The organism is Marinobacter sp. F4206, from assembly GCF_019392195.1.
Taxonomy (GTDB): Bacteria; Pseudomonadota; Gammaproteobacteria; order Pseudomonadales; family Oleiphilaceae; genus Marinobacter.
The window spans coordinates 1-57,671 of the sequence record NZ_JAHXKI010000005.1; the positions used below are offsets into that span (position 1 = coordinate 1).

A 57,671-nucleotide genomic window follows, 5' to 3' on the forward strand; every position below is an offset into this window, starting at 1 on the left:
GCGTATTCTACATCGAACCGCCACCTTGTCAACCGTTATTTTTCTCTGTTTTCCGTCTCCGGAAAGCGCCGAAAAATGTACCGGCTTACTGCTTGTTGCGAGGGGCGCATTCTACACTGAACCGCTTCCCTGTCAACCGCTTTCTGAAGAATCCTGAAACTCAATTTCTTCAATACTTTCAAACGGTTACTTCCATGGCTTGCCGTTGTGTCAGTGGCTTGTTCCTCAGAAGTGGTGCGCATTCTACAGGCGTTAGAAAAACTGTCAACGCGGTTTTCGAATTAATTCCCGAAAGTAGCGGTTTCCACCTATAAACACCCCGCCCGCACCGCCATTCTGGTTAATTTCTGAACGAAATACTACCTCTTGAAAGGAAGCAGAGCTGCCCAACCCGACCACTGCCAACGGAGCGCAAGCAGCCAGATGACAATAACGGCATAATAGACCATCTCACCAATGTCGCTTCTGGCCTGCCAGACAAAATGAACCCAGGCGACAACCACTGCCAGATAGATCAAACGGTGCAGTCGTTTCCAACGAGCACCACCCAGCCGTCGTACCATTCCCCTGGTAGAGGTCACAGCGAGCGGCACGAGACACAAAAACGCCACGGCACCGGCCATGATGTAGGGCCGCTTGGTGAAGGTTGCCCACAGGTCAAACCATCCGACAATAAACTGGAGGAACGCAAGGACGTGCAAACTGGCATAGAAGAATGCGAACAAACCAAGCATTCGCCGGATTCGAAGCCAGCCACTCCAGCCGCTCCAACGGCTAAGTGGCGTCATGCAAAGAGTCGCAAGCAGCAGCTGGAAAGCCGCGAGGCCCAACGACTCGGTTATGGCCTGCCCGGGATCCGGCCCTAACCCGCCGTCTAACAGGGTCCAAATCAAAACCACGAGCGGTGCCGACGCCAGCACCACTGCAGACACCCGGAAAAGCAACAAAAAAGCCGGGTTTCGACGCCAATCAATCCCCACCATCAATAAAACTTCCGAAGGTCCATTCCCTTGTACAGGTGCGCGACCTGGTCGCCGTAACCATTGAACTTCTCTGTTTCAACCCAGTTTGGAGAGAGCAGTCCAGACGGAAGGCGCCGCTCTCGCTTCTGACTCCAACGCGGATGGTCCACCTCCGGATTCACATTGGCGTAAAACCCGTATTCCTGAGGCGCAATCATTTCCCATGTGGTTTTGGGCCGCTCTTCCTGAAAACGGATTTTCACGATCGATTTGATGCTCTTGAAACCATACTTCCAGGGGACCACCAATCTAATCGGAGCGCCGTTCTGCTTTGGCATGGTTTTTCCGTAAAGGCCGACCGCCAAAAAGCTTAATTCGTTCATGGCCTCATCCACTCGCAACCCTTCCTGGTAGGGCCAGTCAATGGTACTGAACATGGACCTCTGCGCCCGCATTTGCTCCGGATCATGCAGGGTTTCAAAATAGACGTACTTGGCCTTCGAACCAGGCTCGAAGCGTTTCAGCACCTCAGCCAGCGGAACGCCCACCCAGGGGATCACCATCGACCACGCCTCGACACAGCGCAGTCGGTATACACGCTCCTCGTACTGGTGGGGCTTCAGCACATCTTCGAGCGCATAGACGCCCGGTTTTTCGCATTCCCCTTCCACGGCAATGGACCAGGGATCAACGGTCATCTCCTCGGCGTAACGGGCAGGATCCTCCTTCCCGGTGCCAAACTCATAGAAGTTGTTATAACGAACGACGTCCTCGTACGGAGTCTTCTCCTCATCGGTCGAGAACCCGGGCGCACCGGAGAAGTCCAGGGATTGCCCCTGTACCGGTAGCTCGGCAGCCGTTAGCAAACCAGGTAACGTGAGACTGGCCGCACCCGCGACCGCTCCAGCCATGAAACGGCGACGATTGAGAAAAACACGTTCCGGTGTGACGAGGGAATGGGGAAGCACCCAGGAGGGGCGTTTTTTGATCAGCATCGAAACTCTCCGTTGTCAGCCACCAAGCTTCGTTTCAGTGGGATGATTGACCGGAAGTTTCGCGGGAAATTCCCGGGCCACAAGGGACCCGGGGTTCACGTACCTAGGCCGAAGTGCCCGGGGTACGGCGGGGCTTTCTTCTGAACAAAGCACGAACGGGTCCGGACAACGCGTAGATCAGAAATCCACTGAATAATACGGTTGCCGGATCAAGAGCGATCACTACGAAGATCAGCACCACCAGCAATATTGCGGCAAAGGGAACGCGGCCACGCATATCCAGATCCTTGAAACTGCGATAGAGGATGTTGCTGACCATCATCACCCCGGTACCGCCGACCACCACGATGGTCAGCAGGGTCAGCCACGAGGCCGGCCCGAACTGGTGAAAACACCAAACCAGACCAGCAACACAGGCCGCGGCAGCAGGACTGGGCAAACCGACAAAGTACTTTTTGTCGATCGAGCCAATCTGGACATTAAAACGGGCGAGTCGCAACGCCGCGCCGGCCACATAGATAAAAGTGATGGCCCAGCCAACCTTGCCAAGGCCGTTCAGCGACCAGAAGAAGGCCACCAGGCCGGGAGCCACACCAAACGCGACCATATCGGCCAAGGAATCGTATTCTTCGCCAAATTTACTTTGCGTGTTGGTCATCCGGGCAACGCGACCGTCAAGCCCATCAAGAATCATGGACACGAAAATGGCAATGGCGGCATTATCAAACACGCCGTTGGCCGCAGACACGATGGCATAGAACCCCGAGAACAGGGATGCGGTGGTCAGGGCATTGGGCAGCAGGTAGATACCCTTGCGGCGCACCGGCGCCCCCTCAACCAATTCTTCCTCGACAACTTCACCGGCTTCGATTTCGTATTCGGAAGCCTGCTTTTGGCCATGCTCCGATGAATCGCTCGAAGCCTCTAAATCGGCAGATTTCTTTTCGTCAGTCATTCCCATAACTCCGGAAAGCATTTGGGCGGAGTATATACGAAAAACGCGGCCACCCGGGCCGCGTTTTTCAGAACCAGTCGGAAATCCGATCAGTTCTTGTCTTTATCCACGATCTTGTTCGCGGAAATCCACGGCATCATACCGCGCAGCTTTTCACCCACGGTTTCAATATCGTGCGCCGCATTCTGGCGACGACGCGCGGTCATGGACGGATAGTTGAGCGAGCCCTCGGAGATGAACATCTTGGCGTATTCACCGCTCTGGATGCGCTTCAATGCATTACGCATGGCTTCGCGAGATTGCTCGTTGATCACTTCCGGTCCGGTCACGTACTCACCATACTCCGCGTTGTTGGAGATGGAGTAGTTCATGTTGGCAATGCCGCCTTCGTACATCAGGTCAACGATCAGCTTCAGCTCATGCAGACACTCGAAGTAAGCCATTTCCGGCGCGTATCCTGCTTCGGTCAGGGTTTCGAAGCCGGCTTTCACCAACTCAACTGCACCACCACAGAGAACAGCCTGCTCGCCGAACAGATCAGTTTCAGTCTCATCCTTGAACGTGGTTTCGATGATGCCCGTGCGACCACCGCCGATACCACTGGCATAGGAGAGTGACACGTTCTTGGCGTTACCGGAGGCGTCCTGGAAGATCGCGATCAGGTCAGGGATACCGCCGCCGTTGGCAAACTCGGTGCGAACGGTGTGGCCCGGCGCCTTCGGCGCGACCATGATGACGTCCAGATCCTTGCGCGGAACAATCTGGTTGTAATGGATGGCAAAGCCGTGGGCGAACGCCAGGGTGGCGCCCTGCTTCAGGTTCGGCTCGATCTCGGCCTTATACAGCTGGGCCTGGAACTCATCCGGAGTCAGGACCATGACCACGTCCGCCGCGGCAACGGCAGATGGAACGTCACTGGTCTTCAGGCCATAGGCTTCTGCCTTGGCGATGGAGGATGAACCCGGGCGCAGGCCCACGGTTACGTCAACGCCGGACTCTTTCAGGTTGCATGCGTGCGCATGGCCCTGGGAACCGAAACCGATCACGGCAACTTTTTTGCCCTGGATGATGGAAAGATCGCAATCCTTATCGTAATAAACCTGCATGACAAACCTCTATTATTTGTGATGACCCTGCGGGGCCATGATGTTCGAACTTTGTGATTGACCGCTACAGACTGAGCACTTTCTCGCCGCGAGCTATACCGGAGACACCGGTACGCACGACTTCCAGCACACCGGAAGTACCCACTGCCTGAATGAATCCGTCGAGCTTTTCGCTGTCACCCGCCAGCTGGACGGTATAGACCGAACTGGTGACGTCGACGATCTGGCCACGAAAAATATCCACGGTACGCTTGATCTCGGCCCTCTGGGACCCGGTCGCCTTGAGCTTCACCAACATCAATTCCCGCTCAATGTGCGAACCTTCGGTCAGGTCCACCAGCTTGACCACCTCAATCAGCTTGTTCAGCTGCTTGGTAATCTGCTCGATGACCTTGTCGGACCCTGTGGTGGTTACCGTGAGACGGGACAAGGTCTCGTCTTCGGTCGGCGCCACGGTGAGCGTTTCGATGTTGTAGTTACGCTGGGAGAACAGCCCGACAACTCGGGACAGTGCACCGGGTTCGTTTTCTAGCAAAACAGAAATGATTCGACGCATGATCACACCCTCTCCGTCTTGCTGAGCCACATGTCTTTCATAGAGCCACGGGCGACTTGCATCGGATAGACGTGCTCAAAGCGATCAACATAGATATCCACGAACACCAGCTCGTCTTTCATTGCCAGCACTTCTTTCAGCTTGGCTTCCAGATCCGCCTTCTTGTCGATCAGGACGCCCTTATGGCCATAAGCTTCCGCCAGCTTTACGAAATCCGGCAGGGATTCCATGTAGGACTGGGAATGACGGGACTCATAGTTCATGTCCTGCCACTGCTTGACCATGCCAAGCGCCTGGTTGTTCAGGTTGATGATTTTCACCGGCAAGTTGTACTGCTTGCAGGTAGACAGCTCCTGAATATTCATCTGGATACTGCCTTCACCCGTGATACACAGCACTTCGTCGTCCGGGTGAGTCAGTTTGACCCCCATGGCGGCCGGCAAGCCAAACCCCATGGTTCCCAGACCACCGGAGTTGATCCAGCGATTGGGCTTGTCGAACTTGTAGTACTGAGCCGCAAACATCTGGTGCTGGCCGACGTCGGAGGTCACGAAGGCTTCACCATTGGTCAGCCGGCACAGCATTTCGATCACTTCCTGGGGCTTGATGACGTCGTCACTGGTTTCGTAACGCATGCCGTGGAAAGCCCGCCATTCGTCGATCTGTTTCCACCAGGAACCCAGCGCGTCCGCATCCGGCTTTTCATTGCTTTCCTTTACCAGAGAAAGCATTTCCTTCAGCACGGCATCAACCGGCCCCACGATGGGCACGTCGGCATCAACGGTTTTTGAGATGGAGGCAGGGTCAATATCAATGTGGATGATGCGTGCACCGGGACAGAACTTCTCGGTCGCGTTCGTCACACGGTCATCAAAACGGGCGCCGACACAGAGAATCAAGTCCGAATGGTGCATTGCCATATTGGCTTCGTAGGTGCCGTGCATGCCAAGCCAGCCCAGATGTTGCTTGTCACTGGCCGGGTAACAGCCAATCCCCATGAGAGTATTAGTGATCGGGTATCCCAGGGTACGAACCAACTCCGTCAGCTGATCGGACGCCTTGCCAAGCACCACACCACCGCCAGCGTAGATGATGGGACGGCGCGCCGCCAGCATCATATCTACCGCCTTCTTGATCTGGCCGGCATGGCCACGAATCGCGGGGTTGTACGAACGCAACTTTACCTTCTTCGGGTAGGAATACTCATACCGCTCGTTCGGCGTAGTCATATCCTTGGGGATATCAACGACGACCGGACCGGGGCGACCAGTCGCGGCAATGTAATAGGCCTTGCGAACCACCTCGGGAATTTCCTCCGGATGACGCACACTGAGATTGTGCTTCACCACCGGGCGCGAGACACCGATCATGTCGGTTTCCTGGAACGCGTCTTCGCCAATCAGAGTGGATGCAACCTGACCACACAGGACCACCATGGGAATGGAATCCATGAAGGCCGTGGCGATGCCGGTAATAGTGTTGGTGGCTCCAGGACCCGAGGTCACCAGGACGGTGCCCGGCTTTCCGGTTGCCCGTGCATAACCGTCGGCCATGTGGACCGCAGCCTGCTCGTGCCTTACCAGAATGTGTTTGACTTTGTCCTGCCTGAACAGCGCATCATAAATATGAAGGGCTGCACCACCCGGATAGCCGTAGATGTACTCGATCCCTTCATCCTGCAGGGAGCGAATAAGCATATCGGCACCAGACAATAACTCCACGATTTTCTACCCTCTTCTACGAGTGAATGAGCCGGGACCACGCCCGGTTGCCTGGATTCACGGTTTCCTTGCTTCTTGTGAAAGCGGAACCGGCTGCTCCTCCACACTTTTTGAGAGGTTGTCTCCTGGCCAGCCGCCTCCTGAGGGTTGCGGAGAACGGCCAATCAACGGGTTGCACGTAAGCAACAACCATCCCGCGACAGAACCGCGGGGCGTTCAGTGTGGTAATTAATGGGGGATACTCGCTCGGGATTGCCTGCCGTATTGACCCCAGTCTTCAGGCAATCGGTAATTCTGACAGCGCGAAACTCCCTGTCAATAGCCGTCATGGCTTTATAACGCCTTAATCGACAAAGGTCTGCCATACTTCGACCGATTCCGGAACAGAGTTTTGAACCAGACAGAAGAAAAAAGACGATATGGATGGCATGATAGCCATTCAGCAATAGAAAGACGGGCCCGGTTTTCCAGGTTTTAGCCTGTTCCGGGAGCAGTGACCACATTATGAGTAGACCCATGAACAAAAAAATCCTGACGCTGACCTTGTTATTGGCCGTTGTACCAGGTGTTTCTATGAGCGCCTCTGTCTACAAATGGACCGACGAAAACGGGGTAACTCACTTTGGGGATCGGCAACCTACCGGGAAACAATCGGAAAGAGTAAACGTGCGCTCTGGCACCGCGACAAAGGCTGCCAGCAATAAAGCAAGCCCGCAAGAGCGCTTGGGCGACATGCAGAAAGAACAGGAGAACGAAGCGGTCGCAGGCCGGGAGGCGGCTGAACAGGAGGCCCGCAAAAAACAGCGTGCGGCAAACTGCGAGACAGCTCGTTCGAACCTGGAGATCATCGATAGCAACGCGCGTATTCGTGTTCAGGATAATGGCGAGCAACGCTACCTGAAACCGCAGGAAATTGCGGACCAGCGACAGAAATTCCAGGAAATCGCAGACGAGAATTGCGGCCCCGAGAAGACTCAGGCGGCACAGTAAGTCCAAGCTGAAATCGCGGCGGAGCATCGGTAATCCAATGCTCCGCCGCTTGCATTATGCCTTCGAGAACTCGAGTTTGTGATCCTTGACGGTTCCGCGAATCGTGTCACCGGAAACAAACTCTCCCTGCAACAACCGCTGAGCCAACGGATTTTCGATCATCCGCTGGATAGCGCGTTTCAGCGGGCGAGCTCCGTACACCGGGTCGTAACCAACCTCCGCGAGGAACTCCATGGCTGCCTCGTCAAGCTCCAGCTTCATGTCCTGTTCCTTTAATCGCTTGCTCAGAGCGTCGATCTGAATCCGAGCGATACCCTGGATCTGATTTTCCGCCAGTGGATGGAAGACCACCACCTCATCCACACGGTTGATGAACTCCGGACGGAAGTGCGTACCCACAACTTCCATCACCGCGCTTTTCATGGATTCGTAGTTCTCCTCACCCGCCTTTTGCTGGATGATGTCCGAGCCCAGGTTCGAGGTCATCACGATCACCGTGTTACGGAAGTCAACCGTGCGCCCTTGCCCATCGGTCAGACGCCCGTCCTCAAGCACCTGCAGAAGGATGTTGAAGACATCCGGGTGAGCCTTTTCCACCTCGTCCAGAAGTAATACCGAGTATGGTCGACGGCGCACGGCCTCGGTCAGGTAACCGCCCTCCTCATAACCGACATAACCGGGAGGCGCACCGATCAGCCGGGCAACGGAATGCTTCTCCATGAACTCGGACATGTCGATACGGACCATGGCCTCTTCGGTATCGAACAGAAACGATGCCAGCGATTTGCAGAGCTCGGTCTTGCCGACCCCTGTCGGCCCGAGGAACAGGAAGGACCCGTTCGGACGGTGGGGATCGGACAGTCCGGCCCGGGAGCGGCGCACGGCGTTGGATACCGCTTCAACGGCCTCATCCTGCCCAATGACGCGGTGATGCAGGGCCTCCTCCATGCGCATCAGCTTGTCCCGTTCACCTTCGAGCATCTTGGAAACAGGGATCCCCGTCCACTTGGACACAATCTCGGCGATTTCCTCGTCGGTGACCCGGTTGCGCAGCAGCTTCATCTCCATCATCTCGGCTTGGCTGGCCATGTCGAGCTGACGCTCGAGCTCCGGAATCTGGCCATACTGAAGCTCAGACATCTTGCCCAGGTCACCTCCACGGCGGGCGTTCTCAAGATCAATACGAGCCTGCTCCAGCTGACTCTTGATCTTCTGGGAGCCATGCAGAGCGGCTTTCTCGGTATTCCAGACCTCTTCCAGATCGGCGTACTCCCGCTCAACACCGGTAATCACACTCGATAATTCCTCAAGCCGCTTTTTCGAAGCGTCATCGGTTTCCTTCTTGAGCGCCTCCCGCTCGATCTTGAGCTGAATCAGGCGGCGCTCCAGGCGATCCAGGGGCTCCGGCTTGGAGTCCATTTCCATCCGGATCTGACTGGCCGCCTCGTCCACCAGATCAATCGCCTTATCCGGCAACTGCCGATCGGCAATGTAGCGGTGTGAGAGCTTGGCCGCCGCAATGATGGCGCCGTCGGTAACTTCAACACCGTGATGCACTTCATAGCGTTCCTTCAGGCCCCGGAGGATGGCAATGGTGTCCTCTTCATTCGGCTCACTCACCAGCACCTTCTGGAACCGACGCTCAAGCGCCGCATCCTTCTCGATGTTCTCCCGGTATTCATCCAGCGTGGTCGCACCGACACAATGCAGCTCACCGCGGGCGAGCGCCGGTTTGAGCATATTGCCCGCATCCATGGAGCCCTCAGCTTTACCGGCGCCCACCATGGTGTGGATCTCATCAATAAACAGGATGATCTGGCCTTCCTGCTTGGACAGTTCATTCAGGACCGCCTTGAGGCGTTCCTCGAATTCACCCCGGAATTTGGCCCCGGCAATCAGCGCGCCCATATCAAGAGAAAGCACTTTCTTGTCTTTCAGGCCATCAGGAACCTCGCCGTTCACGATGCGCTGAGCAAGCCCCTCGACAATCGCAGTCTTACCGACACCGGGCTCACCAATCAGAACCGGGTTATTCTTGCGGCGACGCTGTAACACCTGGATGGTGCGGCGGATCTCGTCGTCCCGACCGATAACCGGATCGAGCTTGCCCGCCTCGGCCCGCTCGGTGAGATCAATGGTGTACTTGTCCAGCGCCTGCCGGTTTTCTTCGGCGCCCGCGTCATTCACGGCTTCACCGCCCCGAACCTCATCAATCGCCTTTTCCAGGGCCGCCTTGTCCACGCCCTGCTCCCGGAGCACGCGACCGAGAGTGCCCCGGTCTTCCAGGGCCGCCAGCAACAGCAATTCGCTGGAAATAAACTGGTCCTGTCGCTTCTGCGCCAGCTTGTCGGCAATATTGAACAGGCGTCCCATGTCGTTGGACATGGACACATCGCCTGCTGAACCCTGAACTTCCGGAAGGTGCTCAATTTCCCGCGCGATGGCTTGGCGGATACGCCCTGGTTCCGCCCCGGCCTGCTTCAACAGCGGCTTGATGGAACTCCCCTCCTGATCCAGGAGGGCCTGCATGAGGTGCACCGGCTCGATCAAGTTGTGGTCTTTGCCTACCGCTAGCGATTGCGCATCCGCAAGAGCGGTCTGCAACCGGCTGGTCAGCTTGTCAATTCTCATAAGTTCTGTTCCCCAATTCGTATACCCGGGATGTCAGTGAAACGTCTGGCTCGACTAACATCCACATTGCTTTGCTCTTAAATGTAGGGGCGCAGGGAAGGACTTCAAGCGGACACACCCTCAAACTGTCAGAAAATTGACGGGCGTCATCCAACCGGAGAGGAACGGATCAGCTTTCGAGCCAGATGAGGCTGGCCATCCGGCCGGTTTGGCCGTCGCGGCGGTAGGAATAGAAACGGCGTGAATCAGCAACAGTGCAGAAGGAATTAAAAAAAACGGCCTCAATGCCGGCCGATTCAAGCCGTTGTCGGCCCAGGCGATAGATGTCTGCCATGAAGTGGCCGGGGCGGGCTCCATGTTCAGAGAAAGCTCCAGCGGCCCGAGAATCGTAACCGATGAACGCCTCGCGAACTTCCGGACCGACTTCAAAATGTTCCGGTCCTATGGCCGGACCCAACCATGCCAGGAGTTCCGAAGCAGGCTCATCAAAACCGGCCGCCACTTTCTCCAGGATGCCGCTACAGAGCCCGCGCCAGCCTGCATGAGCCGCCGCAACACGAGTGCCGGACCGGTTGCAAAAAAGCACCGGCAGGCAATCGGCGGTGAGAATGGCGCAGACCTGCCCGGGCCGATCTGTTATTGATCCATCAGCCTCCGGCACTCCCTCCGCGGGAAGTGTGGCCACCTCGGTACCGTGCACCTGGGACAGCCAGCCAAAAGAGTTACTCGCCAGCCCCAGCCTGTCTGCGACCCGTTGTCGGTTGGTCTGCACATGGCCCGGTTCATCCTCCACATGCACACCCAGATTAAGCGAGTCCCAGGGGGGCAGGCTGACGCCACCCAATCGGGTGGTACAGACAGCTCGAACGTTCTGAGGCGCAGGCCAGTCGGGCAGAATCAACTCGGGTTCAGAATTCACTGCTTTCCAGATCCTTGACGTGCTTTCGCAGGGCCGCCATGAGTTGCACCATATCGTCAGGAAGCGGCACCTCCCATGACATGATCTCTCCTGTTTCCGGGTGCTCCAGTGTTAACTTCCTGGCGTGCAATGCCTGACGATTGAATGCGGCCAGCGCCTCACGCAACTCCTCAGTCGTGCCTTTGGGAAGGCGCAGGCGGCCACCGTAGAGCGGATCACCTACCAACGGGTGTTTAACGTGGGCCATATGCACCCGGATCTGGTGCGTTCTCCCACTCTCCAGCTTACAGCTGATATGGGTGTGGGCGGCAAACCGCTCAACCAATCGGTAGTGCGTGACGGCAGGCTTACCGGTCGGCACCACCGCCATTTTCTTGCGCTCACGAGGATGCCGGCCAATCGGGGCATCCACCGTTGAGCCGCCCGTCAGGGTGCCAACAACCACCGCATCGTATTCCCGGCCCATGGTGCGGGTCTGCAGTTGATCGACCAGGGAAGTATGCGCAATCAGGCTACGTGCGGCCACCATTACCCCGGACGTGTCCTTGTCGAGGCGATGCACAATCCCGGCGCGCGGAAGGTTTTCCACCTCCGGCGCATAATTCAGCAACGCATTCACCAGTGTGCCGTCGGCGTGACCCGCCGCGGGATGCACCACAAGGCCAGCCGGCTTGTTGATGACCAGGAGGTGCTCGTCTTCATAGACAACATCGAGCGTAATTTCCTCTGCCTGCCAACTGACCTGGGCTTCCGGCTCGGCATCGAGCTCCAGGCGATCGTCAAGCATGACTTTGTCCCGAGGCTTGCGGGTTTCACCATTGACGGTCAGGGCGCCACCTTTGATCCAGGTTTGCAACCGGGACCGGGAGTGCTCGGGCATCAATTCAGCCGCGGCCTGATCCAGCCTTCGGTCGCTCAGTTCCGGCGGTACGACAAAGCTGGCGGTAATTCGATTCTCAGATGACATTAAGCCCCCGGGGCCTGTGTGTGTTACGTTTCGGAAAGAATTTTTCAAACCAAGAGGCACAGTCTGCACATGCGGCGTCTTCCCCGCTACAATGGCCCTCTTCTGAATTTATCGACATTATACGGGATTCCGGCATGAGATCAGTTGTCCGTTTACTCCTACTGACCACACTGGTGGTATTGGTCAGTGCCTGCGCCTCCAACCGGGAGGAAGAAGTACTGCCGGAGAAAACCTATTACGACAACGCCCGAGAGGCGATGACCTCCGGCAACTTCAACGAAGCCGAAGAAAATCTGGACTCTCTCGAGACCTACTACCCGTTCGGCCGCTACGCCGAACAGGCCCAGCTTGATCTGATCTACGCCCGCTATCAGAACCTCGACCTCGAAGGCGCACGCGCCGCTGCAGATCGGTTTTTGCGGCTTAACCCCCAGAGTGACCACGCGGACTATGCGCTTTACATGCGCGGCCTCGCTTCCTACAACCTGGATATCGGCCTGGCAGCGCGCTATTTCCCCATTGACGTCGCGGCACGGGACCCCGGTGAGCAAAGCCAGGCCTTCCGGGACTTCTCCGAATTGCTGAACCGTTATCCGGACAGCCAGTACATTGCCGATGCCCGCCAGCGCATGATTGCTATCCGCAACCGCATGGCCCAACTGGAGGTATTCGCCGCACGTTACTACATCAAACGCGAGGCCTACGTCGCTGCCAACAATCGGGCCCGCTATGTGGTGGAAAACTACCCGACCTCCCCGGTAGTTGAAGAGGCGCTGATCATCCTGGCGGAGACCTACCGCTTTCTGGATCTCAAGAAAGGCGCCGAGGATGCGATTGCCCTGCTGCGTACCAACTTCCCCAACAGCGAAGCGTTCAATGCTGACGGGGAGTATGTAGCCAACGTGCTGAAGGGCGAGAACCGATCCCTGTCCAGCGTCGTCACGTTCGGGCTGATGGGCGACGAGTAAGCTCTATCGCCCGATAGCCGTCATTTGCCGCTTTTCCAGCCGTTGGTGATGGGATAGCGGCGATCCTTCCCGAACCCCCGCTCTGTAATTCTGACGCCAATCGGTGCCTGGCGACGCTTGTACTCGTTGATATCCACCAAACGGATAACCCTGTCCACATCGACGCGATCAAAGCCTTCCTCAACAATGGCGTCGGCACTGAAGTCCCGCTCCACGTATAGATTCAGGATCTGGTCAAGGATGTCGTAGCCCGGCAGGCTGTCCTCATCCTTCTGGTCCGGGGCCAGTTCTGCCGACGGCGGACGGGTAATGACGCGCTCCGGGATAACCGGAGACACGGTATTTCGATAGCTTGCGAGGCGAAATACCAGGGTCTTGGGAACATCCTTGAGGACATCAAACCCACCGGCCATGTCCCCGTAGAGCGTTGAATACCCCACTGCCATCTCACTCTTGTTGCCCGTGGTGAGGACCAGCGAGCCGAACTTGTTGGAGAGAGACATTAGCAGCACGCCACGCAAACGTGCCTGAAGGTTTTCCTCCGTGGTATCCGGACGGGTGCCTTCAAAGGGGCCGGACAGGGTCTCCATAAAGGCGTCGTACATGGGTTCGATGGAAAACACGTCGTATTGCACCCCCAAAGCCACGGCCTCGGCTTCGGCGTCCTCGAGGCTCATGCTGGAGGTATACCGGAACGGCATCATGACGGCCCTGACCCGGTCCTTGCCAAGTGCATCCACAGCCACCGCCAGGGTAACGGCGGAATCAATACCACCCGAGAGCCCGAGCACCACCGATTTAAAGCCGTTCTTGTTCACATAGTCACGAACGCCGGTCACAAGGGCACTGTAAACGTTGGCTTCGAGAGAAGGCTCCTCGGGCAAAGGGCGGGAAACCGGCTGGCAATGGTGTTCACAAAGGAAATCGACCGGGAACAACCCTTCCCGAAACTGCGGTGCTTCAACCGCAAGCGCACCCGAGTGATCAAACACCATGGAGCCGCCGTCGAAGACCAGTTCATCCTGCCCTCCGACCAGGTTCACATAGGCAATACTCACAAGATTTTCCCGGGATTTGCGCTCCAGCAGAGCTTTGCGACGAGCCTGCTTGTCGACGTCGTAGGGAGAAGCGTTCAGATTCAGAATGAGGCGCGCACCGGCAGCCGCCGCCTCCTCGACCGGACCGTCCTTCCAGATGTCCTCGCACACCGTAATACCCACCGGCACACCCTGGATATCCAGAGTCACCACATCCCGGCCCTCGGCGAAGTATCGTTTCTCGTCAAAGACCTGGTAGTTGGGCGGGAACCGTTTGAAGTAGCGCCCGGTCACGACCCCGTTTTCGATAACAACGGCAGCGTTATACAGGAGCGCACCTTCGCGTAACGGGGCACCGATCACGATGGCAGGCTCAAGTTTTTCTTCCCGCAGCCTTTCCAACGCCTCATGGACCCGAACCTCCAGGCTTGGCCGTAGCAACAGATCTTCCGGTGGATACCCGGTCAAACATAACTCCGGAAACACAACGATATCCGCCTGATGTTCCTCAAGCGCCCGCCGGGTCGCCTGAATGATCAGGTCAGTATTCCCGGGGATGTCCCCAACCAAAAAATCGAGCTGGGCCATGACGACCCGCAATTTCCTGGGGGTAGTTTGAGGGGAAGATGCATTCCCGGACACGGACATAAATCGGCTCCTGTAACTCATTGCCTCTAAAAGGCTATTATAACCCCGCGAGCGCAAGGATTTCTCCCGACCACCAGCGGATTCCAACAAATCATGGCAGTAGAGCAAGCTTCAATGATGGATGCCAGCGCACGAACACTTTCAGACGAGCAGCAGGTAAAGCTGTTCCGCATTTATAATCACTATCGCCTAGTGGTCAGTCTGATGTTGTTGGGGCTACTGTTTGTCGACCCTGTTAATTTCGACACACGTTTTCGACTGTTGGACTACTATCAGGCGGGCGTCGCCGGCTACCTCGGCCTGAATGCCTTCATCGCCATGATTATCTTCGCCGGCTTCAAGCCGAGCCGGCGCCATATAACCATCTCGATTCTTCTCGACATCCTGGTGATGCACTGGCTGCTGTTCACCAGCACCGGTATCACCAACGGGCTCGCCAACCTCGTCATCGTCTCTGTTGCTGCAGGTAACATCCTGACGCCCAGCCGGCTGGGCACATTCTACGCTGCACTTGCCGCCATATGTTCACTCGGCATTTCCGGTTGGGCGGTTTTGACCCTGGGTGAGTCGGGGGATGACATCGTTCGCGCCGGCTCCCTGGGCATTCTCTACTTCGCAGCAGCATTTGCCCTGCAGTACATTTCCCGGCGCATGATGCGTAGCGAAGCGCTTGCCAGTAGTCGCGCGCAAAGCATCGCAGAACTCGAACAGATCAATCAGCAGATTATTCAGCGCATGCGAACCGGAATCCTGGTTCTGGACCGATACGGGCAGATTCGTCTGGTGAACGCCGCCGCAGAAGAACTCCTGTTTGGCGCACCATCTTCAGAAACCGGACGACCGGACACTCCTCGCGTTCTGCCCCAGGCCCTGAAACTCGGACTGGAATGCTGGATCAAAGATCCCACGCGCCGAATCGAGCCATTCCAGCCATTCCAGACCTCACCCGTTCTTCAAGCCAACTTCACGCAACTGGACCAGAATCGCGGTGACCAGATACTCGTGTTCATCGAGGATATGAGCAAGGTTACCCAGCAGGCACAGCAAATGAAACTGGCCTCGCTGGGACGCCTGACCGCTGGCATCGCCCACGAAATACGCAACCCCTTGGGTGCGATCAGCCATGCGGCGCAGCTCATGGAAGAATCCCCCCACCTGGACCAGAGCGACCACCAGATGCTGGATATTATCCGCCGCCACTCCCGGCGGGTGAACGGCATCGTTGAAAATGTTCTGGACCTCTCCCGCAGGCGCGCCGCCAATACCGATCTAATTGAGGTCCGGCCCTGGCTTGAGGAATTCAAGGCCGATTACCTGCAAACCCAGGATGAAGAATCCGCGCAATCCATGATCAACCTGAGCGTTGATTCGGATGTACCCTTCGCCAGGTTCGACAAGAGTCAGATCGAACAGGTCATGGTAAACCTTTGTGATAACGGACTGCGCTATAGCCACCAACAGACAGGGGAGCGGAGAATTTCACTCCATGCCGGGGCAACCGTGGATGGTGAACGGGCCTATGTTGAGGTCCGGGACGTCGGCCCGGGCATTGCCCCGGAGCATCACGGTTCCGTTTTCGAACCCTTTTTCACCACCGACAAGAGCGGAACCGGCCTCGGCCTTTATCTGGCCCGGGAACTGTGCGAGGCTAATCAGGCCCATCTCTCGCTGGTGGAAGACGACCAGCCAGGCTGCTGTTTCCGCATCACTTTTGCCCACCCCGGGCGACTGATCTGAACCGGCGCCGGCGGAGATCGAGCGTCTGTAAACGACCTGGAACTGATACACAACGATGACTACTCACACTGCGCTGATTGTTGACGACGAACCGGATATTCGGGACCTGCTGGAGATCACGCTCACGCGTATGGGCATCAAGGCCCTGACCGCCCCAGATCTGGGTAGCGCCCGAAAACTCCTGGAAGAGCACACTTTCCACCTTTGCCTTACCGATATGAACCTGCCTGATGGTAACGGCATCGAGCTTGTGCAGTGGATTCAGCAGCACGCATCATCAACGCCGGTTGCTGTCATCACCGCCTACGGCAATATGGATACCGCCATTGAATCCCTCAAAGCGGGCGCGTTCGATTTTGTCTCCAAGCCTGTGGAACTGCCACGACTTCGGGAGCTGGTACACAGTGCACTGAAACTGTCTCAGCCCAAGGCCGAACAGGACAATGGCGACGATGAGCCCGGTCTCTTGCTGGGCAATTCCCCCCAGATTCGAAAGCTGCGGAACCAGACGCGGAAACTGGCCAGGAGCCAGGCCCCGGTGTTCATCAGCGGGGAATCAGGCAGCGGAAAGGAGCTGGTTGCCAGGATGATCCATCTTCAGGGCCCCCGCCAGGATGGGCCCTTCATTGCCGTCAACTGCGGCGCTATTCCGTCAGAGCTCATGGAAAGTGAGTTTTTCGGCCACAAGAAGGGCAGCTTCACCGGCGCGGTTGAAAACAAGGACGGCCTGTTCCGCTCTGCCAACGGTGGCACGCTCTTTCTTGACGAAGTGGCAGACCTGCCACTTGCCATGCAGGTAAAGCTCCTACGGGCCATTCAGGAAAAAGCTGTAAGACCCGTGGGTGACACCAAGGAAGTGCCAGTAGATATCCGGGTGCTAAGTGCCACCCATAAGAACCTGCCAGAACTGGTTCAGCAAGGAAACTTCCGCCAGGACCTGTTTTACCGCATTAACGTCATTGAGCTTGCGGTACCGCCGCTTCGGGACCGGGTCGATGATATTGCCTTGCTGGCCCAACACATCCTCGAACGGATCGCACGGGAATATGAGTGCGACCCAGCCACGTTGACCCCTAAAGCCCTTGAGCGGTTGCAGGGCTACGACTTCCCCGGCAACGTCCGGGAGCTTGAAAACGCCCTGGAACGTGCTTTTACCTTGTGCGATGAAGACACGATCGATGCGAATGATCTGCACCTGGGGAACGGCGTGCAGCCTTTGGTATCGGCATCGGACGTTAATTCAACACAGGCAACCGACGTAGAGGCTATTTCGGTACCCGAGGGTGAAATAGATCTGGAAGGCTACCTGGAAACCATCGAACGGCAGACCATTGAAAAGGCGCTAGAGGCGACCCGCTGGAACAAGACCGCCGCAGCCAAACGGCTGGGCATCAGTTTTCGTGCGCTGCGGTATCGATTGAAAAAGTTGGGGATGGAGTAAGTTTTCTAGCATCGAGTTGGCAAAACAAAACCTTTATTGCCGACATTAGCCTGTTTATTCTTTAAATTACCTATTGCTCAGGAAGAGCAGTTTACCAAACAAGGAAGGGATTCCATGGCCATATATCAGCGTGCCCAGGGCGGCTTCACGCTTCTCGAGCTATTGATTTCAACAAGCATATTAACGATTGTCATTTCGCTTACAGCGCCCTCAATCGCCTCCGTTATTGGCGCAAATCAGCTTGAATCCACCTCGAACCTGATTCAAAGGACGATTTCATTAACCCGATCAGAATCAGTGAAACGGGGACACCGCGTGGTTATGTGTCTTAGCGATCAAAAAAACAAATGCAACCCATCGCGCCCGATTCAACTCATCGTTTTTGCTGATGAGGACAGAACAGGTATTCCCTCGTCCAGCGCAGATCTGATCAAACTGGTAACGCTGGATCATCCCACTGTACTTACCTCTTACAACCGCCCGTTCCTCGCATTCTCCCCGATCGGCTACGCTGCCGGCACCAATGGAACGTTCAAGACCTGTCATCGTAATGGTGACGGCGAGCTTATCATCGTTTCCACACTCGGCAGAACCAGAAAGGCCGTCGACTATGACGGCGACGGCCTCGTTGAGAAAACACCTGGGAACCCAATCAGTTGCTGAGACCTCAGGCGCTACCAGCAGGAGTCATTGGCGGTGCCTGCTTTATTGAGAGCGGATTTGCCAACCTGTGTCTGGGTGATTTTCCAACAGTCAGTGTCGTCCGACTGCGGACCACCCGCTACAGGTTGCGCAGTCAAGCTGAAACATGTGTAAACGGTGTTTGAGCCGACAGTCTCAGAGCAACTGCTATTTGCCAGCGTGATGTTATAGTACCCCTCATCGGAGGTGATCGTGGTGGTACCTGAAGCTATTGAAGTATCGTTTAGTAATGTCCGGAAATCCGCAGCATAGGTCGCTGGCGCCTGGCGCGTATAAAACCGCTCCTGGGCAGCTGACAACTTTGATATCGTGACCTTTGCGTCAGTCCTCTGCGTCTTTGTAACCGAATCCCGGTAACTCGGGTAAGCGATGGCGGCAATAATGCCGATTATTGCCACCACGATCATCAGTTCGATTAAGGTAAAACCGCGCTGCATTTTCATATTTTTCCCGCTTAGAATGAAACTGATTCAATTTGACGCCAGGACTGCCGTCCACTGGCCGGCGCCGAAGTGAAGACCTCATCCGAACGAATGGCGCCGGTCGACATATTGGTTATGGCTCGCAGCGTGCCCGAACCTCCCTGGTGGAAAGTGACTTCAGACGCAAAGCCCGAACCGATACTCACTACACTTTGCGAAAGCTCCTTGTCATTAACCACATATTCATCTGACGTGGATAAGGGCGCATAGGGAGTCGATGTCCCGGTCAGGATGGAAAGCGCATAAAGGAAACTCTCTCCGTCCAGTTCACAGCTCAGTGCCGGCGGTACGTATTCGGTGAAGGCAAAACTCTGCCTATTCGAGGGATTCAGGGTTGCGCTGCCCGTTACCCTGCCGCTGGGTGCGAAACTGGGATTCTGTAATCGACGTATCCAGCCCGGGTAACCACGCAAAGCACTCTCAAGATCCGAGAAATAGTTTATTTCATCCGAACCAATAGACAGTGTAGTGGCAGTTCCAGAGGAGATGTCCCTAACCTCGCCACTACCCTCAAAGACACCCACATCCGTCGAGTCATACAGACTGCCTGGGGTCACAGAACTATAGGTTAGCTCACCGCTCGAAGAGTCTCGAGGTTCTTTAATCCCGTAAAAGTACTGTTGATCCATTAGCTCGTTATCCGCCGGCACAAGCAACTTGCCGGACCCGACGAGTATCCAACGGTCCCCGAACGTGTCTCTCACAACTGTCGGTGCTGCTTGGAGTGGCCTTCCGGCATTCATCATTTGACCAAGAATTGCGCCAGAGATCCCGTAACTTGCTGTAGAGGCTCCCTGATTGTCTTCGATGAGAAGACGATACAGGCGTCCTCCTGGCTCACCGCCACTGGCGGCATTATCCACAGTGGTCACATAAACGGCGTCATCGCTGTTATTGCGATCCCAATCAGCAACTTCGATACCACCCACAAAGCCTTGAGCGGAACCGAGCGTTAGTGGATCCGCACCCGATATCGTGACGAAATAGTCAGTGGAAGAAGCGGTCGTCGCAGAGCTGTCAACCAACTGTTCCAGATCAATGGCAAACATCTTCGGCGCCTGATCGCTGTCTGCTGCGCTACGCGCAGTTGCTCCCCGAGGCCCGCTACCGAGGACAAGATACCAGTCGTTAACCGAGGGCGCGGTCCAGTCACCGAGGCTTGCCGTATCCGTTGAGGGCTGACGATTTTTTACCAAAGCCGGCTTACTCAACGTGAAACCAAGCTCCGGCGCGGTCACCTCACCGAGCAGAACAGGTGCCTGCTCCGGATCAGTGACATCGAAGACAACATACGCAGACCTCATGACGCGTGAAGCACTGTCGACTTCAACCTCAATTGGCGAGCCGCCAAAGCGCATCCCCATGACCATTACCGTCCCCCAACCGTGAGGGTGCGTCGCATCGGCCGGAAAGATGTTGGCGTCAAAAACCATCGGCTCGCCATCCATGTAGTAGACGTGCTGATAATCCAGCTCACCCAGCCACCGCAAATGCGGAAGCAGGTTAGCCGGAGCATAAGCCCACAGCTCCTGACCCAACGGGTGGTTGGCAGCAACCCCGGAAGGAGGCTGAGTAGAAAACTTACGGGAAGCAGCGTTCCAGTATCCGCCGTTGAAAGCGTGAATCATGCCGTCGTTGGCACCGACATAGACGACTTGACGCCGGTTTCGATACTGATCAGCAAAGGCCTCATAGGTAGTATCGCTGTACAGTGTGTCGTAATTGTCCTTCGGAGTCGCAACAACTGCCGGCGTCGAGTGAATAATATCTCCAAGACGCCATACCTCATCGGTACCGTCACCATCATAATCTATTGATCGACCGCGGAAGCCTGCGACTTCCTTGCCACGCAGAAAATCAATCAGGTTCTCGACGTCGGTGTCCGTCGCACCTGGGAGCCCTAAATATTGCTTCAGGCTTCCGGCCTGACTGCTAATAAAAGGAACAGTGTCAATTTGATCGACTTCATTATCGCCATTGTCATCAATGGCGGTGAAGATATAGCGGCGGTTATTGTCAACATTGGCGTAATTTGCCCGCTGTTCCTCGGGTGAAGACACAGCCGCCAATTGATCAACCGCATTCCAGATCGAATCCAGCTCATTGAGCTCTACAGGAAGTCCTTCGGGCACCAACTGGAAACTGCTGGAGAGGCTATACCGCTGGACATAGGTCTTCTCCAGATTCGAGTCGAACTCCAACTGGACTATTTTGTCCGTGCTGTAATCGTCAAGCTGATCGTTTCCGTTGGAGTCTTCTCTCAGGAAACCATAATTGTCGATAAAGACTGCTCGAAGCGTTCCGGTCCAGGTCACTGTTTTGTTGCCAACCGAATACTGCGGCTGATAGAGCGCTTGATAAACTGCCCCCACCCCGGAACTGCTATTCGCGACAACCGCCGCATTGGTGCCTGATGCCGTACGGGCAACCAATGCCTCGAAAACCCGCTGCAACTGACTGGAAAGAAGCCCCGGGTTACTGGAATAAAAGTAATTGTCGGGCACACCGTCTGAGCCGTTAGCCCCAGTGCGGTTATTCACCAAATCCCACTCACGAGTATCTGTGCTCGAGCTTTCAAAGGTTGGATCGCCACTGTCGTCGAGATCCCGGAAGCCACCGTATTTGGCCGCCAGAAGAAGCGGCTTATCCAGAAGCTTGGTGGCACCCGAAGAGCCCGGCAAGTAAAGCTCCGATACCGGCAGGTAATCGTATTTATCACCGCTTCCGCAGCCAATGGAAGCCGAATCGCCATTCCCTGGTATGGGCAGGTATGGCAGACCATCGGTACCAGTTACAGAAAGCTGACACAGATCGTTCCGATTCTCGCCGCCTGGGCGCTCAAGCCAGTCGCTGATACCATTCTCACCCTGACTGCCAGTGACGACATAGCCAAAGCGCAAATCAAACCCGGCGGCTGTGTAGGCGACGCCCTGGGAAATTCTCAATTGTCCATTCGGGACCTGGACATCGTAAGTCGCGCTGGACCGGGTATCCGTGCCGCCACTGTCACAGCCTGACTCAGAGCCGCCGACGCAGAAACTGATGACCTGACTACCGTCAAGGTCATAGTCGTTGCCCCACGACGAGTCTTCCCAGTGGAACAACAGGGTACCGGATACGAGATCGCCATCCGCATTGGATTCCGTCGCAACTATCTCCACATCGAAAAGACTGCAAGGCAACCAGTCACTGGAATTTGTCTTCTTGGACTGACATGCAGGAAGGAATCGAATGGAGCCCTCGCCAACAGGAATTTCAAAAGAAGGAACCGACTCTGAAAGCTCAACGCCATAGGTATCGACGGTCTGGTTACCGTCCATACCTGTATCAGTCCTGAGGTCTGTCGTCTTGGCGTGACTGGCAAGACCTGCGATCTGGTAACTGCCTTGCAGAGCCGGAGCTTCCGGACAGATACCCAGCGCTTTGCTCAGACTGTCCAGGTTTTTCGAGGTGCAGAGCCCATCATTGCCAGCATCCGTAACACCATCTTCCTTCCCAATCAGGAAGTCCTGAGGGAAAGTACCGTACTCTGCCGCCCCAACCGCGTTGGTTTTGGCCGAGAGGTCGCTGGTACCGGAGAGGCCCTCAATACTGGAGACCGAGCTCAAATCGTCGCCATCAAATGACGCAACCCCCGAAGAGATCATAATGATAGAGCACGCAGCACAACGGGAGTCAGCATTGAGAGCATTTACATTCAGGGAGCTCGGCCAAGTGGCCTCGCTCAGGGCAGAAATATAGGAGTCGTCATTGTCTGTTGAAAAAGCAGCTGAGGCACTCGTGGCCCCTGCGAAATATCGGACGGCCTCTGCATAGATCTCCGATACCGGATTGCCCCAATCCCTGCATTTAGCGGTGCCATCTTCGAAATCGTCAATGGCTATTCCTGGCTTACTACAGGCTGCCGTTTTTTGCGCATCTGTCGCGTTGTCCGATAACGTCCCATACTCATACCGACTTCCTTGCCAACCTATGATACGAATAGCGTCCAAAGTAGACACGATGCCGTCAACGTCCCTGAACGTACCGTTGTTCAGATCAATCTCATCGTCTGTTGGGTCGTCGTTGCCACCAAACATGCCAATATTCTTTCGCAGAACCCCACCAGCGACGTATTTGTCATAGCTACCGCTAATCAAACCGAATTTGAGGTCACCGCTCTCACCATATTGCTGAAGCAAACCAACTGGCTTCGCATTGCCAGCGGTGTAGGTCCTGCATGAATCGCTGTCAGCGTCCTTTCCCGCCACGCACGCCTTCACCCGGACCTGCTGCTCGGAATCCTTGTTGAGCCGATCAGCCACTTTGGGGCTGTTTTCAAGTTCATCCCATTGGCACTGAACAAATTCGTTAATAGACCAACGGCGGTGTTCTCCCTTCGCGATCCTGATCTGGGGGGCACTCGTACTACCGTAAGGGTGTGCCGACGAGACGTTACAGAGGGTCACCGCGTTGTCAGTTCCTCCGTTGTAGCTGTCCGGCAGATAGTCGCTGATGTCCGAGCCGGAATATACTTTCGCGAACGCATGCACGTCGCTTGGAATATAGGCCCTTTCGAGAATCGTGGAATCGTCGGTATCAACGGCGCGCTTACCGCCGTAGAGCACTTTTCGTAACACATCCACTCGGGTCATTGTTGCCCAGTTCAGGAAGTTGCCGCTCCAGTCACTGGACCCGCTACAGGAGTGGCTGTTAGCTCCCGAAGCTTCGGCATTCGGCGAGAAAGCTTTCGCTGAAGTATCGTAGGTGTAACACCAATCGGCGTCGAAATAGCCGTAGTAATCGAAGGAGTCGTCATAGCTTGTCTCGATCACACCGTCACTATCAATGTCGGTATAGTCAGCATAAGCCTTATAAAACAACTGATTATCAACAGACAGACCGAGCATTACCAACGGTGTCTCTCTCGCGGTAAGCACAGGCGGCTGTTGAGTGAAATCAGCCGAACTCAGGGAGTCCGAATTTACTGTAACAGCAGATGCGACTGATGCTGCCGATATCAGGGCGGCTGTTGCAAAGGTCTTCAACTTGATTCCCATGTACATATCCTCCAAGGCCCGCATCAGTTAACGAGTTTGTAGATCGACTGCAGCATTACCACAGAATCGGTTGATGATCCGCTCGCCACGGCGGTAATACGAAAAGCAGGAGACCATTGGGCAAATACGTCCGGATCTGGATCGGGGTTCGCGGGATCTCTAGGCATAAAACAACGGAATTCAACAATATATCGGGCATCTTCAACCGTTCCCGTGATCTGGTCTGAAGAAGCACGGGTCTTCGAACTGGTAGACCAGATAGAACTGTCCTCCCATTCTTTCGTCGTGCCGGATTGACAGTCGGCGACGGGCGTTGAGGAGTTATCGAAGGTACCATTAAAACAAAGGCCACCGGTGCAGGATGAGGAGTAGCAGGACGACCCGGAACAGGCCGGATCGGTGTATGCCTGAGTAATGTCGAAGGTATTCTCGACGAATTCCTCACCATCCAACAGGGCGGCCTCCGCTGCCTGGAACGCCAGATCGTGATCCCGGAAGTTGCCAGCCATCCGTTCTTCCAGACTCGTCATATTCATCGCACTGACACCCACTATCGTTAAAAGCAACAGAAAGACCAGGCTGACAATCAGGACACTGCCTTTTTGGGAAACCATCAATTTCATCCTCGATTCCTCAGCTTCACCGTGCGCACGTACTCTCGTTGTATCGGCGCACCCTCAACTGCCGTCAAGCTCTCCGCCTCAACCTCTAGCCTGACAGTCGTCACGCTCTGCCACTCATCAGCGGTAGTCACCGCGTCCGCAGTCTTATACTGCAAGGTATCCGCCGTCTCATCGTAAACGCCATACAGGACGTCCAGATCGGACACGCCTTCAACTAACGGCTGATAGACATCCGTTCCAGCGGTATCGAACTCACTTGAGAAATTGACTCTGTAAAGAGTAGGTGAGGTCAACGTGGCATCCTGGGCAGGATCCCGGATGTAATAACCCACGCTGGTAATCGAGAAGACGCTTGAACCATCGGTATAAGCGGTCGACGAGGCTCCGGACTGATCCGCACAGGTGTATTCCCCCTTGAGCGCCTTACTGCAATTTTCAACGTTGGAGACGCTACCGTAAGTAAACTTCTTACCCGTGTTGTGAACGACATTTTCAGCATTATCGTTGGTGTTGGTGGGGCCGGACATGACAAAAATGCCGCGATTCGAGCAATTGGAATCGACAATCATCATGATCGCACCCGGCTTGAAGGAGTGCGCGTTGGTGACATCAATCTGAGCGGCATTGGGGTTATGATTATTGACGACCAGCTCGGACCCCATATCCGCAACGTGCAGGATGATGGCGTCGGAGTTCGACAGGGCCTTGGGGAAGCGAGCGGCTGGTAGAGTGCCAGTATCGCCATCAAAGCCCTCAATCCCTTCCTCGAAACTGCCCACAGAGGCAGGGGCATTTTCAATAGAATTCGCGGTGGGCATTTCGTTGGTGCACCCCGAAAACCCGGCCATCCGGATATCTCTGGACAAAAACTCCAGACTAAACCGACCGTTTTCCTGAACCTGTGAGATGGCATCCTGAACCTGGTAGTCCTGTTTAGCCGAAATAAAAATAGTAATCACGCCGGCCGATAAAAAAAGCCCCAGAACGAGGGCAATCATCAGCTCAATGAGTGAGAGCCCGGCTTGGTGTCTTTGCATTCTCGAAATGTATCTGTTCATGATCATCAGATTTTCACCCTGTACTGGAATAGCTGCGGGTCACTATTGTTCTCGGTGCTGCTGTATTCAATCTGGATTGTGTATCCCTGCCAGGGTGTGGCTGTCCCCAGGGCGTCAGGGGTCACAGCCACCTCGGCGCCAGGTAGCAGAGTCTGGGCGCGTTCTTTCCATTGTTTAAAGTCGTACTGCGCCAATTGAGCAGGTGAACAGGCACTAGAGGTGCAATCAGTCACTGAGGTTGGCACTGTTTCGTTCTTTGCAAACGTGTAGCTTCCAGGAGTAGTCCGGGCTGTTTCGAAGTTGGACCGCAGCCGGTCAGCCATATCCATGGCCAGCAGGGTGGCCTGAGTCCGGAAGTAGGCCTCATTGTTGAAACGTAGACTTTGTGTCTGCAACCCAGCCAAACCAAGCAAGCCGATAGCCAACACCAGAACCGCTACCAGAACCTCTACCAGACCATATCCCTTCTGAGGTGAAATTTTCATGTGTGATCAACCCTTGGATGCGCGACCGGTTACACCGATATCAACTGTGCGATCAAATTGACTGCCCGCGGAATGCGAGAACGTGACAAGACCTTGCCCTCTGAGAATCAAGCCTCGACTACCGTAGGTTATCCGGTCCGCCGCACCGCCGTGACTCACAGCCACTTGCGCATCAAGGGCGCCTCGAGAGCGAACGGGGTCATCTCCGGTCTCCTTTACACCATCGCCGTCAGCGTCATGAAAGGCCAACCATCCGTCGCTCCAGGCGAGACTGTCGTCGCAAGTTGAACCATCACTTGATTTACAGATAGTGACCGCCGTGCCCCGCTTGATCGCATCGCTCCTAGCAAACGCAACCAAGCTGAAGAATTCGTCACGGTCAAAACTGACACTGTTGGAAATGATGATATTGCGGAACGAAGGAACCGCAACGGTGACCAAAATAGCCAGCACTGCGATCGTCACCATCAATTCGATGAGAGTGAATCCCGAATATTTAAGGTTTTTTGAGCTGCCAGACATAATCCACTTCCATTATTACGTTTTGCCACACTAAACAACGGCAAAACGTAGTACCACTAAGAGGCGACAAGCGGATTTATACGAGGGATAAGCGGTTAGAGCAAAGAAAAAGATGTGATGGTGTTCAAATGCTGTCGAGGTCAGGAAACCTCGACAGCATCAATCCGCAACTCTTTCGGCATGGAGAACACAATGTTCTCCTCGCGCCCGGCAATCTCCTCCGGAACGCTGCCGCCGAGATCCTGCAGACGTGCAATTACATCGTTCACCAGCACTTCCGGCGCGGACGCTCCGGCCGTGACTCCGACGGCGGTTTTGCCATCCAGCCACTCTGGGTCGATCTGGGCCGCTTCGTCGATCAGATAGGCGGGGGTTCCCATCCGCTCTGCCAATTCACGCAGGCGGTTGGAGTTGGAGCTGTTGGGCGAACCCACCACCAGCATCAGGTCGCAGTCACCGGCGAGCTGTTTCACGGCATCCTGGCGGTTCTGGGTGGCGTAGCAGATGTCATCCTTCCGAGGGCCTTCGATCTGGGGGAATTTCTCCCGCAGGGAGTCGATGACCCGGGCGGTGTCGTCCATTGAAAGGGTTGTCTGGGTCACGTAGGACAGCCGTGTGGCATCTTTGACTGCAAGCTTGGCGACATCCGCCTCGTCTTCAACCAGATAGATGTCACCCCCGTTGCTGTGGTCATACTGACCCATGGTGCCTTCCACTTCGGGATGGCCATGGTGGCCGATGAGAATGCACTCGCGGCCGTCACGACTGTAGCGCATGACTTCCATGTGCACTTTGGTGACCAGCGGACAGGTGGCATCAAAAACCTTGAGCCCCCGACGAGCCGCTTCATTCTGGACGGCCTGGGAGACCCCGTGCGCACTGAAGATCACCAGTTTGTCATCGGGCACTTCGTCCAATTCGTCCACGAAGATGGCGCCGCGATTGCGCAGGTTGTCGACCACGAATTTGTTGTGGACCACCTCGTGCCGCACGTAGATCGGCGCGCCAAACACATCCAGGGCGCGATTGACGATTTCGATGGCGCGATCCACGCCGGCACAAAAGCCGCGAGGATTGGCGAGTCGGATCTGCATGGTAACTTCCCGCTGGTGTTGAATAGACCGTGCTTGCGTCAGTGCGTCGGCCTCGCCGGCTCGACGTCAATGATTTCCACTTCGAAAGTCAGTGTACGCCCCGCAAGCGGGTGATTGAAGTCCACCTCCACTTCGTCGCCTTCGACACGGCTGACGACGCCCGGAAGTTCGCTCTGGCGAGCGTCAGCAAAGGAGATCATTACGCCCGGTTCGAGCACCATGTCGGCACTGAACTCGTGACGCTTGAAGGTCTGGAGATTGTTCGGATTGTGCTGACCAAAGGCTTTCTCCGGCGGCACCTCGTAACTTTTACGCTCTCCGGCCTTCATGCCCATCAGGTAGGCCTCGAAGTTCTCCGGGAGGTTGTCGTCGCCAATTTCCAGCGTGGCCGGTTCTTTCTCGAACGTGGAATCGATAACCTCGCCGTCCGGAAATTTCAGGGCAAAGTGCAGCTTGACGCGGGTACCTTTGTCTACAGGCAATTCTTTCATGAGCGCTCGTCACTCCTTTCGGCATCCCCGTCCGAGTCGGCGGGTTTGCGAAACATATCAAGGATCATCATGGCGGCGCCGATGGTAATGGCCGTGTCCGCCAAGTTGAAGGCGGGGAAATGCCAGTCCTGCCAGTAAAAGTGCAGGAAATCGACAACGTAACCATGAACAACACGGTCGTAGACGTTACCGAGTGCCCCGCCAAGGATCAGTACGATGGCAACCGCCACCCAGGTTTCATGCCGCTGGAGTTTCCTCAGCCAGACAATCAGCACGGTACTGACCACCAGGGCCAGTGCCACAAAGAACCAGCGCTGCCAGCCATCGGCCTCTGCCAGGAAGCTGAAGGCGGCGCCCGTATTGTGCAGCAGGGTCAGGTTGAACATGGGCATCACCGGCACCGGGTCGCCGTAGGTCAACATAGCGGTGGCCAACGCCTTGGTCCCCAGGTCCAGCACGATCACCAGCACCGCCAGCCACAGCCACTTCAACTTGGACCCGCCTGCCGGCTCAGTCATGGTCGAGTCCATCAGGCAAACGAACGGGCTTCACCGGGCCCTTCCACGTTGGTCACACACCGGGCGCACAGGTCCACGTATTTGTCATTACGGCCTACGTCTTCCCGGTGGTGCCAGCAACGCTCGCACTTGGCATGGGTGGCGGGTGCTACCGCCACACGCAATCCTTCGTGGCCGGTGAGCTCGGCATCACCGGCTTCGGACGCCGGCTTCACCGTTGCCTCCGAAGTGATCAGTACGAAGCGAAGCTCTTCACCAAGGTGTTTGAGGTTCGCCGCCAGATCACCCTCACAGAAAAGCGTGACTTCCGCGCTCAGCGACCCCTTGATCTCGCCTCGAGCGCGGGCCTCTTCCAGACACTTGTTGACCGCCTCTTTGACGCTGTAGATCTCGCGCCAGTAGTCCCGGCCGAGCTCCGCCGTTTCCGGCAGCTCGGCGAGACCATCGTACCAGGTCTCGTAGAACACGGTGTCGCCACGCTGGCCTGGCAGATGCTGCCAGATTTCGTCTGCGGTGAAGCTGAGAATCGGGGCAATCCAGCGCACCAGAGCCTCGGCAACATGATACAACGCGGTCTGGCATGAGCGCCTCGGAAGGCTGTCGGCCGGTGTGGTGTACTGGCGGTCCTTGATGATATCCAGGTAGAAACCACCCAGAGTCGCCTCGCAGAAGTTGTACACCTTCTGGTAGATGCGCAGGAAGGCGTAATTCTGATAATCCTCGTGCAACTCGTTCTGCAGCTGCAGGGCACGATCCACCATCCAGCGATCCAGCGCGATCATATCCTCCGGCGCCACCATGTGCTGTTCGGGATCAAACCCGTTGAGGTTGCTCAGCAGGAAGCGGGAGGTGTTCCGGATCCGGCGATAGCCATCGGCAGTCTGGCGCAGGATGTCCTTGGACACCGTCATCTCACCGCTGTAATCGGTCGCCGCAACCCACAACCGCAGGATGTCGGCACCCAGCTCGTTCATGACCTCCTGGGGTGCAATCACGTTACCGAGAGACTTGGACATCTTGTGCCCTTTGCCGTCCACGGTGAAACCGTGCGTCAGGACCTGCTTGTATGGCGCCACACCGTTCATGGCAATGGACGTCTTCAGCGACGACTGGAACCAGCCTCGATGCTGGTCGGAGCCCTCGAGGTACATATCCGCCGGAAACTGACCGAGCTCTTCACGGACCCGAAGTACGGATTCGTGCGTCACACCGGAATCAAACCAGACATCCAGAGTATCGGTAACCTTTTCGTACTGATCGGCATCTGCGCCCAAAAACGCGGCCGGCTCGATGTCGTACCAGGCATCAATGCCACCCACTTCGATTTCCTGGGCGACCTTCTCGATAAGATTCTGGGTATCCGGGTGCAGCTCCTGGGTTTCTTTATGGATGAACAGCGTGATCGGCACACCCCAGGTCCGCTGGCGCGAGATGCACCAGTCCGGAGACTGCTGAAACATGGCTTCAATGCGGTTTTGCCCCCAGGACGGCACCCAGCGCACACCCTTGATGGCTTCGAGCGCATCCGCTCTCAAGTGCTGCTTGTCCATGCTGATGAACCACTGGGGCGTAGCCCGATAGATCAGCGGCGTCTTGGTCCGCCAGCAATGGGGATAGCTGTGGCGGAACTTCTCGGAACGCACCAGCTTGCCCTCACGGGTCAGCGCAGCACAGACCGGCTCATCGGCCTTGTACACATGCACCCCGGCCAATTCGCCGGCCGCGCTGGTGTAAGTACCATCCGCCTGGACCAGATTGAGAGTATCAATGTTGTAGGCCTTGCCGACCTCGAAATCTTCCATGCCGTGGTCAGGGGCGGTATGGACCGCCCCGGTACCTGCCTCGGTCGATACATGATCGCCCAGGATGACCGGCACCTGCTTGTCGTAGAACGGATGCTGAAGGGCCAGATGCTCGAGGTCAGCCCCGGAACAGGTCGCCAGCACCTCATGGCCCTCAACCTCCCAACGGCTCATGATGCCGTCCACCATATCAGCCGAGAGGATCAGGCGTTCGGGACCTGCGCCGACATCCACCTGCACCAGTGCGTACTGAAACTCTGCGTTCAGGGAGACGGCCTGGTTGGCCGGAATAGTCCAGGGCGTGGTGGTCCAGATAACCACCGACACATCGCCTTCGCCCTTATCGGTGCCAAACAGGGACAACGCCTTTGCCTGATCGACGGCGGTAAAACGCACGTCAATCTGGGTCGAGGTCTTGTCCTGGTACTCAACCTCCGCTTCCGCCAGTGCGGACTGACCCACCACACTCCAGTAAACCGGCTTGTAGCCCCGAACCAGGTGCCCCTTGGCAACGATTTTTCCAAGCGCACGAACAATACCCGCTTCGACCTTTGGATCCATGGTCAGATAAGGTTTATCCCACTCGCCCATGACCCCCAGGCGAATGAAGTCCTCTTTCTGACCGGCAATTTGCTTGGTCGCATAGTCACGACAGGCCTGACGGAAGGTCTTGTAATCGACCTTCACACCGGCCTTACCGATTTCCTGCTCCACTTTGTGCTCAATGGGCAGGCCATGACAGTCCCAGCCCGGCACGTAGGGCGCATCATAGCCCATGAAGCTGCGCGACTTGACGATCATGTCTTTCAGAATCTTGTTGACCGCATGACCAATGTGAATGCTGCCGTTGGCATAGGGAGGGCCATCGTGAAGAACGAATTTGTCCCGCCCCTCGCGCTGCTTGCGCAGGTTGCCGTACACGTCGAGGTCCTGCCAGCGCTTGAGCATGTCCGGCTCACGCTTGGCCAGGTTGCCGCGCATCGGGAAGGCGGTTTCCGGCAGATTCAGGGTGTGCTTGTAGTCGCTCATGGTCTGTGTGCGTACTCTTTTGGTCAGTTTGGGTCAGTATTCAGTTATGTGTGGGCCGCAACCACGGGTTTTCAATGTGCCGCCCGAGCGGATCCATTATCGGCGATCCAGGCCCGGGCATCGCTGAAGTCACGGGCAATCTGTTCCTTCAGGGCATCGACAGAACCGAATTTGATTTCGTCCCGCAGCCCGTGACGGAACACGACGTCGATCTGGCGACCGTAAAGTGTGCCAGCAAAGTCAAACAGGTGCACTTCCAGAGCGGGCTGTTTGCCGTCCACCGTCGGGCGCAGGCCAATGTTGGCAACACCGTCGTAGACCGAACCGTCATCCAGGGTCGTGCTCACCACATAGACACCTTGCAGCGGCGCCATGCGCTTCAACAGGATATTTGCCGTCGGCGCGTCGATCTGCCGACCGAGCTGGCGCCCATAAACGACACGACCACGGATCCGGTAGGAATGGCCCAGAAGCTCTTCGGCATCGATCAGCCGATCGGCCTTGAGGCGTTCGCGAATCCGGGTACTGCTTACCCGCTCACCCTCGATGGTCACTGTCCGGGTATTCTCCACGGTAAAGCCCAGCGATTCGCCGGCCTCGCGTAGCAACATGAAATCGCCGGTACGGTCGCAGCCAAACCGGAAATCGTCGCCCACCACGAGATGGCGCACACCGAGGCCATTTACCAGAACCGTATCAATGAACTCCCGGCTTGTCAGACGACGGAAGCGGCCGTTGAAATGCAGGCAGAGCACGTAATCGATCCCCGCGGCGGTCAGCGCCTCGAACTTCTGCCTGAAGGACATCAGGCGCGGAGGCGCCTCGGCACCCTGAAAGAACTCCCTGGGCTGGGGTTCGAACACCATGACCACGGAAGGCAGGCCCAGGCTGGCCGCTTTTTCCTTCACCTGTTCCAGAATGGTCCTGTGGCCAATGTGCACCCCATCGAAATTGCCGATGGTCGCCACACACCCGTTCGCGAGGGGGGAAGCCTCGTGACGGGACAGCGCTGTCAGGTTAGTCAGGCCTCGGATCAGACGCATGCAATGCGAACCTTCAATTGCCAGCTGGCTTTCAGCGCCCCGCCTCGCCCTTCCAATGTCTCAGGAAAGCGGCGAGCCGGGGAACGCTGGTGAGAAAACGCGCGATTATACCTTACCTCTGGCGAAAATGTCTTACCCTCACGCCCGTCAGCCCGAGCGCCAGGAAATAGACCGCCACGCCAGCCCCCACGAGCACCGCCATGTCAGCGGCACGCTGATATCCGCCAGCGGCCAGCCAAACGCTTACCGGTGCCTTGAGCCAGAGAATGGTGAGCGCCAGCGCGAGGTTGGCGACCCCGATCTGCACCAGGAAACGCGGCCAGCCCGACTGACTCTGCCAAGCACCTTCCTTGCGCAGGCCCCGCCAGAGCAGGAACCCGTTTAACCAGGCCGACAGCGAGGTAGCCAGCGCCAACCCGGCATGGGCGAGCGGGAACACGAGGATTAGGTTGAACACCATGTTGGCGACCATGGCGATAACACCGATCTTGACTGGCGTACGGGTATCCTGGCGGGCGAAAAAACCCGGCGCCAGTACCTTGATCAGCATGAACGCCAGAAGCCCCGCCGAGTACGCACGCAGACTCTGGGCCGACATCACCACATCCCGATCGGTCACCTCACCATAATAGAACAGCGTGGCGATGAGGGGCTCGGCCAGCAGGGCCAGGGCAAGAGCGGCAGGTAAACCAATCAGCAGAACCGCACGGACCGCCCAATCGAGGGTGGCGGCAAACTGGTCGACGGAGTCCGCTGCATGCTTGCGGGACAGACTGGGCAAAATCACTGTAGCGATCGCGATCCCGAAGACGCCCAACGGCAATTCCGACAACCGGTCGGAATAGTAGAGCCAGGACACGCTGCCAGTCTGCAGGAACGACGCCAGCACCGTATCAAGTAACAGGTTGATCTGACTGACTGAGACACCGAACAACGCGGGCGCCATCAGCTTCAGAATGCGGCTGACGCCCTCATGCCGGTAGTCGATTCGTGGTCGCGGCATCAGTCCCAGACGCATCAGGAAAGGCATCTGGAAGAACAGCTGCAACGCGCCAGCAATGAATACGCCCCAGGCCAACGCCATCACCGGCTCGTCCATCAGCGGCGTCAGATAGATAGCTGCACCGATCATGGCCAGATTGAGCAGAACTGGCGTGAAGGCCGGCACTGCGAACCGGTCATAGCTGTTAAGAATGCCGCCGGCGAATGCGGTCAACGAAATCAGCAGCAAATAGGGGAAGGTGATGCGCAGCATGTCACTGGTGAGGTCAAACTTCACGGTATCGTCCAGAAAGCCCGGCGCGAAGATGGCAGTCAGCACCGGCGACCCCAGCATGGCAATCAAAGTAACGGCAAGCAGGATCAGCCCCAATGAGCCAGCCACGGCATCCACCAGGCGCTTTACCTCAGAGACAGGCTGCCCTTCCCTGTAGGACGACAGCACCGGGACAAAAGCCTGGGAGAAAGCGCCTTCCGCAAACAGCCGACGAAGGAAGTTCGGGATTTTAAAGGCAACAAAGAAGGCGTCCGCCCCCGCACCGGCCCCGAAATAACGGGCAATCACCATATCCCGAACCAGACCCAACACCCGGGACAGCATGGTCATGGCCCCCACCAGCCCGGAGGAGCGCAACAGACCCGGCGCTTTCGGCAAGGATTTTTTCGCGGTAGTGGTTTCGGGTTCCGACGACATGAAGGCTCTGGCCAGGGATTAAACGACAAGTTGGCGCGGCATCTCGGGAAATACTAGTCCAGCCCGGGCGCCCGCATCCAGTGAGCGGCGAGTTTATCACAGGCCTTTGGTGCCGGGGCATGAAATAGGTTTCGGTCTTGACATCTGCGGGTTTCAGCGGCATAGTTTCGCGTCATTTATTTCGACGCGCTGGTTTTGGCGCGCCCGCGATGTAACGAATCATTCAGCAACGAATTTTAGATTTTCAGGAGTTTTACGGTGGCAAATTCCCCGCAAGCCAAGAAGCGCGCACGTCAGAACGAGAAGAACCGCAAGCACAACGCAAGCCTGCGTTCTATGGCTCGTACTTACATGAAAAAGATTCAGTCCAAGATTGAAGCTGGCAACTACGAAGAAGCTCAGGCTGCCTTCCAGCAGGCTCAGCCGATTCTGGACAGCATGGTCAACAAGGGCATTTTCGCGAAGAACAAGGTTGCTCGCAGCAAGAGCCGCCTGAGTGCCCGAATCAAGTCTCTGAAGAGCGCGTAAGCGGATTTTTCTTCAGAAGCATAAAAAACCGGCCTCTTGGCCGGTTTTTTTAGCTTCCGAATTCCCTACACGATGACCAGGTTATCGCGATGAATCATCTCCTCGCCGGAAACATAACCCAGCACTTCGATAATCCTGTCGCTGGAACGCCCCGCAATCGCACGGGCCTCATCCGCACCGTAATTCACCAGCCCACGGGCGATCTCTCTGCCCTTTTGATCGACACAGGACACCATCTCGCCCCGACGAAACTGCCCTGAAACACCTTTCACACCGACCGGCAGCAGGCTCCGACCTCCAAGACAGACCACTTTTACAGCGCCATCATCAAGAGTCAGTTGACCCCGTGTTTGCAGGTGGCTGGCCAACCACTGCTTACGGGCCGCAATGCGCCCCTGTTCGGGCAGCAAAAGCGTGCCAATGACATCGCCCTGGCGGAGGCGGGTGATCACGCCTTCGATCCGGCCGCCAACAATCACGGTAAAAGCACCGGACCGCGCCGCCAGCCGGGCCGCCCTGAGCTTGGTCAGCATGCCGCCTCGGCCCAGCGCGCCGGCACCACCACCGGCCATCGCGTCAAGCTCATGATCGCCGGCCTTGCGCTCGGTGACCAAGCTTGCATCGGCATGCTTGCGGGGATCCTTGTCGAACAGACCAAGCTGATCAGTCAGTATGATCAGGCCGTCGGCCTCAATTAGATTGGCCACCAGGGCCCCCAGAGTATCGTTGTCACCAAAGCGGATTTCATCGGTGACCACCGTATCGTTTTCGTTCACGATGGGGACTACCCCGAAATCCAGCAACGCCCGGAGCGTGCTGCGACCATTCAGGTAGCGCTTACGATCAGACAGATCATCGTGCGTCAGCAGGATCTGGGCCGCGTGCAATCCATGGCGTTTGAACTGCGCTTCCCAGGTCTGCACCAATCCCATCTGACCGACTGCGGCGGCAGCCTGTAACTCGTGCAGTTGCTGGGGGCGAGTGGTCCAGCCCAGTCGACTCATGCCTTCGGCGACGGAGCCGGACGACACGATGACCACCTCAACGCCGCTTTCAATCAGCTCTGCAATCTGATCAACCCACAAACCCAGCGACGCAACATCCAGCCCTTTGCCGTCGTTGGTCAGCAGGGCACTTCCGATTTTGATGACCAGACGACGAGCCTGGCGCAACTGGGTGCGTTCACTCATGATGCGTGCAATTCTCTCGACTCACTCGGGGGCGTAGACCACTTCGACATCGTAATCGTCGTCATCGAAGTCGTCATCATCATCGTCATCCTGGCGGGCAGCCCGGCGGGCCTGGCGCTCGGACTCAATCCGCGCGCGCGCTTCCTCGTCCATCTGACGTCTGCGGGCAGCTTCGCGCTCCGCAAATTCCGGATTCTGCGCCTCTTCTTCGGCCTGCTCTTCGATCCAGCGCATGACCGCCTGAACCAGGGGCTTGGTACCTTCACCACTCAGCGCTGAGATACGGAATACCGGCCCCTCCCAACTCAGCTCATCAACAATGGCCTGGCAGCGGGCATCGCGATCCTCCTCGGCGATCATATCGACCTTGTTGAGCACCAGCCAGCGCTCCCGGTTCGCCAGTGTTTCGCTGAACTTTTCCAGCTCGTGCTCGATCGCACGCACGGACTCCACGGGCGACGAGCCATCGTAGGGCGCCACATCAACCAGGTGAAGCAACAACCGTGTCCGCACCAGATGCTTGAGAAAACGGATACCCAGGCCTGCACCTTCGGCGGCACCCTCGATCAGCCCGGGAATGTCGGCAATAACAAAACTCTGGTGAGCCTGAACACTCACTACACCGAGATTGGGCACGAGCGTGGTAAACGGATAGTCTGCGACCTTGGGCCGCGCCGCCGAAACCGAGCGGATGAACGTGGACTTACCCGCATTGGGCATCCCCAGCAAACCAACGTCGGCAAGAACCTTCAGCTCCAACCTCAGGTTCCGAAGCTCACCCTCCGATCCTTTGGTGGTCTGGCGCGGCGCCCGATTGACCGAGGACTTGAACCGGGTATTGCCAAGCCCGTGAAACCCGGCCTGAGCCACCTTGAGGCGCTGACCGACATGGGTAAGGTCACCCAGCACTTCATGAGTATCCATGTCGACCACCGTGGTACCCACCGGCACCGGAAGAACCAGATCCTCACCCTTGGTACCGGTGCAGTTCCGCCCGGAGCCGGGCTCGCCATTCTGGGCCTTGTGCTTGCGCTGGAAACGGTAATCAATCAGCGTGTTCAGCGCCTCATCCGCCTCCAGATACACGGAACCGCCATCCCCGCCGTCACCGCCGTCGGGACCACCCTTGGGGACGTATTTCTCACGCCGGAAACTGAGGCACCCGTGCCCGCCTTTTCCGGCCTCAACGATGATGGTGGCTTCGTCTACGAATTTCATGGATAAACCCTTTGCGCTGCGCGCATAAACTAAAAAGCCCCGCAGCCTCTAGGAAGCTTTGCGGGGCTCCGGGCAACGTTGATAACTGACTATATCAGGATATCAATGCTACCCAAGGTTCGACAGAACCGGATCGCCGCTGCTTACGCAGCCGGAACGATGCTCACGAACTTGCGGCTCTGCGGGCCTTTGACTTCGAACTTCACCTGACCTTCCGCTTTCGCGAACAGGGTATGGTCCTTGCCAATGCCAACATTATTACCAGCGTGGAAGCGGGTTCCGCGCTGACGTACGATGATGCTGCCTGCAGATACAGACTCGCCGCCGTAGCGCTTCACGCCAAGTCGTTTCGACTCGGAATCGCGACCGTTACGGGTACTACCTGCTGCTTTTTTATGAGCCATTACAAGCCTCCTGATTTAAGGGGTGGTTCGAGAGCCTCAGCCCTTGATACCCGTGATCTTGACTTCAGTGAACCACTGACGGTGGCCCTGACGCTTCATGTGGTGCTTACGACGACGGAACTTGATGATCTGGACCTTGTCGTGACGACCGTGGCTAACCACTTCCGCTGTCACTTTGGCACCATCAACGACCGGCGCGCCTACCTGAACCTTGTCGCCATCGGCGATCAGCAGAACGCGATCAAACTCAACGTTACCACCGGTTTCAACTTCCAGCTTTTCCAGCTTCAGGGTTTCGCCTTCTTTTACACGGTGTTGCTTACCACCGCTAACAATAACTGCGTACATTAACGTTCTCCGCGATTGACCCATCCCTGCTCTTATCCACCTGGTTCTAAGGGAAGCGCTCTGGCGACCCTATAGCAGGGAGCGCAGGTTGGGATGAGTTGGGCGCGTGATTGTACGAAAAGGCGCTTTGCAATACAAGCCAAGTTGACACTGTAGGCAGCAATACCTAGCATTGCCGCGACCTTCCCGATTTATCAAGAATCGTTTCCTCGAAACAGTAGCAAGGGATTCACAAGCCGCATGACAGCCCAGCGCATATACGACACCGTGGCCGAGGACTTCAGCCGCGTGAACGACCTGATCATCCAGCGGCTCTCCTCCGACGTCCCTTTGGTGGAAAAAATCGCCCAGTACATTATCGAAAGCGGCGGTAAGCGACTGAGACCATTATTGGTTCTGCTTTCCAGCCGGGCAGCGGGATACACCCGTGACGACCACCTGAAACTGGCCGCCGTGATCGAATTCCTGCACACCGCCACCCTGCTCCATGACGACGTGGTGGACACGTCGGACATGCGCCGGGGCCGAAGCACCGCCAATGCCCGCTGGGGCAATGCCCCAAGCGTTCTGGTAGGTGATTTCCTCTACGCCCGCGCATTCGAAATGATGGTGGAACTCGAAAGCCTTCCGATCATGAACGTTCTGTCCCATGCGACCGCCGTGATCGCCGAGGGCGAAGTCATGCAGCTGATGAACGTGAAGAATCCCGATCTCACGGAAGAACAGTACATGAAGGTCATTCACAACAAGACCGCCATGCTGTTTGAAGCCGCCTCACACACAGGTGCATTGCTGGCCGGCGCCGACGCCCGTCAGGAACAGGCGCTTCGTGACTATGGCAAGCACCTGGGCCTGGCTTTCCAGCTGGTGGATGACGTTCTGGATTACCGGGGCGATGCCGACACCATGGGCAAGAACGTCGGTGACGATCTGGCCGAAGGCAAAGCCACCCTACCCCTGATTCACGCCATGGCAAACGGCAATGAGCAGGAGCGACAACTCATTCGCCAGGCAATTCGGAAAGGCGGCTTGAATGACTTGTCGAGCATACTGAAGGTCGTTGAGACCTCCGGAGCCCTGGAGTACACCATGACTCGCGCCCGAGCCGAAGCGGCCAAGGCGGCAGGCTGCCTGACCGGCTTGCCCGACTCGGCACACCGGACTGCGCTGGAACTCCTGACCGAAGTGGCCGTGGCTCGGGTCAGCTAAGCTTGTCCCGCCCATGGGGCGCATCGAAATCCAGCAACGGCCCGACTGGAACGACCTGCGTCGGATTGATGGTGCGCTGACTCACATAGTAATGGCGCTTGATCTGCCTGATGTCCACCGTTTCCGCTACCCCGGGGTGCTGGTAGAGATCCCGAACATATCCGGACAACGATGGAAAATCGGCAATGCGCTGACGGTTACACTTGAAGTGACTGAAGTACACCGCATCGAAACGAATCAGGGTGGTAAACAGACGCCAATCAGCTTCTGTTAAAGCGTCACCGACCAGATAACGGCGGGAGGACAGCCGTTCCTCCAGCCAGTCCAGCGACTGGAACAGTTCTGCGTACGCCTCTTCATATTTGTCCTGTGCCGTGGCAAATCCTGCCTTGTACACCCCATTGTTGACGGTATGGTAGACCCGCTCATTCACCTCGTCGATGTCCGGCTGCAGCGCCTCGGGATAGAAATCGGTTTCGGTGTTCACTCCCTCCAGGTCGTCGAAGGCGGAATTGAACATCCGGATGATTTCGGCGGATTCATTACTGACAATGGTCTGCTTGTGCTTATCCCAGAGCACCGGAACGGTCACTCGACCGGAATAGGTTGGCGCCGCCCTGGTGTATACCTCATGCATGAACCGGTAACCGTGCAGGTGGTCCCGATGAGCATCCTCATCGGGCCGAAACTCCCAACCATTCTCGACCATGTCCGGGTGCACCACCGAGAGGGAAATGTGGGGCTCAAGCCCCTTCAGCTTCCGGAAAATCAGCGTCCGGTGAGCCCAGGGGCATGCCATGGACACATACAGGTGGTAGCGGCCGGATTCTGCCTTGAAGCCACCTTCACCATCGGGGCCGGGTGCTCCATCAGGAGTAACCCAGTTCCGGAACCGTGCAGCTTCTCGCTCAAACTTTCCACCGGTCTTTGAGGTGTCGTACCACTTGTCGTGCCATTTACCATCAACCAGAAGGCCCATCAGAATACCCCCGCATCATTGCAATTCCTGAGATTTACCGGGAAGAATAGCTGTGACCCTGTTACCCTCTCAAACAAGCATTTCTGGCCAACTACCTCAGTTATTTCGAACATGCACACAGCCATCACCATAGACGCCCTCAAAGTTCTGGACGCGATCGACCGCAAAGGCAGCTTCGCCGGCGCGGCCAATGAGCTGTTCCGGGTTCCTTCCGCCATTAGCTACACCGTGCAAAAGCTGGAAGAAGACCTGAATGTGGCAATTTTCGACCGCAGTGGCCACCGGGCCAGCCTTACCCCGGCCGGCCGCTACCTGCTTGAGGAAGGACGCACGCTGCTTGAGGCCGCGGAGAACCTCGCCCACACCACCAAACAGGTGGCCCAGGGCTGGGAAACCCGACTTCGCATCGGCTTTAATTCCCTACTCCCGGCCGAGTGCCTGTTCCCGGCAGTTCGGGATTTTTACGATCTGGGGGTTCCTGTCGATGTTCAGATCGTCGAAGAAGTCTTCGCCGGTTCCTGGGATGCGCTGCAGGACCGCCGGATTGATCTTATCGTTGGTGCCGATCAATTCAGTAAGCCCGCTGGCAACTACACCACCCAACCAATGGGCGACATGCAATTCGTGTTTGTTGTCGCGGCGGACCATCCACTGGCGAGCGCAGAAACCCCGCTGACGGAGGACGACATTTCGCAGTACCCGGCAGCCGTGGCTGCTGACACCTCCAGGTCATTGCCGCCCGGCCACGCGGGCATTTTCCGCCGCCAACGAACCCTGACCGTCGCCAACATAGACCAGAAAATCGCCATCCAGGAATCCGGCCTTGGGGTTGGCTGGCTGCCGCATGCCCGGATTCGCGACCAGCTGGCACGCGGTAGCCTGGTTGAGAAACAGGTCCACGAACCCAGGCAGCCCATCACGCTGCATCTGGCCCGCCACGCCGACGACCAGGGCAAAGCCCTCATGTGGTTCTGGGACAGACTGAACGCGGACAAGACCATCCAGGGCTGGCTAAGCACCTGATATACAATCAGTTGGAGTGGCTACAGGACGTCGATAAAACCGGCAGTCGAGTCAACCGGAAACACAGACCATTCGTTTATACTTTTGGGAACCACAACGCCGAAGGGAGTTCATTAATGCGGCAACTGTCAGAACTGGATGCCTCGTTCCTGTATCTGGAATCTGAGACGACACCGATGCATATTGGTGGCATCTACCTCTTCGATGCCAGCGAGCAGACCCCGCCTTTGGCGTTCAGTACTTTCGTTGCCTACCTGCGCAGCCGCCTTCACGTTGTCCCTGTTTTTCGCCAGCGCCTCAAAGAAATCCCCTTGCGACTGGGCCGTCCCTACTGGATTGACGATCCCGACTTCAGCATTGAGCGACACCTGGCCTACGTCAATCTTGGCGAACACGGGCGCCGGGCCAGCCTGATGACACTGGCTTCAAAAATCCTTGAGGAGCCACTCAAACGGGATCGCCCCCTCTGGCACATCACATTTGTGGACGGTTTCAAACTGGAGGACGACGATTCAGAAAGCCACGGCTTTGCCCTGATCGTAAAGCTGCATCATGCCGCCATTGATGCATTCAGCGGTGAGGACATCATTAGCAAACTGTTGGAGTACACGCCGGAGCCACGGCCGATTACTGCTCCCAGGCCCTGGAGTCCCCGCCCCGAACCTTCGGAGGAGCGGGTCATGCTCCAGGCCGGCGCCAACATGCTCAGGACGCCTCTCCAGTTCACGTCCCTGGCTTTCAACGCCGCCGAGGCGACCACCCGCGGCCTGATCCAGAAGCAGCTGCGCAAGCTGCCCATTCCCTTTCCACTGTTTTCAGCCCCACACAGCCCATTCAATCGGCAGATCACCGCCAACCGGCAGATCGTCTCGGCCAGTGTCGATCTGTCACGGCTCAAAGCCATCAAGGCAACCCTTGGCGACGTGACACTCAACGACGTCGTTCTGGGCCTTTGTGCCGAAGCGTTGCGCCGCTACAGCACCGACCATGGCGCTGACACCAGCAGGTCGCTGGTGGCCATGACTCCCATATCCGTGCGCTCCAACAGTCTTCGCAGGGCGACCGGGAATCAGATGTCGGCAATGCTGCTGGACCTGTCCACCAGTGAGTCAGACCCGGCGCTGCGTATCCGGAAAATCCACAGGAACGCCGTTGCTTCGGAGCCCTACCGGGAAGCCATCGCCGCCGATCGCCTGACAGAATTGTTGCCGTCAACGATGCTGGCGCTGTCGGCACGACTGTACTCCGAACTGCAAATTGCCCAGCGGTACCAGCCGGCATTCAATTTGCCGATCACGAATGTGCCGGGTCCACAGGTGCCGCTCTATTTGCAGGGCGCCAGACTCACGCAGCAATACAACACCGCGCCATTATTCGACAGCATGGGACTGGTCATTGTCGCAGTGAGTTATCAGGGCCGACTGACGATCAATTTTACGCTTTGCCCGGATGTTGTCGCTGAGGGTGGCTCATTGGAGGGGTATGTTAGCGAGAGTCTGAGCGCCATCGAAAACGCTGCCCACACCCTGGGTTCCGAGGGAGAACTGGAGGACGACGCAGACTCCTCCCATCAGACGCTGACTGACGACGTATTGACCGCACTTGAGGGGGTGCTCAAGAAAGCCCTGAATCGCTTCCGGATGTAGGGCGGGCCTGCCCCGAGGGCAGGCCCGCGCCATTTATTCGAACGCCCAGCGCAGAAACGCCTTTTTCTCTTCCTCAGTGGCGGTTGCCCAGACCGATTTGAGCGTATCGAGCGCACTGCCTTGCGCCGAACCAACCGAACCGCTTTCCGGTATCGGTGTGCGACCCGATGCCTCCGACGGTGTCCACACACTCGATTCCGCTACGACCTTCTGGCCATCCACGGTCACCACAGTTGCAACGAATTCCTCTGCCATCCGTTCGGCTTCCGCCCGGGATTCAGGCTGGTCGAACTGAAAACGGTAGACCTCATCCTGTTCGGCGTTGAAACGGACGACCCGCGGTTCGCTCGTGTAGACGTGCACCTTGGATTCACCATTTTCAACCACGCCCGATTTCGCCCAGATGGTTTTGTAGGTAAAGATGACCTCGTTCTGCCCCGGCAGCAAGGCGTAATCAAGGGCCAGGTCATCCATCAGGAAATTGCTCATATTGCGGCCGTTGATGCGGGACACCTGGATGGCACCGGGCGCCTTCAGGGTTGCCGCGTTGGCTGCCGCTGCCGGCTCTCCATCCCACGTTTCTACCCTGGACATGGTGGACGAACAGCCGACCATTGCGATCAGAAGACCGAAAACCATCATCAATCGGGCACCCTGCCCAGCTATGCGACTACCCGGCTTCAGGGCCGCAAATACGTGAACGATACTCATGAAATCTCCTTGATATACGAGGGAAAGGCCTAGAGGTTAGCATCTGGTTGATTGCATTTTGACGAGTGCTTCTGACGAGGGCAAGCCGGCCTTTTCAATCGGTTGCCGCAAAAACGCTGCGATGTTTGCAGATCCTGTTTGAGACCCACCCCGTAAAAATGTAAAAAAATGTTGAATTCGCCCTCAATTGGATTAATTTTAAACAGATCGGCAAAACAAATTTGGCGCCCGGAACTGGACGGAGAGCAGCGGGCACAGGAGAAGTTATGGACACCCAAATCAGGTCGGGGGAAGCAGGCCCAGTCCCCTTCAGAAGTAGCCGGTTCTTCTGCGTAGGCAGCAAATGGTATTTCACCACCCGGGAAGGGTTTGACAGCGGCCCCTTTGCCTCACGAGAACGCGCAGAAACCGGGCTCAGGCGCTTTCTGCACGTCGTTAGGCTGTTACCGGAGGAGCAGCAACTCCATTAAGGAAATGCTCCACGCCAGCCCAACCCCGTTCACACAATGACCGGCATTAACCATCGGTCAATGGCGAACATGGATGCCATTGCCATAAATCCTGCCACCACATCGTCAATCATGATCCCAAGGCCGCCCGGCAGCCGATCGTCCAGCCAGCTGATCGGCCAGGGTTTGACCACATCGAACAGCCTGAACAGAGCAAAGGCCAGTAGCACCCCTGTTACCTGATCCGGGAACAACCCCAGGGCAATCCACATTCCCACGAACTCATCCCAGACAATTCCCCCATGGTCATGGACTTTCAGGTCCCGGGCGGTTTTTCCGCACAACCAGATACCCACCAGGAAAGCGACCAGCACGATGGCCCAGTAAACCGTTCCGGGCAGCCATGCAAAAGCGTACCAGAACGGGATAGCGGCCAGGCTGCCCCAGGTTCCTGGCGCACGGGCAGCCGCGCCACTGCCAAAACCGAATGCGAGAAGGTGCACCGGGTTCTTCAGGAACCCGGGCGGAAGCAATGCCTGCGGCAGGTCCGGCTCCGGGAGCTGATCCTCCTGACTCATGACTTTCTCCTGAAATGGTCGAAACCGGTACCAGCAACGTCGGTATTCTCAGACCCGCCGGTTAAACGAAGGCCCGGCTCAGACTCAATCGTCCCAATCACCGTCAGGTGTTCCTCTCCCTCCTCCGGCATGGCACTCCATTGTGAGCGGGCAATCGTCACACAGAGTTCGTAGTCATCACCCGCGTGCAACCCAAATTCCAGCGCCTTCTCGCCTTTTAGCCGGCACAAAGCCCGAGAGAGGGGAATGACAGAGAGATCGATTGTGGCCCCCACACCGGACGCTTCCAGGATATGTCCCAGGTCTGCCAAAAGACCGTCAGAGATATCGATGGCCGAGCTCGCAATCCCCGAGAGCGCCTGGCCCAGAGCCAGACGGGGGTGGGGATGATGATACCGATCAAGCACCACCTTGACGTCAGCGGATGGCTGTTGTTCACCAAGATAGTCCAACGCGGCGCCGGCGTCGCCAAGGGTACCTGACACACAAACCAGATCCCCCGCTTGCGCACCTGAACGACGCAGGCCGCCACCCCGGGGCACGGTCCCGTGTACCTGAAGGCTCAGCGTCAGGGGCCCGCGAGTTGTATCGCCGCCGGCCAGAGACAAATGGAATGTTCCCGCCGCAGCCGAAAGCCCGCGTGAGAAGTCAGACAACCACTGTTCATCGGCGGCAGGGAGGGTCAATGCGAGGGTAAAGCAAACAGGCTGTGCCCCCATGGCCGCCAGGTCACTCGTAGCGGCTGCGAGGGCGCGCCAGGCAAGGTGATCGGCCGGATAGGCTTCGGGGAAATGAATACCCTCCACCATGGTGTCGACGGAGAACACCAGATCCTGATCGGCAGGAATTCGCTGAATGGCGCAGTCATCTCCGGGCCCAAGCACCAGTGCTCCAGTGGGGAGTGAGTCCGCAATCGGCTGGAAATACTGCCGGATCAGCTCGAATTCGCCCATACCCTATCGGGGACGTGTCTCTGCCAGTCGTAAACGACGACTGAGCTTGTCCAGAATGCTGTTGACGAACTTGTGCCCTTCCGTACCGCCAAAACGCTTGGCCATCTCAATGCCCTCGTTAATCACCACCTTGTAGGGCACATCCAGCCGGTGCTTCAACTCGTAGGCGCCCAGGCGCACAATGGCCAACTCTATGGCATCGACTTCATCCAGCGGCCGATCCAGGAAAGGCTCCAGCAGCTTGTCCAGATCGGCTTGCTCACGGTGTACACCACGAAGCAAGTCGCGGAAATACAGCAGATCCACCTTGCTCATGTCATTATCAACCATGAACTCAGCTTCAATATCAGAGATTGAGCTTTTGCTGAAATGGCGCTGATACAGGCCTTGCATCGCCAAAGCACGCGCACGACGTCGGTCGCCGGCCTTGGGCTGACCCGTTGGTGCTGGCTGGGGGGAGTTATCGTCAGTTGCGCTCATCACTCACCCAGTTTCTTGAACAGGCTGACCATTTCCAGCGCGGTAATCGCCGCTTCGGCGCCTTTGTTACCCGCCTTGGTGCCTGAACGCTCAATCGCCTGCTCAATGGAATCCACCGTCAGGACACCGAAGGTAACGGGTACGTCGGTCTCGAGGCTAACCGCTCCCAGACCACTGGACGCTTCACCGGCAACATACTCGAAATGGGGGGTACCACCACGGATAACCGCCCCGAGGGCGATGATGGCGTCGTAGTTCGAGGTTTCGGCCACACGCTTGACCGCCAAGGGCATTTCGTAGGCACCCGGAACACGGATGATCTCAATGTCGTCGCTGGAAATACCGTGGCGACGCAGGGTGTCGAGAGCGCCCTCAACCAGACTCTCAACCACAAAGCCGTTAAACCGGCCAACAACCAGTGCATAACGACCGCTGCACTGAGTAAAGTCACCTTCAATTACTTTGATATCTGCCATGCATGGCTCCTTCACGGGCCAGGGCACTGGAGCCCCAACCGGGTTAATCATTCGGGGGTGTAGGGAACGTATTCAACCACTTCCAGATCGAAACCGGAGATGGCGGAGAACTTGATCGGGGGGCTCAACAAGCGCATTTTGCCAACACCCAGATCCCGCAGAATCTGGGAACCGGTACCGACGGTGAAATAGACACCGGAGCTACCCTTGCCGGCGGAGCCCTGCCCCTCGTCAAAGAACTCGTGAATCCGGTCTTCCAGGTTGTAGCTGTCTTCAGCGCTGTTGAGCAGCACCACAACACCCTTGCCTTCTGCCGCCACTTTCTCGAGGGCATGATGCAAAGGCCAGCTGCGGGAGTCCTTGCGGCGGGCACCCAACAGATCCCTCAGGGTGTCGGTGATGTGCACGCGCACATGGACCGGCTCGTCAGCACTGATATCACCCATAACCATGGCCAGGTGAGTCGAGCCCTGGATATTGTCCCGGTATGTCCGCAGGCTGAACTCGCCGTATTCGGTGTCCAGTTTGTTCTCTTCCACACATTCAATGGTGCGCTCATTCATGGTGCGATAGTGGATCAAGTCCGCGATGGTACCAATCTTGAGATTGTGCTCTTCCGCAAACCGCTCGAGATCCTCACGGCGCGCCATCGAGCCATCGTCATTCATGATCTCGCAAATGACACCGGCCGGCTCGGAACCGGCAAGCGCCGCCAGATCGCAGGAGGCTTCGGTGTGCCCGGCGCGGCTGAGGACGCCGCCCGGATCCGCCATCAGCGGAAAGATGTGCCCGGGTTGAACCAGATCCGACGCCTTGGCATCGCGGGCGACCGCGGCCTGAACGGTACGGGCGCGGTCGGCGGCGGAGATACCAGTGGTCACACCTTCTTTTGCCTCAATCGACAGGGTGAACTTGGTACCAAACCCCGAGGCATTCTGCTGCACCATCAGCGGAAGACCCAGCTGCTCGCAACGGTTGCGGGTCATCGGCATACAGATGAGGCCCCGCCCAAAGCGAGCCATAAAGTTGATGGCGTCGGCCGAGCAGTGCTCGGCCGCCATCACCAGATCGCCTTCATTTTCGCGATCCTCATCGTCCATCAGAATGACCATCTTGCCCTGACGGATGTCTTCAATGATTTCTTCAATGCTGTTCAGTGCCATACGGTTTTGCACCCTTGCGGTTAACCGGCAGCCTGGCGCTGTCCGGACACCGTGAATTTATTGATTACCGGCGTGCCAGGATCAATCGTTGATCCTCGCCCACCTGACGTCGGTCCAGCACCTTCCATTGCACCTTGTCTGCCATGGATTCCAGGGGCAGGTGCGCGGTGGGCCGACCGGTGCTGCCCAGAAAAACCGGGGCCTGGTACAGCCAGAGTTCATCGACCAGCCCTTCGCTGACGAAGGTTCCCGCGAGGGTCGGGCCCGCCTCTACCAGCAACTCGTTAATCCCCAGCTCTCCAAGAGAGTCCAGCAACTCCGCCACATCAATGCCGTTATCTTTCCAGGCAACCCCGTTAATGCTGACCCCTAACGCCGCCAGATCCTGGGCGGGCGCAGTCGCCAGCGTGGACGAGGCGCAGAACACCTGAACATTGCCGCCTTGCAGGATCCTGGCGGAAGGCGGTGTACGGGCATCCCGGTCGGCAATGACCCGCAGCGGCTGCCGGGACGGTTCGGTTGCATCACCGATATCACCCAGTTCTTCCCGGCGAACGGTCAGCGATGGATCGTCCGCCAGCACGGTGCCGACCCCGGTTACAATCGCATCGCTGATCGCCCTCAGTCGTTGCACATCCTGACGGGCCTCACTGCCGGTAATCCACTGGCTTTCGCCGGACGCCATGGCGGTCCGGCCGTCGAGGCTGGCCGCCATCTTCAGGCGCACCCAGGGGCGGCCGGTATTCATGCGTTTCATGAACCCCGGATTCAGCCGGGCGGCTTCGTCCGCCAACAACCCTTCAGTGACCTGGATGCCAGACTCGCGCAGTAACTCGAGACCGCGACCGGATACCGACGGATTGGGGTCCTTGGTGGCGGCAAATACATGGGCCACGCCGGCATCGATCAATGCCCGGGCGCAGGGCGGCGTGCGCCCGAAGTGGCTGCATGGCTCGAGCGTCACGTACGCCGTTGCGCCGCGAGCCGAAGGCCCGGCCTGGCTCAGCGCCCGGATCTCGGCGTGGGCTTCCCCCGCCCGCTCGTGCCAGCCCTCACCCAGAATCTGATTGCCACGGGCAATGACACAGCCGACCCTCGGGTTCGGGTGTGTCGAGTAACGACCTCGCCAGGCAAGCTGGACGGCACGCGCCATCATGGCCCGGTCACGAACCTCGGTCATGCTTTTCCTTTCGCGGAATGGTTGTCCGCCAGCGCCTTGGCAACTTCCACCGCATTCTCGCCGTTGGTTGCCGACAATCGCTCGATTTCTTCCTTGAACTCGTTAATGTCCTGGAAGCTTCGATACACAGACGCAAACCGGACGTAGGCAACCTTGTCGAGCTGTCGCAATTCGGTCATCACCTCTTCGCCCAACTGCATCGACTTGATCTCCCGCTCGCCAGTGGCACGGAGCCGATACTTGATGCGATTCAATGCCGCATCAATTTCCTCAATGCTTACCGGACGTTTCTCCAGCGCCTTCATGATGCCGGACCGCAGCTTTTCCTCGTCGAAGGGCTGACGAATCCCGTCCTGTTTCACAACGCGGGGCATCACCAGTTCGGCCGACTCAAAGGTGGTGAACCGCTCGTGACACGACAGGCATTCCCGACGGCGACGCACCTGATCCCCCTCGGCAACGAGGCGCGAGTCAATGACCTTAGTATCTGCTTCACCACAGAAGGGACAATGCATAATCAGAAACTCCGAAGAGGAGGTCAGCGTCGGACGCCCGCCCGGGCGTCCGACGCATCAGGTCTTGCCTGAAGTTTAGCCGTAGACCGGAAAACGGGCACACAGAGCAGCTACCTGCTCGCGCACACGGGTATTGACGGCTTCGTCTTCGAGGTTGTCAAGGATGTCACAGATCCAGCCCGCCAGATCACGACACTCGGACTCACCGAATCCGCGGGTGGTGATTGCCGGCGTGCCAATGCGCAGGCCAGAGGTGACGAACGGCGAGCGCGGGTCATTGGGGACCGCGTTCTTGTTGACGGTGATGTGGGCACGGCCAAGGGCGGCATCCGCGTCCTTGCCGGTGATGTCCTGCTTGATCAGGCTGAGCAGGAACAGGTGGTTCTTGGTGCCTCCAGAGACGACATCATAACCGCGCTCGATAAACACCTGGGCCATGGCACTGGCGTTCTTGACCACCTGCTGCTGGTAAACCTTGAACTCGTCGCTCATCGCTTCCTTGAAGCAAATCGCCTTGGCGGCGATCACGTGCATTAGCGGACCGCCCTGACCACCGGGGAAGACCGCGGAGTTCAGTTTTTTCTGCAGGTCGGCATCGTCGCAGGCCAGGATCAGGCCACCACGGGGACCGCGCAGGGTCTTGTGAGTGGTAGTCGCCACAACGTGGGCGTGCGGGACCGGGTCCGGATATACGCCCGCCGCAACGAGACCCGCCACGTGCGCCATATCGACGAACAGGTAGGCGCCAACCTTATCGGCAATTTCACGGAAACGGGCAAAGTCGAGTTCCTGGGAGTAGGCAGAGAAACCGGCAATAATCATCTTCGGCTTGTGCTCAACGGCCAGGGCCTCGACTTCGTCGTAGTCGATCAGGCCGGTTTCCGGGTTCAGACCATACTGAACGGCACTGTAGATTTTACCGGAGAAGTTGACGCTGGCACCGTGGGTCAGATGGCCGCCATGGGCCAGGCTCATGCCCAGCACAGTATCGCCGGGCTTCAGCAACGCCATGAACACCGCAGAGTTGGCCTGGGAACCGGAATGCGGCTGCACGTTGGCGTAGGCCGCACCGAACAGTTGCTTGGCGCGATCAATCGCCAGCTCTTCCGCAATGTCCACATACTCACAACCGCCGTAGTAGCGCTTGCCCGGATAGCCTTCGGCATACTTGTTGGTCAGCACGCTGCCCTGCGCTTCCATTACGCGCGGGCTGGTGTAATTCTCGGATGCAATCAGCTCAATATGAGCTTCCTGGCGTTTCTCTTCCGCCTGCATGGCGTTCCAGAGTTCGTCGTCAAAGCCGGCGATTTTCATATCACGATTAAACATGGATGCGCTGCCCCTGTGTGCATGGCTGGCCCGGAGAGCTTTGGAAATCTCCGCAGGCTCCCTGAAAAATTGGGCCGCTATTCTATCTTACAAATGGGTAAAAAATCATCTTTTATAGGCCCCTCGGGCCCTCCGCAGAAACCGTCACACCGCAACCTGCGATTTTCCCTCAATTGCTATAGCTTTCGGGTTTCGCTACCTTACGGGGCTTATCTCCGAGTTTCTTTTATTTACCTCAGAATACAAAAGAGGACATAGCCCGTTATGGCCCAGTACGTATACTCCATGAACCGCTTGGGCAAGGTTGTTCCACCCAAGCGCGAAATCCTCAAGGATATTTCCCTGAGCTTCTTCCCGGGCGCCAAGATTGGCGTACTCGGTCTGAACGGTGCCGGCAAGTCCACCCTGCTTCGCATTATGGCGGGCGTCGACCAGGATTACATCGGCGAGGCACGACCACAGCCAGGAATCAACGTTGGCTACCTACCTCAGGAACCGGAGTTGGACGACGACAAGACGGTTAAGGAAATTGTCGATGAAGCCGTCTCCGGCGTGCACGATGCGCTGGCCGAACTGGACAAGGTCTACACCGCTTACGCCGAGCCCGATGCCGACTTTGACGCCCTTGCCAAGAAACAGGGCGAACTGGAAGCCTACATCCAGGCCACCGACGGTCACGATATCGAACGTAAAATGGAAGTCGCCGCAGACGCGCTGCGCCTTCCTGCCTGGGACCAGAAAGTGAAGCTGCTATCAGGTGGTGAACGCCGCCGTGTCGCCCTTTGCCGCTTGCTGCTGTCCGGCCCGGACATGCTGCTGTTAGACGAGCCCACCAACCACCTGGATGCTGAGTCGGTCGCCTGGCTTGAGCGTTTCCTGCACGACTACGAGGGCACCGTGGTAGCCATCACCCACGACCGTTACTTCCTGGATAACGTCGCTGGTTGGATTCTGGAGCTGGACAGGGGTCAGGGCATCCCGTTTGAAGGCAACTACAGCCAGTGGCTTGAGAACAAGGAAAAGCGCCTGGAAATGGAATCCAAGCAAGAAGCCTCTCATCAGAAAGCCGTCAAGCAGGAACTGGAATGGGTTCGCAGCAACGCCAAGGGCCGCCAGTCCAAAAGCAAGGCCCGTCTGGCCCGCTTTGAGGAAATGAGCTCCCAGGAATTCCAGAAGCGCAACGAAACCAATGAACTGTACATTCCGCCCGGACCACGCCTGGGTAACAAGGTCATCGAGGTCGACGGCATCAGCAAGTCCTTCGGCGACCGCCTGCTGTACGAAGACGTGTCCTTCAGCGTACCCCCCGGTGCCATTGTTGGCATCATCGGTGGTAACGGTGCCGGCAAGTCCACTCTGTTCAAGATGATTGGGGGTTACGACAAACCCGACTCTGGCGAGATTGTGGTCGGCGAGACCGTCGAGCTGGCCTATGTTGACCAGATGCGCGACCTGGATGGCAGCAAAACCGTTTGGGAAGAACTCTCCGACGGCAACGACATTATCAAGGTCGGCAATTATGAGACACCGTCGCGGGCCTACGTTGGCCGCTTCAACTTCAAGGGCGGCGACCAACAAAAGCGCGTGGCCGACCTGTCCGGCGGCGAACGAAACCGCCTGCACCTCGCCAAACTTCTGAAACAGGGCGGCAACGTGCTGCTGCTGGACGAGCCGACCAACGACCTTGACGTCGAAACTCTCCGGGCTCTGGAAGAAGCCCTGCTAAACTTCCCGGGCGCAGCGCTGGTCATCTCGCACGACCGCTGGTTCCTGGACCGGGTCGCCACCCACATTCTGGCGTTCGAAGATGACGGTGAAGTGGTTTACTTCGAGGGCAACTTCAGCGAATACGATGAAGACCACAAGAAGCGCAAGGGCGACTCGGCCATGGTGCCGCAGCGCATGAAGTACAAGAAGCTGGCCTGATGGCAAAAACCAAAACCGCCTATGTCTGCACCGAGTGCGGTGCAGACTATTCCAAATGGCAGGGCCAGTGCACAGCCTGCCAGGCCTGGAACACCGTCAGCGAAGTCCGCGGCGTCAGCAGCAGTGCCAAAGGAGCCCGCGGGGCCCGGTTTGAGGGATTCGCCGGCAGCCTGTCCGAGATCAAGAGCCTGGACGACGTCAGCCTGGCCGAGCAGCCCCGAATCAGCTCCGGAATGCAGGAGTTTGACCGGGTTCTGGGCGGGGGCCTGGTAGAAGGCTCGGCCGTCCTGATGGGCGGCCATCCGGGTGCCGGCAAGAGCACCCTCCTGCTCCAGGCGGTCTGCCACCTGGCCGCGAGTGTACCCGCCCTCTACGTGACGGGTGAGGAATCCCTGCAGCAGGTGGCCATGCGTGCCAAGCGCCTGGGGTTGCCGACCAGCGATTTGAAAATGCTGTCGGAAACCAGCGTCGAACGGGTGATGCAGGTGGCAGAAGCTGAAAAGCCCCGCATTCTGGTCGTCGACAGTATCCAGGTCATGCACGTGGCGGAGACTGAGTCGGCACCGGGCTCGGTGTCCCAGGTTCGCGAAAGCGCCGCGTACCTGACCCGGTTCGCGAAACAGACCGGCACCATCCTGTTCCTGGTCGGCCACGTCACCAAGGACGGCAGTCTCGCCGGACCGAAGGTGCTGGAGCACATGATCGATTGCTCCATTTTACTGGAAGGCTCCAGCGACAGCCGCTACCGGACCCTGCGCGGGATCAAGAACCGGTTTGGCGCGGTGAACGAACTGGGCGTGTTCGCGATGCTGGAACAGGGGCTCAAGGAAGTGAAGAACCCGAGCGCCATCTTCCTCAATAGAGGCGAGGACGCTGCGCCAGGAAGCGTGGTGATGGTGGTCTGGGAGGGCACCCGGCCAATGCTCGTGGAAATCCAGGCGCTCGTGGACATGGCTCAGGGCGGTTACCCACGCCGGGTTGCAGTGGGCCTGGACCAGAACCGGCTGGCGATGCTGCTGGCCGTTCTGCATCGCCACGGCGGCATGCACGTATCCGACCAGGATGTCTTTGTTAACGTGGTGGGCGGCGTGAAGGTGAACGAAACCAGCGCGGACCTGGCGCTACTGGCGGCCATCGTTTCCTCGTTTCGGGATCGCGCCCTGCCCCAGGATCTGGTAATCTTTGGCGAGGTCGGTCTCTCAGGCGAAATACGCCCGGTGCCCAGTGGCCAGGAACGGATTTACGAAGCGGCGAAGCATGGCTTTACCCGGGCACTGGTACCCAAGGCCAATGCACCCCGGAAAGACACTGAGGGGATGAGGGTGATACCGGTGACCAAACTGAGTGATGCGCTTTCTGCCCTGGGAGATCTGTAAGCTGGAACGCTCGCTAATCCGCTAATCAATCAGATGGGCAAATTCTCGCTCCAACAGTGCCTGGTCACCGAGATTGAGTTCGACCAGGCGCTTGAGGTGCGTGGCGCTCTCCAGATCAATATACTGGCACTGGAAGCCCAGCCGGTGCTCTTCCACATGGCGCAGTTCCACCGCCATAACGATGGCCGCTTCATGTTCGTTCAGATGAACAATCACCTCACACGGCTGCATCAGCGGGACATCCCAGCCGTCCGGGCGTTTGACCAGAACACCTTTCAGGGAAATATCCAGCACCTCGGTGGTCCAGACACGGTCCAGACAATGGAGCTCGCAAGGGGCATCGAACTCGATCCGATGAAATCGGCGTTTTTCGGGGGGCTTGGAAGGCAAGTGGCTACTCCTGTCGACCAGTCTTGATTTAAACTGACTATAGACTGGACAGGAGGTCACATCCACCGGGATTATCCGTAACGGGGGCGTGCCTCCCAAAGCTCACGCTCGGGGAGGCAAAAGACCATCAATTAGCGATGATACTCGGGACTCAGTTCGACCACCGCCTCAATGAATGCCTTGGCGTGGTCGGGATCGACGTCGGGCGTGATGCCGTGTCCAAGGTTGAACACGTGGCCGGTACCGGAGCCAAAGCGCCGGAGAATATCCGCCACTTCCTGGCGAATCCGCGCGGGCGGCGCATAGAGCATGGCTGGGTCCATATTGCCCTGAAGCGTGACACGATCACCGATGCGAGCACGGGCATTGCCGATATCGGTGGTCCAGTCTAGGCCCACAGCATCCGCACCAGTGTCGGCGATCGATTCCAGCCACTGGCCGCCGTTCTTGGTGAACAGGATGACCGGAATATGACGGCCATCGCGCTCACGAATCAGACCGTCCACGATCTTCTTCATATAGCGCAGCGAAAACTCCTCATAGGCCCAGCTACTGAGCACACCGCCCCAGGTGTCAAAAATCTGGAGCGCCTGGGCACCGGCCTTTACCTGGCCGTTGAGGTAATCGATAACGGAATCCGCCAGGTGGTCAAGCAAGCGGTGCATGACCTCGGGCTGACCGTACATCAGTTTCTTGGCTTCCCGGAAATCCTTGGAGGAACCACCCTCGATCATGTAGGTCGCCAGGGTCCAGGGACTGCCCGAGAACCCGATCAGGGGAACACTGCCATTGAGCGCACCGCGAATGGTAGAAACCGCGTTCATGACGTAGTCCAGATCCACCTCTGCCTTCAAGGTCGGCAATGCGGCCACATCGGCCTCGGAACGGATGGTGTTCTTGAATTTTGGGCCCTCACCGGTCTCGAAGTAGAGCCCCAGCCCAAGGGCATCGGGGATGGTGAGGATATCGGAGAACAGAATCGCCGCATCCAGCGGGTAACGTTCCAATGGCTGGAGCGTCACCTCGCAGGCAAGCGGCGTATTCTTGCATAAACTGAGAAAATCACCGGCCTTGGCGCGAGTCGCCCGGTACTCCGGCAGGTAACGGCCAGCCTGCCGCATCATCCATACGGGGGTCCGGTCAACGGGCTGGCGCATGAGTGCGCGCAGGAAGCGATCATTTTTCAGCTCGGTCATAACAGGTCCAGCATTCTCAGTCGGTAAATGGTGCTATCGAATGGGGAGCAATGATACCCCGTTCGCCACAATAAAAAAGGGCGGCATACCCCTAGTAAGCCGCCCTTCTGATCGGGATCAAGCCTGCGCTCAGATATCCAGGTAGTCCATGATACCTTCAGCGGCCTGACGGCCTTCCCAGATAGCCGTTACGACCAGGTCGGAACCGCGGACCATATCGCCACCGGCGAAAATCTTCGGGTTGCTGGTCTGGAAGGCAAACTCGGACTCTTCAGGCGCAGATACGCGGCCGGAATCGTCGGTACCGATCTTCAGCTCGTCGAACCAGTCGGCCGGGCTCGGACGGAAACCGAATGCGACCAGCACGGCGTCCGCCGGGATCACTTCCTCGCTTCCGGGAACCACCTCGGGCCGACGCCGGCCGTTTTCATCCGGCTCCCCCAGTTGGGTCGAGACAACCTTGACGCCTTCCACCTGGTCCTCACCAATAATGGCGATCGGCTGGCGATTGAACAGGAACTTCACGCCCTCTTCCTTGGCGTTCGCCACCTCACGACGCGAACCGGGCATGTTCGCCTCATCCCGACGGTAGGCGCAGGTTACGCTTTCGGCCTGCTGCCGGATGGACGTCCGGTTGCAGTCCATGGCGGTGTCCCCACCGCCGAGAACAACAACACGTTTGCCTTTCATATCAATGAATTCGGAGGCGTCCTTCTCGAAGCCAAGACGCCGATTGACGTTGGACACCAGGAACGGCAATGCGTCGTAGACACCAGGCAGGTTCTCACCCGGGAAACCACCCTTCATGTAGGTGTAGGTGCCCATGCCCATGAACACGGCATCGAACTCGTCGATGATGTCCTGCAGCATGACGTCTTTGCCCACCTCGGTGGACAGACGGAATTCCACGCCCATTTCCTCGAACACCTTGCGGCGACGGGTCATGACGGATTTTTCCAGCTTGAACTCGGGAATACCGAAGGTCAGAAGGCCTCCGATTTCAGGGTAGATATCAAACACCACCGGCTTGACACCGTTGCGCACCAGCACATCGGCACAACCCAGGCCAGCAGGACCGGCACCGATCACCGCCACCTTCCGGTCGGTCCACTTGACCGCCGACATATCCGGTTTCCAGCCAAGTGCGAACGCAGTGTCGGTAATGTATTTTTCAACCGAACCGATAGTGACCGCCCCGTAACCATCATTGAGGGTGCAGGCACCCTCACAAAGACGGTCCTGAGGGCATACCCGACCGCAAACCTCGGGAAGCGAGTTGGTGTGGTGACACAACTCGACGGCCCGCATGATGTTGCCTTCGGACACCAGTTTCAGCCAGTTCGGAATGTAGTTATGAACCGGGCATTTCCACTCACAATAGGGGTTGCCGCACTCCAGGCAGCGGTGAGCCTGGTTCGCGGCGTTGTCCGCGGTGAACGGATGGTAGATTTCACCAAATTCCTGCTTTCGTTTCCTGGCCGGTACCTTCTTCGGGTCAATCCGTCCTACTTCGACAAACTGGAAGTCGTTACTCAGTCGTTCTTTCATCATGATGCTCTCATCAGCTCAATTTCGACTGGGGCGCCCCAGAGGCCACCCCATAACCCTGTTTGACCCGGTCTGGTTATTCCGGACGCGCCCGGGTGCTGGCCAGCAGGCTGCGGAGATTGGCAGCCTTGGGTTTAACCAGCCAGAAACGGCCGATGTAATCGTCGAAATTCTCAAGAATGTGCTCAGCCCACTCACTGCCGGTTTCCGAGATGTGCTCACGGATGACACCGCGCAGATGGTTGCGGTAGGACTCCATGTCCTCGCTCGAAATCCGCTGGATTTCCACGAGCTCATGGTTGTACTTGTCCACGAAGGTGTTGTTCTGATCCAACACGTAGGCAAAACCACCGGTCATACCGGCGCCGAAGTTGTGTCCGGTAGCCCCCAGCACAGTGATCAGACCGCCGGTCATGTATTCACAGCAGTGGTCACCGGCACCCTCGACTACGGCATGGGCGCCAGAATTTCGGACGGCGAAGCGCTCACCGGCCGTACCCGCGGCAAACAGCTTGCCTCCGGTAGCGCCGTAGAGACAGGTGTTGCCAACAATGGACGTTTCCTGGGTTTTGAAGGAACTGCCACGGGGCGGTTTCACAACCAGCTTGCCGCCCGTCATGCCCTTGCCCACGTAGTCATTGG

The 57,671-nt window shown here is 57.4% G+C and carries 53 protein-coding genes (1 of these 53 running past the window's edge); 13 read left to right on the forward strand and 40 right to left on the reverse strand.

What is annotated here, in order from left to right; all coding sequences use genetic code 11:
• On the forward strand, nt 1-314 hold a 314-nt coding region (locus KZO34_RS17090; RefSeq protein WP_219478079.1), incomplete at its 5' end, for a hypothetical protein.
• A gap of 45 nt (nt 315-359) precedes the next feature.
• Here the strand turns inward: KZO34_RS17090 and KZO34_RS17095 are convergent.
• The 6 genes from KZO34_RS17095 to KZO34_RS17120 all read right to left on the reverse strand — a co-directional run bounded on the left by KZO34_RS17095 (nt 360) and on the right by KZO34_RS17120 (nt 6,295).
• Nucleotides 360-983: a protein-methionine-sulfoxide reductase heme-binding subunit MsrQ gene (locus tag KZO34_RS17095; RefSeq protein ID WP_219478080.1), complete on the reverse strand. Its 624-nt coding sequence runs from the start codon at nt 981-983 to the stop codon at nt 360-362.
• Nucleotides 983-1,957: a protein-methionine-sulfoxide reductase catalytic subunit MsrP gene (gene msrP / locus KZO34_RS17100; protein WP_219478081.1), complete on the reverse strand. Its 975-nt coding sequence runs from the start codon at nt 1,955-1,957 to the stop codon at nt 983-985. The genes KZO34_RS17095 and msrP overlap by 1 nt, the downstream gene beginning before the upstream one ends.
• 103 nt (nt 1,958-2,060) lie before the next feature.
• The gene (gene pssA / locus KZO34_RS17105; RefSeq protein WP_219478082.1) at nt 2,061-2,912 is read right to left on the reverse strand and encodes a CDP-diacylglycerol--serine O-phosphatidyltransferase; all 852 of its coding nucleotides are present in this window, start codon (nt 2,910-2,912) and stop codon (nt 2,061-2,063) included.
• An 89-nt stretch (nt 2,913-3,001) separates the two neighbouring features.
• A complete protein-coding gene (gene ilvC / locus KZO34_RS17110; protein ID WP_219478083.1) occupies nt 3,002-4,018 on the reverse strand; it encodes a ketol-acid reductoisomerase in 1,017 nt (338 codons plus the stop codon).
• Between the two features lie 64 nt (nt 4,019-4,082).
• Nucleotides 4,083-4,574: an acetolactate synthase small subunit gene (gene ilvN, locus KZO34_RS17115; protein ID WP_070970156.1), complete on the reverse strand. Its 492-nt coding sequence runs from the start codon at nt 4,572-4,574 to the stop codon at nt 4,083-4,085.
• A 2-nt stretch (nt 4,575-4,576) separates the two neighbouring features.
• On the reverse strand, nt 4,577-6,295 hold the full coding sequence (locus KZO34_RS17120) for an acetolactate synthase 3 large subunit (protein ID WP_219478084.1): 1,719 nt from the start codon (nt 6,293-6,295) through the stop codon (nt 4,577-4,579).
• A gap of 516 nt (nt 6,296-6,811) precedes the next feature.
• Here KZO34_RS17120 and KZO34_RS17125 point away from each other — a divergent pair.
• A complete protein-coding gene (locus KZO34_RS17125) occupies nt 6,812-7,285 on the forward strand; it encodes a DUF4124 domain-containing protein (RefSeq protein WP_219478085.1) in 474 nt (157 codons plus the stop codon).
• A gap of 54 nt (nt 7,286-7,339) precedes the next feature.
• On the opposite strand, the gene clpB is transcribed toward KZO34_RS17125, so the two are convergent.
• The 3 genes from clpB to rluD form a co-directional block, all read right to left on the reverse strand.
• Entirely contained in the window at nt 7,340-9,916 is a 2,577-nt protein-coding gene (gene clpB / locus KZO34_RS17130) for an ATP-dependent chaperone ClpB (protein WP_219478086.1), read from the reverse strand.
• A 169-nt stretch (nt 9,917-10,085) separates the two neighbouring features.
• Nucleotides 10,086-10,835, reverse strand: coding sequence for a peptidoglycan editing factor PgeF (pgeF, locus tag KZO34_RS17135; RefSeq protein ID WP_219478087.1), 750 nt, complete (start codon nt 10,833-10,835; stop codon nt 10,086-10,088).
• On the reverse strand, nt 10,825-11,802 hold the full coding sequence (gene rluD / locus KZO34_RS17140; protein ID WP_219478088.1) for a 23S rRNA pseudouridine(1911/1915/1917) synthase RluD: 978 nt from the start codon (nt 11,800-11,802) through the stop codon (nt 10,825-10,827). The genes pgeF and rluD overlap by 11 nt, the downstream gene beginning before the upstream one ends.
• A 134-nt stretch (nt 11,803-11,936) precedes the next feature.
• Between rluD and KZO34_RS17145 the strand changes: the two genes are divergently transcribed.
• Entirely contained in the window at nt 11,937-12,770 is an 834-nt protein-coding gene (locus tag KZO34_RS17145) for an outer membrane protein assembly factor BamD (RefSeq protein ID WP_219478089.1), read from the forward strand.
• A 20-nt stretch (nt 12,771-12,790) separates the two neighbouring features.
• Here the strand turns inward: KZO34_RS17145 and KZO34_RS17150 are convergent, their stop codons facing one another.
• Nucleotides 12,791-14,455, reverse strand: coding sequence for an NAD+ synthase (locus KZO34_RS17150; RefSeq protein WP_219478090.1), 1,665 nt, complete (start codon nt 14,453-14,455; stop codon nt 12,791-12,793).
• A gap of 93 nt (nt 14,456-14,548) precedes the next feature.
• Between KZO34_RS17150 and KZO34_RS17155 the strand changes: the two genes are divergently transcribed.
• The 3 genes from KZO34_RS17155 to KZO34_RS17165 all read left to right on the forward strand — a co-directional run bounded on the left by KZO34_RS17155 (nt 14,549) and on the right by KZO34_RS17165 (nt 18,296).
• Nucleotides 14,549-16,192, forward strand: a complete 1,644-nt coding sequence (locus tag KZO34_RS17155) for a sensor histidine kinase (RefSeq protein WP_219478091.1) — start codon at nt 14,549-14,551, stop codon at nt 16,190-16,192.
• 55 nt (nt 16,193-16,247) lie between these two features.
• On the forward strand, nt 16,248-17,633 hold the full coding sequence (locus tag KZO34_RS17160) for a sigma-54-dependent transcriptional regulator (RefSeq protein WP_219478092.1): 1,386 nt from the start codon (nt 16,248-16,250) through the stop codon (nt 17,631-17,633).
• Nucleotides 17,634-17,747: 114 nt separating this feature from the next.
• Nucleotides 17,748-18,296 carry a GspH/FimT family pseudopilin gene (locus tag KZO34_RS17165; protein ID WP_219478093.1) on the forward strand — a complete coding sequence of 183 codons (549 nt, stop codon included), beginning with the start codon at nt 17,748-17,750 and terminating at the stop codon, nt 18,294-18,296.
• A gap of 11 nt (nt 18,297-18,307) precedes the next feature.
• Here the strand turns inward: KZO34_RS17165 and KZO34_RS17170 are convergent, their stop codons facing one another.
• From KZO34_RS17170 to murJ, 12 genes are all read right to left on the reverse strand, one after another.
• Nucleotides 18,308-18,778, reverse strand: a complete 471-nt coding sequence (locus KZO34_RS17170; protein WP_219478094.1) for a type IV pilin protein — start codon at nt 18,776-18,778, stop codon at nt 18,308-18,310.
• An 11-nt stretch (nt 18,779-18,789) separates the two neighbouring features.
• Nucleotides 18,790-23,856, reverse strand: coding sequence for a pilus assembly protein (locus KZO34_RS17175; RefSeq protein ID WP_219478095.1), 5,067 nt, complete (start codon nt 23,854-23,856; stop codon nt 18,790-18,792).
• Nucleotides 23,857-23,879: 23 nt separating this feature from the next.
• Nucleotides 23,880-24,479: a pilus assembly PilX family protein gene (locus tag KZO34_RS17180; protein ID WP_219478096.1), complete on the reverse strand. Its 600-nt coding sequence runs from the start codon at nt 24,477-24,479 to the stop codon at nt 23,880-23,882.
• Nucleotides 24,476-25,543 (reverse strand): PilW family protein, encoded by a 1,068-nt coding sequence (locus KZO34_RS17185; protein WP_219478136.1) that lies wholly within the window; start codon nt 25,541-25,543, stop codon nt 24,476-24,478. The genes KZO34_RS17180 and KZO34_RS17185 overlap by 4 nt, the downstream gene beginning before the upstream one ends.
• Complete coding sequence (pilV, locus tag KZO34_RS17190; RefSeq protein WP_219478097.1) at nt 25,543-26,022, reverse strand: type IV pilus modification protein PilV; 480 nt, start codon at nt 26,020-26,022, stop codon at nt 25,543-25,545. Before pilV ends, KZO34_RS17185 begins: the two co-directional genes overlap by 1 nt.
• 6 nt (nt 26,023-26,028) lie before the next feature.
• Complete coding sequence (locus KZO34_RS17195; RefSeq protein ID WP_219478138.1) at nt 26,029-26,544, reverse strand: GspH/FimT family pseudopilin; 516 nt, start codon at nt 26,542-26,544, stop codon at nt 26,029-26,031.
• A gap of 140 nt (nt 26,545-26,684) precedes the next feature.
• A complete protein-coding gene (ispH, locus tag KZO34_RS17200) occupies nt 26,685-27,638 on the reverse strand; it encodes a 4-hydroxy-3-methylbut-2-enyl diphosphate reductase (RefSeq protein ID WP_219478098.1) in 954 nt (317 codons plus the stop codon).
• 38 nt (nt 27,639-27,676) lie between these two features.
• Nucleotides 27,677-28,129, reverse strand: a complete 453-nt coding sequence (gene fkpB / locus KZO34_RS17205; RefSeq protein WP_219478099.1) for an FKBP-type peptidyl-prolyl cis-trans isomerase — start codon at nt 28,127-28,129, stop codon at nt 27,677-27,679.
• On the reverse strand, nt 28,126-28,659 hold the full coding sequence (lspA, locus tag KZO34_RS17210; protein WP_219478100.1) for a signal peptidase II: 534 nt from the start codon (nt 28,657-28,659) through the stop codon (nt 28,126-28,128). Before lspA ends, fkpB begins: the two co-directional genes overlap by 4 nt.
• The gene (gene ileS / locus KZO34_RS17215) at nt 28,659-31,478 is read right to left on the reverse strand and encodes an isoleucine--tRNA ligase (protein WP_219478101.1); all 2,820 of its coding nucleotides are present in this window, start codon (nt 31,476-31,478) and stop codon (nt 28,659-28,661) included. Before ileS ends, lspA begins: the two co-directional genes overlap by 1 nt.
• A 71-nt stretch (nt 31,479-31,549) precedes the next feature.
• Nucleotides 31,550-32,521, reverse strand: a complete 972-nt coding sequence (gene ribF, locus KZO34_RS17220; protein WP_219478102.1) for a bifunctional riboflavin kinase/FAD synthetase — start codon at nt 32,519-32,521, stop codon at nt 31,550-31,552.
• A 112-nt stretch (nt 32,522-32,633) separates the two neighbouring features.
• On the reverse strand, nt 32,634-34,214 hold the full coding sequence (murJ, locus tag KZO34_RS17225) for a murein biosynthesis integral membrane protein MurJ (protein ID WP_219478103.1): 1,581 nt from the start codon (nt 34,212-34,214) through the stop codon (nt 32,634-32,636).
• Between the two features lie 258 nt (nt 34,215-34,472).
• Between murJ and rpsT the strand changes: the two genes are divergently transcribed.
• Nucleotides 34,473-34,742, forward strand: coding sequence for a 30S ribosomal protein S20 (gene rpsT, locus KZO34_RS17230; RefSeq protein ID WP_219478104.1), 270 nt, complete (start codon nt 34,473-34,475; stop codon nt 34,740-34,742).
• A gap of 65 nt (nt 34,743-34,807) precedes the next feature.
• Here rpsT and proB read toward each other — a convergent pair whose 3' ends face one another.
• The 4 genes from proB to rplU form a co-directional block, all read right to left on the reverse strand.
• Nucleotides 34,808-35,932, reverse strand: a complete 1,125-nt coding sequence (proB, locus tag KZO34_RS17235; protein WP_219478105.1) for a glutamate 5-kinase — start codon at nt 35,930-35,932, stop codon at nt 34,808-34,810.
• Between the two features lie 21 nt (nt 35,933-35,953).
• Nucleotides 35,954-37,150, reverse strand: a complete 1,197-nt coding sequence (gene cgtA, locus KZO34_RS17240) for an Obg family GTPase CgtA (RefSeq protein WP_219478106.1) — start codon at nt 37,148-37,150, stop codon at nt 35,954-35,956.
• Nucleotides 37,151-37,293: 143 nt separating this feature from the next.
• A complete protein-coding gene (gene rpmA, locus KZO34_RS17245; protein ID WP_219478107.1) occupies nt 37,294-37,554 on the reverse strand; it encodes a 50S ribosomal protein L27 in 261 nt (86 codons plus the stop codon).
• A gap of 36 nt (nt 37,555-37,590) precedes the next feature.
• A complete protein-coding gene (gene rplU / locus KZO34_RS17250; RefSeq protein WP_008170744.1) occupies nt 37,591-37,902 on the reverse strand; it encodes a 50S ribosomal protein L21 in 312 nt (103 codons plus the stop codon).
• Nucleotides 37,903-38,142: 240 nt separating this feature from the next.
• On the opposite strand from rplU, the gene ispB reads away from it, so the two are divergent.
• On the forward strand, nt 38,143-39,111 hold the full coding sequence (gene ispB / locus KZO34_RS17255) for an octaprenyl diphosphate synthase (protein WP_219478108.1): 969 nt from the start codon (nt 38,143-38,145) through the stop codon (nt 39,109-39,111).
• On the opposite strand, the gene KZO34_RS17260 is transcribed toward ispB, so the two are convergent.
• Nucleotides 39,104-40,090, reverse strand: coding sequence for a glutathione S-transferase family protein (locus KZO34_RS17260; RefSeq protein WP_219478109.1), 987 nt, complete (start codon nt 40,088-40,090; stop codon nt 39,104-39,106). The genes ispB and KZO34_RS17260 overlap by 8 nt on opposite strands.
• A gap of 111 nt (nt 40,091-40,201) precedes the next feature.
• Between KZO34_RS17260 and KZO34_RS17265 the strand changes: the two genes are divergently transcribed.
• Nucleotides 40,202-41,113, forward strand: a complete 912-nt coding sequence (locus KZO34_RS17265; protein ID WP_219478110.1) for a LysR substrate-binding domain-containing protein — start codon at nt 40,202-40,204, stop codon at nt 41,111-41,113.
• Nucleotides 41,114-41,229: 116 nt separating this feature from the next.
• A complete protein-coding gene (locus KZO34_RS17270; RefSeq protein WP_219478111.1) occupies nt 41,230-42,759 on the forward strand; it encodes a WS/DGAT/MGAT family O-acyltransferase in 1,530 nt (509 codons plus the stop codon).
• Nucleotides 42,760-42,792: 33 nt separating this feature from the next.
• On the opposite strand, the gene KZO34_RS17275 is transcribed toward KZO34_RS17270, so the two are convergent.
• Complete coding sequence (locus tag KZO34_RS17275; RefSeq protein ID WP_219478112.1) at nt 42,793-43,470, reverse strand: DUF2057 family protein; 678 nt, start codon at nt 43,468-43,470, stop codon at nt 42,793-42,795.
• Between the two features lie 266 nt (nt 43,471-43,736).
• Here KZO34_RS17275 and KZO34_RS17280 point away from each other — a divergent pair, with 266 nt between their 5' ends.
• Nucleotides 43,737-43,940: a DUF6316 family protein gene (locus tag KZO34_RS17280; RefSeq protein ID WP_041341637.1), complete on the forward strand. Its 204-nt coding sequence runs from the start codon at nt 43,737-43,739 to the stop codon at nt 43,938-43,940.
• Nucleotides 43,941-43,969: 29 nt separating this feature from the next.
• Here the strand turns inward: KZO34_RS17280 and KZO34_RS17285 are convergent, their stop codons facing one another.
• The 8 genes from KZO34_RS17285 to glyA all read right to left on the reverse strand — a co-directional run bounded on the left by KZO34_RS17285 (nt 43,970) and on the right by glyA (nt 50,593).
• Nucleotides 43,970-44,497 (reverse strand): phosphatidylglycerophosphatase A family protein, encoded by a 528-nt coding sequence (locus KZO34_RS17285; RefSeq protein WP_219478114.1) that lies wholly within the window; start codon nt 44,495-44,497, stop codon nt 43,970-43,972.
• Nucleotides 44,494-45,450, reverse strand: a complete 957-nt coding sequence (gene thiL / locus KZO34_RS17290) for a thiamine-phosphate kinase (RefSeq protein WP_219478116.1) — start codon at nt 45,448-45,450, stop codon at nt 44,494-44,496. The genes KZO34_RS17285 and thiL overlap by 4 nt, the downstream gene beginning before the upstream one ends.
• A gap of 3 nt (nt 45,451-45,453) precedes the next feature.
• Nucleotides 45,454-45,930 carry a transcription antitermination factor NusB gene (gene nusB / locus KZO34_RS17295; protein ID WP_219478117.1) on the reverse strand — a complete coding sequence of 159 codons (477 nt, stop codon included), beginning with the start codon at nt 45,928-45,930 and terminating at the stop codon, nt 45,454-45,456.
• Nucleotides 45,930-46,406, reverse strand: a complete 477-nt coding sequence (gene ribH / locus KZO34_RS17300) for a 6,7-dimethyl-8-ribityllumazine synthase (protein WP_219478118.1) — start codon at nt 46,404-46,406, stop codon at nt 45,930-45,932. The genes nusB and ribH overlap by 1 nt, the downstream gene beginning before the upstream one ends.
• Before the next feature lie 47 nt (nt 46,407-46,453).
• On the reverse strand, nt 46,454-47,569 hold the full coding sequence (ribBA, locus tag KZO34_RS17305) for a bifunctional 3,4-dihydroxy-2-butanone-4-phosphate synthase/GTP cyclohydrolase II (RefSeq protein WP_219478119.1): 1,116 nt from the start codon (nt 47,567-47,569) through the stop codon (nt 46,454-46,456).
• Nucleotides 47,570-47,633: 64 nt separating this feature from the next.
• The gene (gene ribD / locus KZO34_RS17310; RefSeq protein ID WP_219478120.1) at nt 47,634-48,749 is read right to left on the reverse strand and encodes a bifunctional diaminohydroxyphosphoribosylaminopyrimidine deaminase/5-amino-6-(5-phosphoribosylamino)uracil reductase RibD; all 1,116 of its coding nucleotides are present in this window, start codon (nt 48,747-48,749) and stop codon (nt 47,634-47,636) included.
• Nucleotides 48,746-49,264: a transcriptional regulator NrdR gene (gene nrdR, locus KZO34_RS17315; RefSeq protein WP_219478121.1), complete on the reverse strand. Its 519-nt coding sequence runs from the start codon at nt 49,262-49,264 to the stop codon at nt 48,746-48,748. Before nrdR ends, ribD begins: the two co-directional genes overlap by 4 nt.
• Nucleotides 49,265-49,339: 75 nt before the next feature.
• Nucleotides 49,340-50,593, reverse strand: a complete 1,254-nt coding sequence (gene glyA, locus KZO34_RS17320; protein WP_219478122.1) for a serine hydroxymethyltransferase — start codon at nt 50,591-50,593, stop codon at nt 49,340-49,342.
• A 264-nt stretch (nt 50,594-50,857) separates the two neighbouring features.
• Between glyA and ettA the strand changes: the two genes are divergently transcribed.
• On the forward strand, nt 50,858-52,519 hold the full coding sequence (gene ettA, locus KZO34_RS17325) for an energy-dependent translational throttle protein EttA (RefSeq protein ID WP_219478123.1): 1,662 nt from the start codon (nt 50,858-50,860) through the stop codon (nt 52,517-52,519).
• Complete coding sequence (gene radA, locus KZO34_RS17330) at nt 52,519-53,895, forward strand: DNA repair protein RadA (RefSeq protein WP_219478126.1); 1,377 nt, start codon at nt 52,519-52,521, stop codon at nt 53,893-53,895. Before ettA ends, radA begins: the two co-directional genes overlap by 1 nt.
• Before the next feature lie 21 nt (nt 53,896-53,916).
• Here radA and KZO34_RS17335 read toward each other — a convergent pair whose 3' ends face one another.
• The 4 genes from KZO34_RS17335 to gltB form a co-directional block, all read right to left on the reverse strand.
• Complete coding sequence (locus tag KZO34_RS17335; RefSeq protein ID WP_219478128.1) at nt 53,917-54,285, reverse strand: PilZ domain-containing protein; 369 nt, start codon at nt 54,283-54,285, stop codon at nt 53,917-53,919.
• Between the two features lie 131 nt (nt 54,286-54,416).
• Nucleotides 54,417-55,481, reverse strand: a complete 1,065-nt coding sequence (hemE, locus tag KZO34_RS17340) for a uroporphyrinogen decarboxylase (protein ID WP_219478130.1) — start codon at nt 55,479-55,481, stop codon at nt 54,417-54,419.
• Between the two features lie 129 nt (nt 55,482-55,610).
• Nucleotides 55,611-57,029 (reverse strand): FAD-dependent oxidoreductase, encoded by a 1,419-nt coding sequence (locus tag KZO34_RS17345; RefSeq protein ID WP_219478140.1) that lies wholly within the window; start codon nt 57,027-57,029, stop codon nt 55,611-55,613.
• A gap of 76 nt (nt 57,030-57,105) precedes the next feature.
• On the reverse strand, nt 57,106-57,671 hold the end of the coding sequence (gene gltB, locus KZO34_RS17350) for a glutamate synthase large subunit (RefSeq protein WP_219478132.1). It continues 3,883 nt past the right edge of the window; only the last 566 of its 4,449 coding nucleotides appear in the window; its start codon lies off the right edge, out of view; it ends in the stop codon at nt 57,106-57,108.

Excerpts from the sequence above, each read along its gene's own strand:
- KZO34_RS17150 (WP_219478090.1), bottom strand. The coding sequence starts at position 14,455 with ATGTCCGTGTCCGGGAATGCATCTTCCCCTCAAACTACCCCCAGGAAA.
- ilvC (WP_219478083.1), bottom strand. The coding sequence starts at position 4,018 with ATGCAGGTTTATTACGATAAGGATTGCGATCTTTCCATCATCCAGGGC.
- ribF (WP_219478102.1), bottom strand. The coding sequence starts at position 32,521 with ATGCGTCTGATCCGAGGCCTGACTAACCTGACAGCGCTGTCCCGTCAC.
- lspA (WP_219478100.1), bottom strand. The coding sequence starts at position 28,659 with ATGGACTCGACCATGACTGAGCCGGCAGGCGGGTCCAAGTTGAAGTGG.
- ribBA (WP_219478119.1), bottom strand. The coding sequence starts at position 47,569 with ATGGCACTGAACAGCATTGAAGAAATCATTGAAGACATCCGTCAGGGC.
- KZO34_RS17345 (WP_219478140.1), bottom strand. The coding sequence starts at position 57,029 with ATGAAAGAACGACTGAGTAACGACTTCCAGTTTGTCGAAGTAGGACGG.
- ribD (WP_219478120.1), bottom strand. The coding sequence starts at position 48,749 with ATGACCGAGGTTCGTGACCGGGCCATGATGGCGCGTGCCGTCCAGCTT.
- pssA (WP_219478082.1), bottom strand. The coding sequence starts at position 2,912 with ATGACTGACGAAAAGAAATCTGCCGATTTAGAGGCTTCGAGCGATTCA.
- KZO34_RS17195 (WP_219478138.1), bottom strand. The coding sequence starts at position 26,544 with ATGTCTGGCAGCTCAAAAAACCTTAAATATTCGGGATTCACTCTCATC.
- ribH (WP_219478118.1), bottom strand. The coding sequence starts at position 46,406 with ATGGCAGATATCAAAGTAATTGAAGGTGACTTTACTCAGTGCAGCGGT.
- KZO34_RS17265 (WP_219478110.1), top strand. The coding sequence starts at position 40,202 with ATGCACACAGCCATCACCATAGACGCCCTCAAAGTTCTGGACGCGATC.
- proB (WP_219478105.1), bottom strand. The coding sequence starts at position 35,932 with ATGAGTGAACGCACCCAGTTGCGCCAGGCTCGTCGTCTGGTCATCAAA.
- glyA (WP_219478122.1), bottom strand. The coding sequence starts at position 50,593 with ATGTTTAATCGTGATATGAAAATCGCCGGCTTTGACGACGAACTCTGG.
- thiL (WP_219478116.1), bottom strand. The coding sequence starts at position 45,450 with ATGGGCGAATTCGAGCTGATCCGGCAGTATTTCCAGCCGATTGCGGAC.
- KZO34_RS17260 (WP_219478109.1), bottom strand. The coding sequence starts at position 40,090 with ATGGGCCTTCTGGTTGATGGTAAATGGCACGACAAGTGGTACGACACC.
- nrdR (WP_219478121.1), bottom strand. The coding sequence starts at position 49,264 with ATGCATTGTCCCTTCTGTGGTGAAGCAGATACTAAGGTCATTGACTCG.
- KZO34_RS17165 (WP_219478093.1), top strand. The coding sequence starts at position 17,748 with ATGGCCATATATCAGCGTGCCCAGGGCGGCTTCACGCTTCTCGAGCTA.
- clpB (WP_219478086.1), bottom strand. The coding sequence starts at position 9,916 with ATGAGAATTGACAAGCTGACCAGCCGGTTGCAGACCGCTCTTGCGGAT.
- ispH (WP_219478098.1), bottom strand. The coding sequence starts at position 27,638 with ATGCAGATCCGACTCGCCAATCCTCGCGGCTTTTGTGCCGGCGTGGAT.
- fkpB (WP_219478099.1), bottom strand. The coding sequence starts at position 28,129 with ATGAAAGAATTGCCTGTAGACAAAGGTACCCGCGTCAAGCTGCACTTT.
- radA (WP_219478126.1), top strand. The coding sequence starts at position 52,519 with ATGGCAAAAACCAAAACCGCCTATGTCTGCACCGAGTGCGGTGCAGAC.
- KZO34_RS17175 (WP_219478095.1), bottom strand. The coding sequence starts at position 23,856 with ATGGGAATCAAGTTGAAGACCTTTGCAACAGCCGCCCTGATATCGGCA.
- ettA (WP_219478123.1), top strand. The coding sequence starts at position 50,858 with ATGGCCCAGTACGTATACTCCATGAACCGCTTGGGCAAGGTTGTTCCA.
- msrP (WP_219478081.1), bottom strand. The coding sequence starts at position 1,957 with ATGCTGATCAAAAAACGCCCCTCCTGGGTGCTTCCCCATTCCCTCGTC.
- KZO34_RS17160 (WP_219478092.1), top strand. The coding sequence starts at position 16,248 with ATGACTACTCACACTGCGCTGATTGTTGACGACGAACCGGATATTCGG.
- KZO34_RS17280 (WP_041341637.1), top strand. The coding sequence starts at position 43,737 with ATGGACACCCAAATCAGGTCGGGGGAAGCAGGCCCAGTCCCCTTCAGA.
- KZO34_RS17285 (WP_219478114.1), bottom strand. The coding sequence starts at position 44,497 with ATGAGTCAGGAGGATCAGCTCCCGGAGCCGGACCTGCCGCAGGCATTG.
- KZO34_RS17275 (WP_219478112.1), bottom strand. The coding sequence starts at position 43,470 with ATGAGTATCGTTCACGTATTTGCGGCCCTGAAGCCGGGTAGTCGCATA.
- KZO34_RS17180 (WP_219478096.1), bottom strand. The coding sequence starts at position 24,479 with ATGAAATTGATGGTTTCCCAAAAAGGCAGTGTCCTGATTGTCAGCCTG.
- rplU (WP_008170744.1), bottom strand. The coding sequence starts at position 37,902 with ATGTACGCAGTTATTGTTAGCGGTGGTAAGCAACACCGTGTAAAAGAA.
- cgtA (WP_219478106.1), bottom strand. The coding sequence starts at position 37,150 with ATGAAATTCGTAGACGAAGCCACCATCATCGTTGAGGCCGGAAAAGGC.
- murJ (WP_219478103.1), bottom strand. The coding sequence starts at position 34,214 with ATGTCGTCGGAACCCGAAACCACTACCGCGAAAAAATCCTTGCCGAAA.
- KZO34_RS17185 (WP_219478136.1), bottom strand. The coding sequence starts at position 25,543 with ATGATCATGAACAGATACATTTCGAGAATGCAAAGACACCAAGCCGGG.
- hemE (WP_219478130.1), bottom strand. The coding sequence starts at position 55,481 with ATGACCGAGCTGAAAAATGATCGCTTCCTGCGCGCACTCATGCGCCAG.
- KZO34_RS17155 (WP_219478091.1), top strand. The coding sequence starts at position 14,549 with ATGGCAGTAGAGCAAGCTTCAATGATGGATGCCAGCGCACGAACACTT.
- ileS (WP_219478101.1), bottom strand. The coding sequence starts at position 31,478 with ATGAGCGACTACAAGCACACCCTGAATCTGCCGGAAACCGCCTTCCCG.
- KZO34_RS17125 (WP_219478085.1), top strand. The coding sequence starts at position 6,812 with ATGAACAAAAAAATCCTGACGCTGACCTTGTTATTGGCCGTTGTACCA.
- KZO34_RS17270 (WP_219478111.1), top strand. The coding sequence starts at position 41,230 with ATGCGGCAACTGTCAGAACTGGATGCCTCGTTCCTGTATCTGGAATCT.
- rluD (WP_219478088.1), bottom strand. The coding sequence starts at position 11,802 with ATGTCATCTGAGAATCGAATTACCGCCAGCTTTGTCGTACCGCCGGAA.
- KZO34_RS17095 (WP_219478080.1), bottom strand. The coding sequence starts at position 983 with ATGGTGGGGATTGATTGGCGTCGAAACCCGGCTTTTTTGTTGCTTTTC.
- nusB (WP_219478117.1), bottom strand. The coding sequence starts at position 45,930 with ATGAGCGCAACTGACGATAACTCCCCCCAGCCAGCACCAACGGGTCAG.
- rpmA (WP_219478107.1), bottom strand. The coding sequence starts at position 37,554 with ATGGCTCATAAAAAAGCAGCAGGTAGTACCCGTAACGGTCGCGATTCC.
- ilvN (WP_070970156.1), bottom strand. The coding sequence starts at position 4,574 with ATGCGTCGAATCATTTCTGTTTTGCTAGAAAACGAACCCGGTGCACTG.
- ispB (WP_219478108.1), top strand. The coding sequence starts at position 38,143 with ATGACAGCCCAGCGCATATACGACACCGTGGCCGAGGACTTCAGCCGC.
- KZO34_RS17145 (WP_219478089.1), top strand. The coding sequence starts at position 11,937 with ATGAGATCAGTTGTCCGTTTACTCCTACTGACCACACTGGTGGTATTG.
- pilV (WP_219478097.1), bottom strand. The coding sequence starts at position 26,022 with ATGAAAATTTCACCTCAGAAGGGATATGGTCTGGTAGAGGTTCTGGTA.
- KZO34_RS17170 (WP_219478094.1), bottom strand. The coding sequence starts at position 18,778 with ATGAAAATGCAGCGCGGTTTTACCTTAATCGAACTGATGATCGTGGTG.